This is a genomic window from Vibrio sp. S9_S30 (assembly GCF_014694455.1).
GTDB lineage: Bacteria > Pseudomonadota > Gammaproteobacteria > Enterobacterales > Vibrionaceae > Vibrio.
This window is the reverse complement of record NZ_JAAUWT010000008.1, coordinates 115,344-173,014: the sequence shown is the minus strand read 5'-3', so window position 1 is coordinate 173,014 and position 57,671 is coordinate 115,344. Positions and strand designations below refer to the sequence as shown.

Annotated in this window: 43 protein-coding genes (2 of these 43 cut by a window edge); 24 read left to right on the top strand and 19 right to left on the bottom strand. The window is 46.5% G+C overall.

The genetic code is table 11. The features are described from left to right. A protein-coding gene (locus tag HC752_RS11740; RefSeq protein ID WP_238930502.1) for a beta-N-acetylhexosaminidase crosses the window boundary here: on the bottom strand, positions 1-1,825 show its 5' portion. It extends 797 nt beyond the left edge of the window; the window shows 1,825 of its 2,622 coding nt (coding positions 1-1,825); the start codon lies at positions 1,823-1,825; its stop codon lies off the left edge, out of view. 598 nt (positions 1,826-2,423) lie between these two features. On the opposite strand from HC752_RS11740, the gene HC752_RS11735 reads away from it, so the two are divergent. The 3 genes from HC752_RS11735 (at position 2,424) to pcp (ending at position 5,146) form a co-directional block, all read left to right on the top strand. Beyond that, on the top strand, positions 2,424-3,863 hold the full coding sequence (locus HC752_RS11735; protein ID WP_190335308.1) for a glycoside hydrolase family 19 protein: 1,440 nt from the start codon (positions 2,424-2,426) through the stop codon (positions 3,861-3,863). A gap of 290 nt (positions 3,864-4,153) precedes the next feature. Further along, positions 4,154-4,336, top strand: coding sequence for a hypothetical protein (locus tag HC752_RS11730; RefSeq protein ID WP_190335307.1), 183 nt, complete (start codon positions 4,154-4,156; stop codon positions 4,334-4,336). Between the two features lie 171 nt (positions 4,337-4,507). Continuing rightward, the gene (gene pcp / locus HC752_RS11725) at positions 4,508-5,146 is read left to right on the top strand and encodes a pyroglutamyl-peptidase I (protein ID WP_190335306.1); all 639 of its coding nucleotides are present in this window, start codon (positions 4,508-4,510) and stop codon (positions 5,144-5,146) included. 175 nt (positions 5,147-5,321) lie between these two features. On the opposite strand, the gene HC752_RS11720 is transcribed toward pcp, so the two are convergent. The 3 genes from HC752_RS11720 to HC752_RS11710 form a co-directional block, all read right to left on the bottom strand. After that, positions 5,322-11,081: a condensation domain-containing protein gene (locus tag HC752_RS11720; RefSeq protein ID WP_190335305.1), complete on the bottom strand. Its 5,760-nt coding sequence runs from the start codon at positions 11,079-11,081 to the stop codon at positions 5,322-5,324. After that, positions 11,078-11,914, bottom strand: coding sequence for an HAD family hydrolase (locus tag HC752_RS11715; protein ID WP_190335304.1), 837 nt, complete (start codon positions 11,912-11,914; stop codon positions 11,078-11,080). The genes HC752_RS11720 and HC752_RS11715 overlap by 4 nt, the downstream gene beginning before the upstream one ends. 888 nt (positions 11,915-12,802) lie before the next feature. Then, a complete protein-coding gene (locus tag HC752_RS11710) occupies positions 12,803-14,086 on the bottom strand; it encodes a dicarboxylate/amino acid:cation symporter (protein ID WP_190335303.1) in 1,284 nt (427 codons plus the stop codon). Between the two features lie 406 nt (positions 14,087-14,492). On the opposite strand from HC752_RS11710, the gene HC752_RS11705 reads away from it, so the two are divergent. Then, on the top strand, positions 14,493-14,813 hold the full coding sequence (locus tag HC752_RS11705) for a DOPA 4,5-dioxygenase family protein (RefSeq protein ID WP_190335302.1): 321 nt from the start codon (positions 14,493-14,495) through the stop codon (positions 14,811-14,813). A 43-nt stretch (positions 14,814-14,856) separates the two neighbouring features. On the opposite strand, the gene HC752_RS11700 is transcribed toward HC752_RS11705, so the two are convergent. After that, positions 14,857-16,323: a sulfatase family protein gene (locus HC752_RS11700; RefSeq protein WP_190335301.1), complete on the bottom strand. Its 1,467-nt coding sequence runs from the start codon at positions 16,321-16,323 to the stop codon at positions 14,857-14,859. A 129-nt stretch (positions 16,324-16,452) separates the two neighbouring features. Beyond that, positions 16,453-16,716, bottom strand: a complete 264-nt coding sequence (locus HC752_RS11695; RefSeq protein WP_190335300.1) for a hypothetical protein — start codon at positions 16,714-16,716, stop codon at positions 16,453-16,455. Positions 16,717-16,902: 186 nt separating this feature from the next. Here HC752_RS11695 and HC752_RS11690 point away from each other — a divergent pair, with 186 nt between their 5' ends. From HC752_RS11690 to HC752_RS11675, 4 genes are all read left to right on the top strand, one after another. Further along, positions 16,903-18,141, top strand: coding sequence for an anaerobic sulfatase maturase (locus HC752_RS11690; protein ID WP_190335299.1), 1,239 nt, complete (start codon positions 16,903-16,905; stop codon positions 18,139-18,141). A gap of 175 nt (positions 18,142-18,316) precedes the next feature. Continuing rightward, positions 18,317-20,056: a DUF2264 domain-containing protein gene (locus HC752_RS11685; protein ID WP_190335298.1), complete on the top strand. Its 1,740-nt coding sequence runs from the start codon at positions 18,317-18,319 to the stop codon at positions 20,054-20,056. Between the two features lie 69 nt (positions 20,057-20,125). Next, the gene (locus tag HC752_RS11680; protein ID WP_190335297.1) at positions 20,126-22,039 is read left to right on the top strand and encodes an ABC transporter substrate-binding protein; all 1,914 of its coding nucleotides are present in this window, start codon (positions 20,126-20,128) and stop codon (positions 22,037-22,039) included. Between the two features lie 532 nt (positions 22,040-22,571). Continuing rightward, positions 22,572-23,603, top strand: a complete 1,032-nt coding sequence (locus HC752_RS11675) for a GGDEF domain-containing protein (protein WP_238930501.1) — start codon at positions 22,572-22,574, stop codon at positions 23,601-23,603. Here the strand turns inward: HC752_RS11675 and HC752_RS11670 are convergent. Then, positions 23,591-24,112, bottom strand: coding sequence for a hypothetical protein (locus tag HC752_RS11670; protein ID WP_190335295.1), 522 nt, complete (start codon positions 24,110-24,112; stop codon positions 23,591-23,593). The two genes, HC752_RS11675 and HC752_RS11670, sit on opposite strands and share 13 nt — an antisense overlap. A gap of 362 nt (positions 24,113-24,474) precedes the next feature. Between HC752_RS11670 and HC752_RS11665 the strand changes: the two genes are divergently transcribed. The 4 genes from HC752_RS11665 to HC752_RS11650 all read left to right on the top strand — a co-directional run bounded on the left by HC752_RS11665 (position 24,475) and on the right by HC752_RS11650 (position 31,017). Continuing rightward, positions 24,475-24,801, top strand: a complete 327-nt coding sequence (locus HC752_RS11665) for a hypothetical protein (RefSeq protein WP_190335294.1) — start codon at positions 24,475-24,477, stop codon at positions 24,799-24,801. A 204-nt stretch (positions 24,802-25,005) separates the two neighbouring features. Continuing rightward, positions 25,006-28,794, top strand: a complete 3,789-nt coding sequence (locus HC752_RS11660; RefSeq protein ID WP_190335293.1) for a DUF6701 domain-containing protein — start codon at positions 25,006-25,008, stop codon at positions 28,792-28,794. 219 nt (positions 28,795-29,013) lie between these two features. After that, on the top strand, positions 29,014-29,802 hold the full coding sequence (locus tag HC752_RS11655; RefSeq protein WP_190335292.1) for a PhzF family phenazine biosynthesis protein: 789 nt from the start codon (positions 29,014-29,016) through the stop codon (positions 29,800-29,802). Positions 29,803-30,051: 249 nt separating this feature from the next. After that, positions 30,052-31,017 (top strand): NAD(P)-dependent alcohol dehydrogenase, encoded by a 966-nt coding sequence (locus HC752_RS11650; RefSeq protein ID WP_190335291.1) that lies wholly within the window; start codon positions 30,052-30,054, stop codon positions 31,015-31,017. A 225-nt stretch (positions 31,018-31,242) separates the two neighbouring features. On the opposite strand, the gene gabT is transcribed toward HC752_RS11650, so the two are convergent. The 10 genes from gabT to torT all read right to left on the bottom strand — a co-directional run bounded on the left by gabT (position 31,243) and on the right by torT (position 42,048). Continuing rightward, positions 31,243-32,514 (bottom strand): 4-aminobutyrate--2-oxoglutarate transaminase, encoded by a 1,272-nt coding sequence (gene gabT / locus HC752_RS11645; RefSeq protein WP_190335290.1) that lies wholly within the window; start codon positions 32,512-32,514, stop codon positions 31,243-31,245. A 19-nt stretch (positions 32,515-32,533) separates the two neighbouring features. Continuing rightward, positions 32,534-33,976: an NAD-dependent succinate-semialdehyde dehydrogenase gene (locus tag HC752_RS11640; RefSeq protein ID WP_190335289.1), complete on the bottom strand. Its 1,443-nt coding sequence runs from the start codon at positions 33,974-33,976 to the stop codon at positions 32,534-32,536. Continuing rightward, positions 33,973-34,986 (bottom strand): 5-oxoprolinase subunit C family protein, encoded by a 1,014-nt coding sequence (locus tag HC752_RS11635; protein WP_190335288.1) that lies wholly within the window; start codon positions 34,984-34,986, stop codon positions 33,973-33,975. Before HC752_RS11635 ends, HC752_RS11640 begins: the two co-directional genes overlap by 4 nt. Continuing rightward, the gene (locus HC752_RS11630; protein WP_190335287.1) at positions 34,976-35,851 is read right to left on the bottom strand and encodes a 5-oxoprolinase subunit B family protein; all 876 of its coding nucleotides are present in this window, start codon (positions 35,849-35,851) and stop codon (positions 34,976-34,978) included. Before HC752_RS11630 ends, HC752_RS11635 begins: the two co-directional genes overlap by 11 nt. 9 nt (positions 35,852-35,860) lie before the next feature. Continuing rightward, entirely contained in the window at positions 35,861-37,252 is a 1,392-nt protein-coding gene (locus tag HC752_RS11625) for an acetyl-CoA carboxylase biotin carboxylase subunit (protein WP_190335286.1), read from the bottom strand. A gap of 27 nt (positions 37,253-37,279) precedes the next feature. Next, entirely contained in the window at positions 37,280-37,519 is a 240-nt protein-coding gene (locus HC752_RS11620; protein ID WP_190335285.1) for an acetyl-CoA carboxylase, read from the bottom strand. Between the two features lie 3 nt (positions 37,520-37,522). Next, the gene (gene pxpA / locus HC752_RS11615; protein WP_238930500.1) at positions 37,523-38,329 is read right to left on the bottom strand and encodes a 5-oxoprolinase subunit PxpA; all 807 of its coding nucleotides are present in this window, start codon (positions 38,327-38,329) and stop codon (positions 37,523-37,525) included. Positions 38,330-38,358: 29 nt separating this feature from the next. Next, the gene (locus HC752_RS11610; protein WP_238930499.1) at positions 38,359-39,345 is read right to left on the bottom strand and encodes an ABC transporter permease; all 987 of its coding nucleotides are present in this window, start codon (positions 39,343-39,345) and stop codon (positions 38,359-38,361) included. A gap of 76 nt (positions 39,346-39,421) precedes the next feature. After that, positions 39,422-40,963 (bottom strand): sugar ABC transporter ATP-binding protein, encoded by a 1,542-nt coding sequence (locus tag HC752_RS11605; protein ID WP_238930498.1) that lies wholly within the window; start codon positions 40,961-40,963, stop codon positions 39,422-39,424. Continuing rightward, positions 40,960-42,048 (bottom strand): TMAO reductase system periplasmic protein TorT, encoded by a 1,089-nt coding sequence (torT, locus tag HC752_RS11600; RefSeq protein ID WP_190335284.1) that lies wholly within the window; start codon positions 42,046-42,048, stop codon positions 40,960-40,962. The genes HC752_RS11605 and torT overlap by 4 nt, the downstream gene beginning before the upstream one ends. A gap of 300 nt (positions 42,049-42,348) precedes the next feature. Between torT and HC752_RS11595 the strand changes: the two genes are divergently transcribed. After that, positions 42,349-43,272, top strand: a complete 924-nt coding sequence (locus HC752_RS11595; RefSeq protein WP_190335283.1) for a LysR family transcriptional regulator — start codon at positions 42,349-42,351, stop codon at positions 43,270-43,272. A 469-nt stretch (positions 43,273-43,741) separates the two neighbouring features. Then, the gene (locus tag HC752_RS11590; protein WP_190335282.1) at positions 43,742-44,056 is read left to right on the top strand and encodes a hypothetical protein; all 315 of its coding nucleotides are present in this window, start codon (positions 43,742-43,744) and stop codon (positions 44,054-44,056) included. A 186-nt stretch (positions 44,057-44,242) separates the two neighbouring features. Here the strand turns inward: HC752_RS11590 and ppsR are convergent, their stop codons facing one another. Further along, positions 44,243-45,076: a posphoenolpyruvate synthetase regulatory kinase/phosphorylase PpsR gene (ppsR, locus tag HC752_RS11585; protein WP_190335281.1), complete on the bottom strand. Its 834-nt coding sequence runs from the start codon at positions 45,074-45,076 to the stop codon at positions 44,243-44,245. Positions 45,077-45,336: 260 nt separating this feature from the next. Here ppsR and ppsA point away from each other — a divergent pair, with 260 nt between their 5' ends. Next, on the top strand, positions 45,337-47,697 hold the full coding sequence (gene ppsA, locus HC752_RS11580) for a phosphoenolpyruvate synthase (protein WP_190335280.1): 2,361 nt from the start codon (positions 45,337-45,339) through the stop codon (positions 47,695-47,697). 102 nt (positions 47,698-47,799) lie between these two features. Here the strand turns inward: ppsA and HC752_RS11575 are convergent, their stop codons facing one another. After that, on the bottom strand, positions 47,800-48,282 hold the full coding sequence (locus tag HC752_RS11575; protein ID WP_190335279.1) for an outer membrane beta-barrel protein: 483 nt from the start codon (positions 48,280-48,282) through the stop codon (positions 47,800-47,802). Between the two features lie 450 nt (positions 48,283-48,732). Between HC752_RS11575 and HC752_RS11570 the strand changes: the two genes are divergently transcribed. From HC752_RS11570 to HC752_RS11530, 9 genes are all read left to right on the top strand, one after another. Then, positions 48,733-49,416 (top strand): GntR family transcriptional regulator, encoded by a 684-nt coding sequence (locus HC752_RS11570; protein WP_190335278.1) that lies wholly within the window; start codon positions 48,733-48,735, stop codon positions 49,414-49,416. Positions 49,417-49,478: 62 nt separating this feature from the next. Then, complete coding sequence (locus HC752_RS11565) at positions 49,479-50,270, top strand: SDR family NAD(P)-dependent oxidoreductase (RefSeq protein WP_190335277.1); 792 nt, start codon at positions 49,479-49,481, stop codon at positions 50,268-50,270. A 27-nt stretch (positions 50,271-50,297) separates the two neighbouring features. Further along, positions 50,298-51,647 (top strand): AGE family epimerase/isomerase, encoded by a 1,350-nt coding sequence (locus tag HC752_RS11560; RefSeq protein WP_238930497.1) that lies wholly within the window; start codon positions 50,298-50,300, stop codon positions 51,645-51,647. Positions 51,648-51,790: 143 nt separating this feature from the next. Continuing rightward, entirely contained in the window at positions 51,791-52,837 is a 1,047-nt protein-coding gene (locus tag HC752_RS11555; RefSeq protein WP_190335276.1) for a sugar ABC transporter substrate-binding protein, read from the top strand. A 53-nt stretch (positions 52,838-52,890) separates the two neighbouring features. Next, entirely contained in the window at positions 52,891-53,856 is a 966-nt protein-coding gene (locus tag HC752_RS11550; protein WP_190335275.1) for an ABC transporter permease, read from the top strand. An 11-nt stretch (positions 53,857-53,867) separates the two neighbouring features. Next, positions 53,868-54,602 carry an ATP-binding cassette domain-containing protein gene (locus HC752_RS11545; RefSeq protein ID WP_190335274.1) on the top strand — a complete coding sequence of 245 codons (735 nt, stop codon included), beginning with the start codon at positions 53,868-53,870 and terminating at the stop codon, positions 54,600-54,602. A gap of 11 nt (positions 54,603-54,613) precedes the next feature. Beyond that, positions 54,614-55,840 carry an enolase C-terminal domain-like protein gene (locus HC752_RS11540; protein WP_190335273.1) on the top strand — a complete coding sequence of 409 codons (1,227 nt, stop codon included), beginning with the start codon at positions 54,614-54,616 and terminating at the stop codon, positions 55,838-55,840. 35 nt (positions 55,841-55,875) lie between these two features. After that, entirely contained in the window at positions 55,876-56,862 is a 987-nt protein-coding gene (locus HC752_RS11535) for an SMP-30/gluconolactonase/LRE family protein (protein WP_190335272.1), read from the top strand. An 11-nt stretch (positions 56,863-56,873) separates the two neighbouring features. Further along, positions 56,874-57,671, top strand: partial view of a fumarylacetoacetate hydrolase family protein gene (locus tag HC752_RS11530; protein ID WP_190335271.1) — the 5' portion only. It continues 336 nt past the right edge of the window; the window shows 798 of its 1,134 coding nt (coding positions 1-798); the start codon lies at positions 56,874-56,876; its stop codon lies off the right edge, out of view.

Sequence of the window (57,671 nt, the reverse complement as noted above, 5' to 3'; positions counted from 1 at the left end):
ATGGGTTGATGTACTCACCGTGCTTCAATCCATCGTTCCATGCAGCCAGAGTTAAACTGTATTTCTCTAGGATCCAGCTAATACGTTGGATGAAATATGGGCCCAAGTCATCGACGTTATTAATACCATTCCATTCTACGGCAAACATCGCTTTACAGAGAGGAGATTCAACCCAAGCGCCCGCTGTTTCATCGGCACCAATATGGTAATCAGTCAGAGGTTGGCCCGCGTTACGGTGTTGATTAACGATTTCGCCAATCACTTTGTCCATGAACTTGAAGCTCGATTCCATACATGGGTTGATGGTGTTATTGGTGTAGTTCTGAACAGAGAAGTACTTAGTGGTGTCATTTGGATCGGTGAGCAAATATTCTTCTGCTTTTGCCAAGTTACCTTGTGCAGCGTAAGTTTTGTAACGCGCTTCCATGGCAACAACGGCCGCTTTGGAGTGACCCGGCATATCCATAGATGGAATGACTTGGATATTACGAGCGTTCGCGTAAGCCAAGATTTCTGCGTAATCGGCTACAGAGTAGTATTGTTTTTCTGCGGCTTGATCAGGACCAGAACCTAGCTGAGGAAGTAGACAGCTTGTTTCATCCAAATCGTGGCAGCGTTTTGCGCCCACCTCTGTTAACTCAGGCAGCCCAGGGATTTCTAAACGCCAGCCTTCATCATCTGCAAGATGGAAGTGGAACTTGTTCATCTTGTACGCGGCCATTTGGTCTAGGAACTTAAGAACCTGCTCTTTCGTTTGGAAGTTACGAGAAACGTCCATGTGCATACCACGGTAGTCGAAGCGAGGCGCATCGTAGTCTACCGTTACTTTTGGAAGTTCAGTGCTGCCAACAGTAATAAGTGAAGCAAGAGATTGAAGCCCGTTGAATGCACCGTAGTTATCACGACCCACAACTGTTACGCCGTTCGCATCAACTTGCAATGTGTAAGCGCCTTTTGTTTCACGCCCGATGAATGCTTTGTGACCAGCGTTTCTGATCACCTTAACTTCAACACCCGCGTTCGTCGTTACGCCAAGTTGAGCAAGACGAGCATTGACGGCTTCAACTTGGTCTGCACGAAGCGCATTGTTGACGACTTTTAGGTTGAGACCAGCGGCAATATTGATAGAACCCGTTTGGATGGTGAGTTCAACCGGTGTTGGAATAATGGAAGCGGAAACCGCAGACTGACCTAGATCGGCAACGTCTGAGTTTTTATCGAAACGAGATTGAGCGGTGGCAACCTTAGTTTGATCGCCAGCGAAACGACGCCATTGATCCGTATCTGCTGGGTTATTACTGATGGGGGTCAAGAAACCAGATAAGTCTTCAAAGCCCGTATCGGCTTCTTTAACAGCGGTGTTTTTAATTAAAACGCCTTTCAATCCTTCAGAGGAAATATAATAATTTGGCATGAAGTCGCTATTTACGATCTGCCAGTATTCTGCATCATATTCAACAGTTACAGATTCGCCTGGTTGCAAGCCTTTAAATTTCTCTGTTGGAGAAACGCGATGCAAATCACCATCAATATGGGTAATGGTAAATAAATCACCACGCGTGTCTAATATACGGTGAATACTTGAGAAATACATATCCCAATCGGCATTAACAGCATTGGTGCTTGTATTTGTGATGGTTACTTCTGCACGGTAGCACAGTCCCCAAGGACATTCTGCTTTTGTGTCTGTAGGTTGGTTGACGACAAGTGAAGTGGATACATTCAGAGAGTCGGCAGTGGCTTGAAGTCCTTGTTGTGTTTGAGCGTAAACGCCTGAACTAGCAAGGGCTAGTGCCATGGTCAAAGCAGTTACTTTAAAGTTCAAAACTCAATCCTTAATGTTTTCATACGTGTTGAATCAATGTCAGGTTACGACATAATTCTGTTGCCAGAATAAACCTGAGAATATTGATGAATTTGTCATTGCAAACCCATTCCTGCTTCCTATTTAGTTAAATTATCAAGAGACTTTCAATCGTTTAATTCGCGAAGAGAAATAAAAATAGTAAAAATAAGGTGCGCAGCAAACAAAGGAATGAAAATTGTAATTGATAGTAATAATATTAGGGTGCGAAATTGATTTATAACAATTTTTGACTAGAAAATGATATTTATATGTATTAATTTTTTGTTTATAAATTAATCATCTTTACTCAGGTTGCTAAGTGAAAATATTAGCGATTCATGTTCATTATTTTTTCATTTCTCTTATTTTAATGCGTTGTTTTACTGCTATTTCAGAATGCATGACGTTATTAGGGGAAAACGGGCTGAATATCACAAAATTATATGATGATTATTATCATGGTTATTTTATTTAATGAAATAGCTCGCAAACTATAAAAACACTTCTTTCTAATGACATCGAGTGTATACGTTAGTTCTACGCTTACTTTCGAATTATTTTGGAAGAAGGAAATTCAATGAAACGTTTAATAGGGTCTTTAACGTTAGCACTTTCATTTTCGTCAGTCGCTTTGGCTGCTGCGCCACCGGTTATCACGTGGGAACCGGGCAAGACGAGCGTAACGAATGGCGATGTCGTTATTTATAACAACATCTGTTACGAAGCGAAGAACAGCCCAGGCACATGGGATTCTCCGGGAACCAGCGCTTGGTTTTGGACGGAAGTGCCTTGCGATGGTACGCCCCCAGTCGACCCCGTCGAGCCGCCTAAACCGGATCCAAATGGAACAACGGTAATTCCTGATGGCAACGGTGGTTACTTAATGCCTCGTTCAGAATTGCTGGCCCGTGAAACCAGCTTAACAAGCACGCCGCTGTTTGAATTGGTTCGCGCTGATATCCAAACGTTGGACAACGCCTCTGTCGAAGCAGTATTACCACTTCTTTCAACTAACCCAGAAAACGTGCAACGAGTGGAATCGGTAGTGAATGAAGCGATGTGGGACTTTTTATTCCCAATTCGCAATGAACAATACACTTACGTCAACTTCCTGAAGGGCATTGCGAAATTCCCTGCGTTTTGCCGTACCTATACGGATGGCCGAAATTCAGACGAAATCTGTAAGCGTTCGCTGGCCACCATGTTTGCCCATTTTGTGCAAGAAACGGGCGCACACGCTCCTGGTTGGGAAGGTGCGAAAGGTAACCCTGAATGGCGTCAGGGCTTGTACTTCCTGCGTGAGCGTTACAAATCTGAGGACGTTTACAACAGCACCTACAACGCTTGCACCGGTTGGCAAGGAGACCGTTGGCCATGTGCACCTCAAAAAAGTTACTTTGGACGTGGTGCGAAACAGTTAAGCTGGAACTACAACTACGGTCCGTTTTCTGAAGCCATGTATGGCGATAAAGACGTACTGCTTAAAAATCCAGCGTTAGTTGCAGACACTTGGTTGAACTTGGCTTCTGCGGTGTTTTTCTATGTGTACCCACAGCCTCCAAAACCAAGCATGTTGCATGTTATCGACGGCACTTGGCAGCCAAATGCGGCAGACAAAGCGCAAGGTATTGAATACGGTTTTGGTTCTACCATTCAAATCATTAACGGTGCATACGAATGTGGAAAAGGCTCAACCACACCTCAAGCCGCGAATCGCATTAAGTACTATAAGCAGATCGCCGCAACATTAGGCTTAGATATCACGGGTGAGAAACTGGATTGTGCAGACATGAAAGCGTTCAATACCGATGGTGCCGGTGCGATGATGATTTACTGGGACAAAGAGTGGGGTTGGGATGCCAATACACCAGATAACCATGCCTTCAGCTGTAAACTGGTGGGTTACCAAACTGCCTACAGCGCGTGGTTTAGTGGGGATTACGAAAACTGTGTTGAAAAGCACTTTAACCTAAGAGCAACAGACGCAAATGGACAGGTGATCCCAGAGGGTCAATAGTCCCTTAGATCGTGTTTGCCGCGAAAGATTGAGGTAGGTCGCAATTGGGTCTACTTTGATCTTTCGCTGTACTTAAATGCGTTCTGCTGCATGTTGGCGCCGTTCGTGGTCGAAAGTGCATGAATACGGTGGGTATGATTTGATTCCCTTTGGAACTGCCGTTAAAGCCCCAATTCGCGGCAATTGGCTTTGCATGGGATGCCGAAAACCGAGCTCTTAAAGAAGAAATCGGACACCTGAAATAACCTCACCTCTGGATAATAGAGTGCCTTTCTAGCATCTCTAGCATCGTGTTTGCGTGGTCCCGTATTTGCTTAGCTATTCTGTTTATCCTAGCCAATGTGTTTGTTCTAGCCATTGTGTTTGTTCTAGCCATTGTGTTTACCCTAGCCAATGTGTTTGCCCTAGCTACTGTGTTTATCCTAGCCACCGTGTTTATCCTAACCACGGTGTTTGTCGCTAATGGTGTTTGAATCCATGGGTAATAGGCGAGCTATTGATGTGTCAATTCGCCTTGCGATGAACAAAAACCTCAGGCTAAAAAGGAAATAAAACACATGTTCCGCTTAATTCAATGAGTTATGCTGTTGCTTATCCCAAGATGAGGTCAAATAAGCCCAAAGATGAGGTTAAAAAGAAGCGACATGGAAACCGTTTTGATTACTGGGTTTGAACCCTTTGGTGGCGCTGCCATAAATCCCGCGTTGGAAGCAGTTAAACAATTGGAGGGCAGGGCACTGAAAGGGGGGCGTATTGTTACCTGTGCGGTTCCTGTTGTGAGATACGAATCGGTCGATGTGGTGAAAAAAGCCATTCAAACGCACAATCCAGATATTGTGATAACGGTTGGACAAGCGGCAGGGCGGGATGCCATCACACCGGAAAGGGTGGCGATTAACCTTGATGACTTTCGTATTCCCGATAATGGTGGATTGCAGCCGATAGACGAGCCAGTGGTGGCTGGGGGACCTGATGCGTACTTTTCTACTCTACCCATTAAAGCGATATGCCAAACTTTGAGTGAACACGATATTCCCGCGACAGTCTCAAACACGGCTGGAACCTATGTATGTAATCACCTTTTTTATGGTGTTCAACACTTTCTTGCTAAGTCCAATACTCGCCATGGTTTTGTCCATATTCCACTGTTGCCTGAACAAGCGGAAGAGCTGAATATGCCGGGTATGCCGCTGAATACGATTATTGAAGGACTGGTTCTTATGGCTCAGGTTTGTATCGACCATCGTCAGGACATGAAAGTGTCGGAAGGAACGATTTGCTAATGGGTGATTTACGCTTCAGCGTGAGATGCATTGAGCGATCGGACTGGTTAGAAAAGCCAGCTGGGTTCAGCTGGCTTTTTGTTTAGCGCTTTTTCTACCTAGGCATTGATTTGCCTCTGTTCTTGTTTATCTGTGTTCTTGTTTACTTAAGCCGTGAGCTTAGGACATAAGAACATTAGAACGCTTTTTCTATCAAGTTTAAGGATCCAACCTCGAGCGAATCATTTCTGCAAAGTGTTAGCAAGGATGAGAGATACTCATTTGCGATCAGATTCGCCACTTCTTCATTGATTTCGGTGGAATCAAAGAAAAGGTTAAACGACATTGCATGCCCTAACGTGACCGACATAATGACTTGATGGTTTGTGCCACTTACCGTGCCTAATTGTTCTGAGAGTAAGTTTTTCGTGTGTGTTTGCTGGGCCTTGTGTTCCGTTTGGTTGTTAAAAACGAACAGTGTTCCCCAGTTTGTGATGGGTACCCATTCATCGTCGTATTCATTTAAATCTAGGTATCCATATTCCAACCGATCTGTGCTGGTCTCTGCTATATGATACAGTGCCTGTGATACCTCACCGCTGACATTAATGCGTAATGGAGGGGTAGCAGAGAAGACACCAACCATACGTTCAATATCAGGGATGGAAGAAGGCCTCTTTGTGAGAGTCGTATTAAATACAATGTCTTTTTTCCCGGTGATTTTGCTTAAGGTATGTGCCCACCCAAGCTGACATATTTGGTTGGTGGTCACGCTATGTTCCCGAGCTCTTGCGATGATCTGTCGGCTCTCCATATCGGTGAGTTGCATGTTGACATTTTGCATGCGAATTGGTTTGTCACACAGCGAGTCGGCGGATCGAGGTAGGCGCAGATTTTTGGGGGCGCCTTTAAGGTAGTTTCGCCAAAATGCGCGTGCTTTACTGTCATTTTGATAGTCGTAAATGTAGTGAACAAACGGTTCGAAACTTAGTGGTGAAATATCGGGTTCACGCCCTAACAATAACGATTCATAGTCTCTCATTATTTCGGCTAGGAATGACTGCATAGACCATTGGTCGAACAGCACTTGGTGGTAGGTAAAGATCATGCCGTGCTCGTTATTGCCAAAATCACCCAACCACAAGCGCATCAATGGTGAGGACACCTCACGGATTTCTCGTCTTCTTTCAATCACGAGATGCTGCATCATTTCCGCATTTTTGTCTTGTTCAGCAACGCCAGTGCAGTCTTCATACCTGATTGGCATCTTGCTGCTTTCTGGCACGATGACCAAAGGCTTGCCCTTTTCGAAGGCGTCACAAAATACTGCCCGTAAGATGTCGTGACGTTTTAACGCAATATCCCAAGCTTGTTGAAAGGCACTTATGTTTAACGTGCCAGAGAGTTTGAAATACTCTTGACCAATTTGGACATCGCGATTGACTCTATTGGAGTAAAGGCGTTCTCGTTGTACGTGGGTGGCTGGGTAAATAGCACTGAGAGAGCCAAGTTTACTTTCGATGGTTTCAATATGTTGCTGATTTAACGTCACGTGTTGTAAGTCTGATGGCGTTAACGTGTTTCTTGTTTCTTTATCAGTACAGTGGGCTACGATGGCCCTCACCTCATTGGCAAAACTTGAAATCAACGACGTTAGGTTGATTTGCAAGCTGGTGACTTCAAATTGTATGTGCAGTTTGCCTTCTAAAATCCAGCACACCACCTCGATTTCTCTTTGTGGTTTGTTTTTCTCTCCGACTATATAACCTAAGTTACACAGTTCCATATTCCATTTATTTGGATCGTCAGTTAAGGAGTTGTATTGACCTAAATATTTGAAGCTGACGGAAGCATTCAGTCTGCTTTGTAAACGGCGACGAATGCCACCATCAGGGTGTTGGTAAGCAAGGTGAAGATAGTTTGAACCCTCAGCAGGAACGCTGCGGAAACTTTCCTTCACGTTTTTAATTTGTTGGCTAAGGTGGGTTTTGGTGGAAGGCAGTTTGAGCGGGAAAATGCTCGTAAACCAGCCAATCGTATCTTCTACTTTTACATTGCTAGCGAGTTCTTGCCTACCGTACCCTCTCATCAGTACTTCTGTATTTCCGCCTCTTTCAATCAGTATATTGGTCAATGCCGTTAGCAGCAGTTCACGAGGGATCGTGCGATAAGGTGTGTTCGCCTCAGATAACAACTGAGCCGTGACTTGTTCATCGACCGTAATGGTTTCAAGGCGAGACTGAATATTCGGGCTGCACTTGGGGGTAAAACTGTTACTTTTGAGCCAATACGCCGTTTCATTTTGACAAATTCGCTCTAACTGAGCATTTAAGCTTTGCGTATAGATTTGTGCGCCGGAGTAGTTGGGCAATTTCGTATCACAGCCCCCATCGTACAGTGCTTGAAGATCGCGAGCGATGATGCGCCAAGAGGCGGAATCAACAATTAAGTGATGGGCACACAAATACAGATAGACGGTGCTTTCATTTCTAATACGATAGAGCACAGCTTTAAACATGACGCCGACGCCCGATTCGAGATCGAAGGTTTCATTGAGGTGTGCCAAGTAGATATCGAGTTCTTCGTAATTGGCGAATGATTCTTCCGCGAACGAAAATAGGTCTTCATGTGTATCGATAAGTTCCTGTTTGCCCGTTTCGAGCGTATTGTGGAATCGAGCTCGGAAGATGTCATGATGCTCAGTCAATCGTGTGATGGCGTGTTCCACACGAGCTCTGGAAACATCAGCTGGCAGTGAAAGTGTGACCGCATGATTATAGTGGTTTGGCTGCATGAAGTTCTGTTCAAAAAACCATTGCTGCGTGGGTAAAAGATCAATGACGCCGACGGTGTCTCCTCTAATGATTTGAGTAAGCGCTTCGTGTTTAATGTGTTTGGACATTTCTGAAAAAACAGTGTGTTTCATTATATCGATGGTGTCGAGTTTCATGCCGATAGACTCCATTTCAACGGATAGTGTTATAGCAGAGATTGAATCCCCACCCCTGCTTACAAAGTCATCCTTAATGGATAAAGAGGTAAGTTGTAAGACAGAGCAAGCTTTTGACAAAAGTTGCCTCTGTATACTGCTAAGGTGACGCAAATCATCATCAAATTCGGTAGTAGGTATAGGCAAAGCTTTACTGTCTACTTTGCCATTGGGAGTCAATGGTAAAGTATCGAGTTGCACCAAATAGGCTGGCTGCATATACGAAGGGAGTACGTTTTCAAGAAGCGTCTTAATTGACGTTGCTGTAACTGGAGAGTGGGCAATGTAATAGCCGACTAATACTTTCCTGTTTTCTTGTGGGAGTAACTTGACTACCGCAGAAGCAATGCCCTCTATGCCCTCAATCGCTGCTTGAATATCATTCAGGTTAAAGCGGTGTTCTTTGTATTTGATTTCATCATCTTTTCTGCCGCTGAAGTAAAGGTTGCCATCCTGCCCCCAGTATGCGTTATCGCCTGTTTTATAGACTCTAACGCCCTGCAAATTCAGCTCCGGAATATCCGTGATAATGAAGCGGGAAGTGGTGAGCTGAGGTTGACCTAAATATCCATCTGCAAGCCCACTGCCGCCTATGAGGATCTCTCCCGTTACCCCTTTGGGGACCAACCTTCCTTGTTTATCAACCAGATAAACGCAAGTATTGTTACTGACTTTTCCAATGGGAATGCGCTTTTGAACCACATGGTGAGGTTTGCAGGTTAATGTGGTTGCGTAGACCGATGTTTCCGCGGGTCCATACAGATTGATGATATTAGGAATGTTGGTGTCTAAAGCCTTGGACACGGCATTCACCGAGACAGCATCTCCACCAAATACGAGTGTATTGATGCCGTGAAATAGGTCATCTGGGTAAGATTGGATATACCGCTCCATCAACCCAGTTGTGAGAAAAAGATGATCAACCTGATGGGTTTTGATGACCGATTTTAATTTGTCAGGGTAGTGGGTTGTCCGTCTTTCCGATACGACCAACGTTTTCCCGTTAGTGAGTGCCGTCCAAATTTGTAACGTGGCGGCGTCAAAAGCTTCATTGGTTGAGAGAAGAATTCGTTCACCGTTGGGTATGGCGGTTGAATGGACGATACTGCTTAGTATGGCAGCGTGTGAAAGTGCGATACCTGTTGGTGCATCCATTCCGCCTGATGTAAAAATGAATTGACTAAGAGTGCTTGTGGGGAAGGATTCTGGAACCGGCAAGTTTATTGCTGTGAGATCCCTTTCCATTGGCGAAACCCACGTTTGAGTTTTGTTATGTTGATCAAGGTACGCGCTGTTTTCCCCAAGAATTGTCATTGGGCAAAGTTGCTCGATGATTGCCCGTTTGCGTTCGTCCGATTCTTCCCTATCGAGGCATGTATAAGGTAACCCTAAATATTGTGTTGCCACGATGGCAATCACCGTTTCAGACAAACTGTCTAAATCGATGGCGACGGGTTTCCCCCAATGGCTGAACTGTCGAAACTGGTTAAAGTATTGAACGTATGCAGCAATGCCTCGATGAAGTTGTTGGTAGGTGTAGCTGTGCTGGGAAACATCGTCAATCAGCGCAATTTTGTCAGGTGTTTCTGCTATCCATTGGTGTACGTGCTCTGCCAGTGAGGCTGTAGAAACAGAGTGTCCGGTCTTGTCTTGTTGTTTAAAAAATTGATGCTCTTGTTCCAGCAAAATGGCCACACAGCCTAAGGATTTGTCTGGAGAAACCATGACCTGACGGAGGACATGTTCAAATCGCTGCAAAAAGTTTTCAAAAATCCCACTTTCAAACTGAGCTTTTACATAGTCGAATCGAAAGCTGAAGCTAGAGTTGTTGGAATCGCAAAAGAGCAATTGAATACTGGTGTTCAGTTCCATTAACTCGTCGTTAAAGGTGAGCATCACTCCGTCGGCAAGCTCAAACTGTTCATTGATACCCATGGTTGAACCAAAGGCAACGTTAGTGGGTTCGTCTACTTCTGTTTCAGAAGTCTCATTCAGCTTATTGATCAAATCTCGATAGGGGAGCGCAGTAAAGGATTGAACCGCCTGATTGAAAGAGCGAACGTCATCAAAATACGCTTGAAGGGATTGGCTTTCATTGAGTTCATAAACATCGAGACGAGTATTAACAAAACAGCCGAGGGTTTGTCTCGACTCCTTGCCTCTCATATCCATCGGTGAAGTCACACCAATGAGGTTTTGATCCGCTAATCGTCCCACCAGTAAGGCGTATACGGCCTTGAAGAACAGGTGTGGTGTTAAGGCGTTTTCCCGACAAAAGGATTTGATTTCGTTGCTAAACCCAGACGACAAAGAAAGAATGCTGGTTTGAGTGAGTCTACTGGTCGTTCTTGATAAAGCAGGGAAATTAGCTGAAAGCGGACGAGAAAGGACTTTTTGCTCCCAAATCTTGCAGGCATCGTCCTTTTTGTCTTCGGCTAGATGAAGGTACTGGCACGGGCAGCTAGGATCCATTTCAACATCGCAATCCATACAGTTGGCTTTGGTATGCCTTTGATATTCATTTTTAATGATGTCGAGAAATAGGGTAAAACCTGTACCATCTAAAGCTATTTGATGGCACATGGTGATCACTTTAAATGACTTATCGTCTAACTTTAATACGCCCGCTTTATACAGCCGCCCCTGACTGGGGTCGATTTTGTTAAAATAGTAATGGTCTAATACTGTTTGGTATTCGGTTTTGGGATCCGGCTTATTTGTAAAATCATAAAACTCGACGCTAACGGGAGAAGACGTATGCGTTTTATAGAGCTTGTTATTGTCGAGTTCGTATTGGCAATGGAAATTTTCAGCTTGGAACGCTGTACGTATCGATTCAATCAGAGCGTGCTGATCAACCTCTCCACGCAGATCAAACGTCACAAACGAGTTTGATAACATATGGCTGGGTTCATTCAGTGATTCAATAAATACATTCAGCTCATATGGCGAGGCAATTGATTTCATGCATAACTCCCCTTAAGTGACAAATTGAAGAACTTAATGAGAAATTTCGCGACGCCATCGTTTGCGTTGCTTTGCGTAAATAAAGGGTTAGGGAGGCGACGAGGCAGATCCGACATGGCATTTTGCATAACAATGCCAAGCGCAGCGGTTTTCAATATGGATTCATCGCTCATTCCATCGCCAAACGCTATTGTCTCTTTTTCTAAGTCGATACCCTTTAACGATAAGTGCCGCGCTGCGGCAGTCGCCTTAGTGACGTATTTGGGGCTGATTTCAATACTGTGTTCGTTTGAAAGGGTGATTTCACATTCATCTTCGAAAAGACTTCTTAATTTGCTCTCAACTTTTTTGGTGTCATGAGAAGTCGATACAAGGAGTTTATTTGCTCTTAAAGAAAGCAGATGGCTTGGTTGATGAAGAAAATAGGGGAATTGAAATTTGGAAGAATAAGCACGGACGTTGTGATTGACTTCACTGATGTGCCAACCATCCACATCAAATACACTAACATGCGCATTTGGACCGGAAAAAAATCTTAAGAGTCGGTGATAAGTCGAATGGGGAAAGGTAATATTTTGTACGTATGCTAGCTCATTAGTTTGTGTTTCTAATGCGCCATTGCAGCCTAATATCGTTGGTGAAAAATCAAGTGGCTTTAGCTGCTTGAAGGCATTTCTTGGGTGCCTCCCCGTAGTTAATATAACTTCAATACCACTGACGTAAAGCCTCGTTAAAATACAGCTAGTGTAATCTGTAATTTCCCCCGTTGGGTCTAGCAAAGTGCCATCAAGATCTGTAACTATCGCTTTTATTGTGTTGCCGTTAACGATCATAATAATAAACCTGTAGATATAGTTATCCTTCGCATGTTGCAAACAGCACATCGCGGTGGTGGTCATTGACCTTATAATTTCGTCATCCCAATTAGGGGTAAATTAGTACGTGGCTTGCTACTTAATTTTTGAACCCTATAAGTAATATTTCGAGCTCAAGAGTAAATAATATTTTGAGCTAATAAATAAATACTTTTAATTATATGATTTAATAGGATTTTTATGCACCTTATTTCTTAGCGCTTATTGTTTGGAGGAATAGTAAGCATAATTATTGGTGAAAAAAATCCCTAAACAGTACTCTGTTTAACTTGGCGCAATAATGGGAAAAATGAACATGAAATTCTTATAAGTGAGTAATTTAGATTATTATCAATAAAGAGAATGCAATTTCATGGTTACAATAAAATTATGATTATGCTCTTATAAGGTAATAATTAATTAATCCACATCTTGAAAGAATTTCAGTATTTAGCTCGACTTATTATTGTCATTATTTCTCTACAAAGAACGTCTTATACAGTCTGTTTTTAAAGTTACTATTCTGCTGCTATCTTTTAACTTATTGATTTGTATAATTATTACCAATCCACTCAATCTGTTCCCACTCAACGAAATAGGATGAATGATTACTTGTTAAGTAGGTATTTCTTATTTCTTTAAAATCTCATCAATAAGTTATGAGTCAATACGCATAATATCTCTTCAACAAAGAAATGTTTGCTGGTTTTTTGAAATTTGGAATAGAGGCACCGAAAGTCATGTGCATGTTTAAGTCAACTGGAGAATCGATGGAAGGCACATCAAAGTTGCTTTAAATGTGTTACAAAAAAAGCGTCAACCAAGTGACGCTTTTAAAATGTGTATTGTCAAAAAATTACGTTTGTATCACGCTTGTGACGTTTCGGCGGAGACGCCTTCTTTTACCGTACGATTATAGACCTTTTCATCTAACTCACCTTCGCTTTTACCGACAAGTGTTGAGACCATCAGATCACCACACACGTTAACGCTTGTGCGCGCCATATCTAGGATACGGTCGATACCAGCAACAATGGCTAAGCCTTCCAAGGGCAGACCAACGGTCGTAAGAACTAGTGAAAGCATAATTAATCCAGCGCCTGGTACGCCTGCTGTACCAATAGACGCCAGAGTTGCGGTTAGGATAATCAGCAAGTAATCGGAGGTTTCCAGCGTGACACCAAAGGCTTGAGCAATAAATAAAGCGCAGACGCCTTGATAGAGTGCTGTGCCGTCCATGTTGATGGTGGCTCCTAAAGGCAATACAAAGCTGGATACGCTCTTTGAAACGCCAAGCTCTTCCTGCGCCGACTTGATCGTGGCTGGTAAAGTGCCGGAACTGCTCGTGGTGGTGAATGCAACCGTCGCGGGGTTGATGATGCCTTTAAGGTACTGAATAGGGCTCAACCGCCCCACAACAGCAATCAAGCCACTGTAGAATACGACAACATGAATCACACAACCGATGTAGACCGCCACGATGACTTTTCCTAATGGCAGCAATACATCTAATCCATATTTGCCCGCTACCCACGCCATGAGACCAAAAATGCCGTAAGGCGCAAGCTTCATGACCAAAGAGGTGAGCTTATACATGCCTTCAGCCAAGCTCTCGAATACTCTGATGGCAGGCTCTCCTTTCTCTCCGATTAAAGTCAGCGCAACGCCAAGTCCAATTGCGAACGTAATGATTTGCAGAATATTTCCGGAAGCGAGTGCATCGACAGGGTTTTTGGGAATAATGTTAAGAAGCGTATGGACTAATGATGGGGAATTCTCTGCCGCCCTTACTGCCTCGGTTGCGGTGATATTGACCCCTGCACCTGGAGTCAGAAGGGTAGCAAGCGCCAACCCGATTGAGATGGCGATTGCGGTCGTCGAGAGATAGATAATCACTGCTTTTCCGCCAATTCGACCCATCTTTTTTGTGTCTTTCATTGAGGTAATACCGACAATCAATGAACAGAATACCAGTGGCACGATGAGCATTTTAATTAAATTAATGAATAGAGTACCAATAGGTTTCAACACTTCAGCCGTTGGCCCCAAAATTGCGCCAACGGCCACTCCAGCCACCATTCCAATGACAATTTGTTTCCATAGGCTGAACCCTGATGAGCCATTGTTAAGCGTTGTCATAGTATTCGACATGTTTATTCCTTGTCCTAAAAAGTCGTTTTATATTGTTATATAGCTTTACTCACAGTGACGAGCTTAAAGAGTGAGCTCAATGGCGTATGAGTGAATTGCAATGCAAATGATACACTGTGATATCTGTACCATAATTTATATTTTACGTATTTATGTATTTAGCGGAAATATGCTGTGAATCTAATAATTTATAAAGATTTATTACATTAGAAATCAGTGAAATAAAAGTAACTGAAATAAATAAGCCGTTTAAGATTATCTCGTTCCTGTTAGAAAAATTTGAACGTATTCTTCAAAGCGAATAGGTATACATAATCAGAAAGGTCAATCAAAATAGTCCCCGTGAACTCAAGGTGTAAGACATGAATGATGTTGATTGGGTCACCAAATTAGTTAGGAGATTCCTATGTTTCACGCTCATGTTTATTTTGGGTTAAACAATATTGCGAAAGCCGATGCTTTACGCAAAAAAATACGAAAGGAACGCCAAGACGCAGTGGCCGTTTTTGAGTTGGTTGAGAAACTCGTTGGTCCTCATAAGATGCCGATGTTTGAGTTTCATTTTAAAGACGATAGCGAAGGGATTATCGATTGGCTTGATAACGCACGCGGGGACATGTCAGTTTTGATTCACCCAGTAAGCAGTGAACCTTTACTGGACCATACCGAGCGAGCCATATGGTTAGGAAGAGAGCTTGGTGTTTTTGAAGAAGCGCTACCGCATTAGAAGCTCGGCGCCTGCCGAGCTGACATTGTGGGTTTGCTGTGATCTACCTTGAACGGCTTTTTGCGATGATGTTTTGCAATTTCAACGCTAACTCGTCGACTTTATCAGGCATGTCAGGTGCCAGGTTTTTGAGCTGGCCTATATCATCATGTAAATCGTACAGCTGTGGTTGCGGTGTATTCCCTTTTTCGTTGCCCGTGTATTGGCAAATAAAGTCATCGTCATGTGGGGGGATATAGGCATATTGTCTATCTCGATACACTTTCTTGTACTGCATTCCCTCAAGCACCATATCGTTGCGACCTTCTTGGTTTTTGCCTGTCAGCGCATCGAGTAAGTTATGGCTGTCTGGGGCTTCTTTTTCCGAAAGCGGTTGCCCTGTCAGAGCGGCGAAGGTGGCGTACAAGTCGACCTGATTAATCAGTGCCTCTGAATTGCCCTTAGCAATGCCCTTTGGCCAGCGGACTATAAACGGGACTCGTGTACCACCTTCAAACAAGCTGTACTTTCCGCCTCGCAGAAGCCCAGCCATTGTGTGGTCACCGTTCAATTCCACCGCATCATCTTTATAGCCATCGTTCAATACCGGCCCGTTATCGCTGGAAAAGATAACCATGGTGTCGTCTTTTAAGTTCAATTCGTCCAATTTATCCAGAACTTGACCGATGCACCAATCCATTTCGACGATGACATCTCCGCGTACGCCATGCGGGGTGGCACCTCGGAATGCGGGGTTAGGAATGCGGGGAACATGAGGTTGGTGTAGGGCATAAAACAAGAAAAAGGGCGCATTTTGGTTTTTTTCTAAAAACGCCATGGCTTTGTTTGCAAACACTTCCCCCATGGTTTCATCATTCCAAGTGGCAGATTGCCCGCCTCGCATGTGCCCAATTCGGCTGACACCATTAATAATTGTGCCATCATGCCCGTGATCGTACATCACGTTCAAAAGTTCAGGGTTATCTCTTCCTGTCGGAATGCCTTCATAGGCTTTATCCCAATCGTACGTCACCTCAATAGGGTCGTTTGGGTCTAAATTGTCGACTTCTCGATTATCGATGTACACACAAGGCACACGGTCGTTTGTGGCGGCCATTATGTAGGATTCATCAAATCCCACATCATTTGGCGTGCCGTCAATCGGCTGGTTAAAGTTCAAATCTCCATTCCCCAAACCCAAATGCCATTTCCCAACGATGCCCGTTTGGTAGCCGGCCTTTTGGAACATTTTTGGCATTGTGTCGTCTAGCTTACCGATGATTTGTGGCGCGTCTCCGGGGAGAACCGCGGCATTTGGGTTGCGCCATGGGTAAGACCCCGTCAGTAAACTGTAGCGAGAAGGTGTACACGTTGCAGCAGTGGCGTAACCTTGATGAAACTTTAAGCCTTCTTCAGCCAACTTATCGAGGTTAGGTGTTGGGATTTCATTTGCGCCGTAGCAACTAATGTCGCCAAATCCTAGATCGTCGGCGTACATAATAATGACGTTTGGGGTGGCTTTCTCAGTCATGATTGTTCCTGCAAGTATTTGGGAGTAAAGATGGGGAGCGTAGACGTTCTGACAATATACCTAGCTCCACACATGGGTCTTGAAATCGTGCTGGCTGACATGCCAACAGTGAAAGCAGCGTTCTTTCCCTTACTCCTGCTGGGGTGAACATAGGGGGAGTCCGTTGATACGGCTCGTCGTCGTTACCAAAAATGGAATGCTTTCTGATTGATCGTCACGGTCAATGGCTAGAGTGATGCTGTATTGTTTGGTTTTTATTCCTCGGCCAATGGGAAAGACTCGGTCACTGCCCCTTCGGGGTGCCCATTTCCGCCGGTATTCTTGTTGCCAAACCCCCATCGCGATTTGGCGAAACTGTTCAGAAAAAACATAAAGAAGATTCGGACAACGCACAACAACCTCGGTATACAAATAAATCAGTGCACAAATATGCAGAGATAATAATTTGAAATGCCGTTTTAAAAATTTACAAAGATCACATTTATCAACAAATCAAAAAGGTGTTTTAAAAAATATATTGTATTGTTTCCACATTGATTATGGGCATGCGCGACCAAGACAGAGAAAAGAATGAATGCCATGAGCACAGCCACGAAGAATTCGAACCCACTTCGAATCAACACCTGCAAACCTAAGGCAGCTCGACCGTTTCATGTGTTGAGTAAGCCCATTGGCCCGCTGTGCAATCTCGACTGCGAGTATTGCTTCTATTTAGATAAAACCGAGTATTACCCGAACCAAAGCCGGTTTGATATGACTTATGCGACGTTAGAATCCCATGTCAAAAACTACATTGAAAGCCAGCCGCTAGGGTGTAAAGAGGTGGTGTTTGGTTGGCAAGGTGGGGAGCCCACCATGCGAGGGATCGGCTTTTTTGAGCGAGCGATAGAGTTACAAAAAAAGCATGCACGCAAAGGGATGGCGATCAGCAATACGCTACAAACAAATGGTGTGCTGATTGATGACAAATGGGCTTCTTTTTTAAAGGAACATGGTTTTTTAGTCGGCATAAGCCTAGATGGGGATGAAGCGCTCCATGATCATTTCCGAAAAACACGCCGTGGAAGAGGCTCGTATCAACAAGTGGTTCGTGGGTTACGCACCCTGCTTAAACACGGCGTGGAGACGAATGTACTCACCGTCATTCAAAGCCACAATGCCGAGCACCCAAAGCGGGTCTACGAACACATCACAGGCCTAGGTGTGCAGTTCATCCAATTTATTCCTGTGGTTGAAGCGGAAAAAGGCAAAGGGGTTTCTCATCGTAGTGTCAGCGCTGAACAATTTGGGCGCTTTATGATTGATGTGTTTGACGTTTGGCGTAAACGCGATTTAGGACGAGTGTTTGTTAGCCACTTCGATAACGCACTTGGAATGGCGTTAGGCATGCCTTCTACTCACTGCGTGCATTCCCCGCAATGTGGTGAAAACGTGGTGATGGAACACAATGGGGATGTGTACAGCTGCGATCACTTCGTCTATCCGGAATTCAAACTTGGGAACCTGAATCGGCGTGATTACCCCGATCTAATTGACACCCCAGTTCAGCAGTCATTTGCAAAAAGGAAGCCCATTGGCACAGCGTTGCATTGCGTAAATTGTTCCCAGCGAGACTTATGTCATGGTGCGTGCCCTGCTCAACGTATTGATGATCTTGGCGAGTTATCCCTCACCGCTAAACATCGATTATGTGAAGGTTACTTCGCGTTCTTTTCTCATATCCGACCGTATTTACGTGCTATGGGAGCGTGCTTAAAACGCGGTTGGAACCCGAGCCACTACGAACGGTTTTTACCGTCGGACAAACACACTAGCTAATGGTGTCTCTATTAAAAAATGTGAACCTATCCAACTATCAGTAATAAAAATGAAACGTAGTTTTGATCTGAATAGCATAAAAATGAAAAAGCGTTTTAAAAAAGATTTTTGATGGGTTTTAATCTGACTTACGAGATGATATACACCGACTGCATGGTGCCGTAAGAGGACGAACATGAGCATTCAGTTAGCACACTGGCTACCGGAAGATTCGACATTTGCTCGCAGAGATAACGCATTGAATGTGGTTAAATTTTTGCTAGGGAAGCAGTCTATTCTGAATGCAAAAAACAGTGAGTTTAGCCCAAAGCAAGATTGTGCGGCACATTATAACGAAGAAGCGACCTCGGTAGAGCATATTGCTCGATTAATGTGGGGGGCGACACCCGCTTACCACGAACTCAAAGAGGAAAACGAGTCGCTGAAACAAGCGCTTCTCGACGGCCTATCTGGAGCCAATGGAAAGCCTTGGTCAAGCCTAATCAGCTACGATCAAAAAATTGTTGAGATGAGCGCGTTTGCTGTGGCGATGGTCGAAGTGCCTGACATTTACTGGCACCCTCTTGCTGATGCAGAGAAGCAAGCGCTCATCGAGTGGATGATGCCAGTTCAAGAACTGGATATTCCACCTAACAATTGGCGATGGTTTCGAGTATTGATTGTGTTTGCGCTAGCGCAAGTGGGCGCTGAAATTCAACACGACAAGCTTAAACACGATTTGGATTTTATTGATAGTCACTATATGGAGCAAGGTTGGTATCGTGATGGCGAAGCCGCCGTCATGGATTATTACAACCCATTTGCTTTTCATTTTTATGGTCTTGTTTATGCTCGTTGGATTCGCGATTCCAATCGAACTGAGAGCGAAAAATACGTCCAAAGAGCGGTCGAGTTCGCGCAGAGTTATCAATATTGGTATGGTGAAAATGGGGCGCAGCTTTGTTATGGGCGTTCGCTAAATTACCGTTTCGCTGGTGCAGGTTTTTGGTCTGAGTTGGCATGGTTTGAACCGGAAGGGATCGCTATGTCTTTACTTAAATCGCATTGGGTTTCCTCGATGCGTTGGTGGGCGGCTCAATCGATATGGGGGCAAGATGGGCAACTTTTATCGGGTTTTGGCTATTCAAATTTATTGGCCAGCGAGTTTTACACCAGCCCTGTTTCTCCCTTACTGGCTTTAAAAGCATTTTCAGCCCTCAGGTTAAGTGAAGAGCATGCCTTTTGGCAGGCCGAGCGCCAATCGTTAGCGCCGACCCTCGCACCAATGTGGGTGTGTGACCAACACCTTCTCTGGCGTGATAGAGGCAGCTATTTGCTGACAAACGCGCCACCAAGTGGTGAATTAAGACATTGCTACGATAAGTATTCAAAATTCGCTTACAGTTCGGATCACGGTTTATGCGTTGAGAGTGAACAATGGATAGAGCAGGGTTTTGCAGGCGATAACATGCTGGCCTTTCAGCACCCAGAAACACAATCATGGCACGCTAGAACCAAGAACGAGAAAGCGTGGCGAGATGGCGAAAAACTCGTGTCAGTCTGGTCGCCTTTTAAAGGCATTCGAGTGGTCACGACTCAGTGGTTGAATGATGCGGGTAATGAAACACGTGAGCATAACATTCAATGCGAATCCGATTTTAGCTACTTAATGACCGGTCATGCTGTCGACGCTTGGACACCTTGGTTCAGCCATTTAGAACGAAAGCCAGCACGAGTCGAATCTGAATGCTTGTTCAGTGAAATTATTCTGGAACATGGGCAAGGTGAGAGCACCGTTTACCCATGTGCGCCAAACACCAATTTGTTGTACGCCCATGCCAGTGTTCCCGCTGTCTTCGGGAAAGTAAGAAAAGGCAGCTCCACCCTCAAAGTGCTTATTTTGGCAGGGCGAACAGCATCCATCCCTGAATCTTGATTTTCAGGGGCGTGCGTCTTCGGGAAAAGGCGACAAATTTGATAAATAGAAAACATCAGGGAGTGACTGATGAAACACATAATTAACTTACCTCAATTCGGCAAAGTGACGGTTGCAGTAGCAGCAGTGGTATCAATGTCGGCTTACGCAGAAACCTACAACGAAGCGCCAGCACTGGCAGAACTGGTTAAGCAAGGCAAGCTCCCCGCCGTGGAAGAGCGCCTGCCTACCGAGCCGTTAGTCGTGACACCATTTGAATCGGTGGGCAAGTACGGCGGGACATTGAACTTGGTTGGTAAAGTCATGGACAATGGGCACCGTATTCGCACTATCGCCTACGATAACCTGTTCAATTTTGATGAAACGTACTCGAAAGTTGTGCCTAACTTAGCGACCGGCTTTACATCAAACAAAGAAAACACCGAATTTACCATTACGCTTCGTAAAGGGGTGAAATGGTCTGATGGGCATCCTTTCTCGGCTGACGACGTTGCGTTCTACATCAATGATGTACTCGGGGATGAAAAACATGCGGGTAACCGCCCATTGATTTTCCCAACGTTTGATTCTGCCAGTGCAGAAGTGATTAATGCTCACACAGTGAAAATTAAGCTTAAGCAACCGAATGGCATGTTCATTCGTTACCTTGCAACGGTGGACAGTGAAAGCTTTACCGCGTACCCCAAACATTATTGTTCCAAGTTTATGCCTGCGTTTAACGACAAAGCTGAAGCCGACGCGAAAGCCGCGGGCTTTGACTCTTGGCGACAATTCTCAAACATAAAATGTAATGCGCATTACTTTATTGAGCATTACAACAATGTAGACCGCCCAGTATTGACGGCATGGAAAGTGCAATCGCCTCCAGGCCCTAACGCGAGCTTTGCTGAGTACGTACGCAACCCGTATTATTGGCAAGTGGATACCGCAGGTAACCAGTTACCTTATCTGGACAGCGTTCGTTGGCGCTACAGTGAAGATTTGGAAGAAATGGTTTTGCGTGCCGCTAATGGTGAAGCGGATTACCAATACCGCCATATCGGTACGCCTACACACCGACCTCTTCTTATCGACAACGAAAAGAAAAGTGGTTACACCTATCAATTCCGTCCGAGTACGTTAAGTTCAGAAATGGTGATTGCACTCAACCAAACAGCGAAAGATCCGGTTAAGCGCGCCTTATTCGCGAACAAAGATTTCCGTGTTGCGCTTTCTCATGCCATCGATCGTGAGGAAATCAGCGAAACGGTTTATTCAGGTGCGGTAGGCCCATACCAAGCCGCCCCTTTGGAAATGTCCCCTTTCTATGATGAAGAGATGGCATTTCAATACACGGAATTCGATCAGAAAAAAGCCAACAGCATTTTAGACTCACTTGGATTAACCCAACGAGACGGAGAAGGCTACCGTTTGATGGAAAATGGAAAACGTCTGCGTATCGAAGCCGTGTCGAAGGTCAGTGATAAAGGGGTGCTTGCAGATTCGTTAGAATTGGTTAAAAACCAGTGGAAAGACGTGGGTGTTTTCTTAGATATCCGCGTGATGGAGGTTAACCATGTGACCAACCTGCGCCTGACAAACGATTACGACATGATCCCCATTATTGGTGATGGTGGTGTGGGCGTGTTGGATGAAGCGCGTCATTACTTGCCATTTAGCCCTGAATCCACATGGGGACTGGGGTACTACAACTGGGCGAAAGGTCGTGATAATGCGGTTGAACCACCAGAGCATGTGAAAAAGCAAGTTGCATTATGGAAACAACTTGAGAAAACATCGTCTCAAGATGGTCAAATCGCTTTGATGCGCCAAATTATGGAGATTGCGAAAGAGAATTTCTATGTGATTGGCACCGTGGAATCTCTGCCTGTTGGCGTTGTTGTGAACAATAAACTGCGCAATGTGCCAGAAAATATGCCCCAGTCTTGGACTTTTCCGACACCAGGACCTATGCGTATGAGCCAACTTTGGAAAGCGGAGTGATTTCGATATCGCATGCAATAGCATGGTGTGTCATAGCATAATGTATTATGGCCAATGTGCTAGAGCATAGCGTGTTATTACGTAATAGACCAAGCAGAGCTTATCGCTCTGCTTTTTTATGTTTGGCACAATACGGAGGTTCATGTGAATAAGCTTTTAACCATACGGCGGCCTATCAAAGATTAGATCTTTGTTCCACAAATATTGTTCAGAAAACACGTACTTTTTCTGTATTAAATGGGTATCTTTTTATATGCACGCAGTTGAATTTAAAAATTGAGCATCTATTTCTAAAATCCCAATATATTGTGTTTGATGAGTGAAGTTGGCTTTCTATATAGTATTTTTGCCTGATCTATTTAAGGCTCTTTTTCTTTTTTAATTGGCTCATTCGCATGTCCGAATTATGTCATTATCAAACCTAGATCAATTTATTGACAGACAGAAACTGTTTATGGTTGAGTGAGAATTGTTAATCCTACAGAATGCGCTGGGTGCTCAGTAAATTCTTGCAGGGAAAGTGATGGTACAGATGGACGCAAGCATCGAATGGTTGAACCGATCTCAGTCATTTCGAAGCAATATGTTAAAGGGGGTGTCTCTCATTACCCTTGTTGCTGGTCTTATCTATGGCTTTCTTAACCTTTTCGTTTTTGAGCAAAAGTGGCTGGGCGCTGTTGAGCTGTTTTTTGCCATCTATTCTGCTTACTTGTTTTGCTATTCGGCTTCTCAAAAGTATCTTCGTTTACAATCTTCTGTTTACGTATCCTCACTTTTTCTCATTGTGTTTATGGGTATGCTTTCCACTAAGGCTCAAAATTCCTCATTCGTCTGGTTATTTTTATGCCCCATCGTCGGTTACTTGTTGCTAGGAAGATCGGCAGGCTTGAAGCTCAATCTGGTTTTTGTGCCTATTGGTGCCGTGTTGTATTACTGGAAGTCAATGGTTCCGGAGGCAGGGTTGCTGACACATTCAATGATTAATGTATTGGCCTGTTTAGGGGCGATTTGGGGGATGGCACATGTTTACGAGTACAATCGAGAAAGAACCGAAGAGCAACTGACATCACTGGCCTTGCTTGATCCGCTCACCAAAATAGACAACCGCCTGAGTTTGGCATTCAGCTTTGAAAAAATGGTGACAATGCATAGGCGAAAATCAGATTTATTCAGCATGCTGGTCGTGGATTTGGATTTCTTCAAAGCCATCAATGATCAGTATGGGCACGATGTTGGTGACGAAGTGCTTAGACAAGTTGCAAAGCTTGTTAAAGATTCAGTCCGAAGATCGGACTCAGTTTATCGGGTAGGGGGCGAAGAGTTTTGCATTCTATTGCCTTACACAGAAAGAAAAGTCGCTTGCGCCGTGGCAGAACACATACGCAAGGTCCTTTGCCGCAATACATTCCGAGTGGACAATAGACAAGTGAGCATCTCTGCCAGTATTGGTGTTTCTGTCTATGGCGAAGATGGCGCGCAATTAGACGACATGTTCAAAGTGGCGGATGATCACCTTTATCATGCGAAAGGATCTGGCAGAAACCAAGTTGTTTACGGTGTTTGATTGTCCAATTTATTTTGAACCAAAATATTCTTAATACGCGCTTTTATTGATGGTGCTTCTTTTCGGAGTGCGATCTTAAATAGCTTTTTCACATCCACCAAATATTCTGGATACTGTTGGCTTAACACAAACAGCGCATTGTATGCCCAGGATCGTAAAAATTTGTTTCTATCTCCCAAGCAATGGCGGACAAACGATTCCACATAAGGTTTATTCTGTTCAGAAATAGGCATGTAAGGTATTGTTTGAAGAAGATTGAGGCGGGCTTCCCAAGCTTCTATGCTGCTCAATTTGCCATAAATAGTGTCTATTTCTGAGTCTGTGAGCTGTTCTTCCTGCTCAAAATGGTTTTTGAGCAACCATGTCGCTCCAGATGCGAAGTCTTCATCGTCCGTTAATTCTATGAGCTGAGTGATAAAGTACGGTTCAAAGTGGTGCTCCTGATAAATCAGGGAGATGGCGTCGGTGTCTTTGCCGTCCCATTGTTCGAGCTCTGTTTTCAATTCCACTATGGTTCCCTTAGTTTCCATATTGCCTCAATTGAGCATAAGTCATTCACCAAAGTTTTCCATTCGATTTGGTTGAGATTTAATCGAATTCAGTTGTTTTGGTTAAAGCTCAATTAAAAAGAAGGCTGTCCCATCGCTTTATCCTATTGCTGTAGGCACGATTTACTGTTGTAGGCACGATTTACTGTTGTAGGCACGATCGGGTTACCGTTTGAAAGGGATAGCGACCTCATCTTTTTTAACGTTCCTTCGCTTCTTTTCCAGCGTATTCGCTCACGTTTTTCCCACGCTGTCACATCACTCTGGTAAAAATAGTCGTATAGTTTTTAATAACTGATTGAAAAACATACAGGGTGAATGCTGTGGATGAAGATATCAAAAACGCGTGTATCGCTTTTTCTTGTGGAGATGTGAATGAGATTATCCCGTTTTTAAACGAGAAAACGCGCTGGACGAATGTTGGCAAAGAAGACATCGTTGGAACGGACAATATTCGATCTATTTGTTTTCAAATGGAATCAGAACCGGTGTCTTTAAATGTATCTCAAGCGCTTGAAGCAACAGATCATCTGGTTGTTCAGGGGCACGGAGATGCACAGCAAACGTTTTGTTTCTGTGACATTTTCCAAATTGAGTCTGGTTCTATTAAACAAATAACGTCTTATCTTGTTGCTGGTCAGAAAGAGTAACGAGATTTTTGGAGGGAAGTGTTTTGGATGGAATTGTTTTTGGATATCGCCCTATACATCGAGATTAAGCGTGAGCTAGATTATAAAATAAGCAGATAGGATTTTTTTTTAGGCAAAGTATTAAAAATGAAGCAATTAAGCATGAGGATTTGTACTAGAGTTTGGACGGGAAAGGTTTTTCTTCAACCTGCTTTGGGCTTAAAAATGAAACTTTTAAGATTTGCTCTCATTCTGATGTTGGTTTTAGTAGGAGCAAGTGCAAAAGCGCTTGAGCTTGAGTACGGTCGTTACAACGTTAATGCCTATGCGCATCCAGACTGTATTGATACGGTCTGCCAAGTCAATTTCGAAAAAACCTATGATACGGTTCCTCTTGTGTTCTTCATGAGCACGGTTTCATTTCTCAATGAGCTGGACTCTCCATCGGATATAAGAATTCTCGAAGTAACAAAAAAATACGTTAAATTTAAACAAAAATTTGCCCCCGCATTTTATGCCCCTCCTGGCATGGAAAATGTGCCGATGAAAGTCATTGATTACGTTGTAATCGAGAAGGGGGTCCATGATTTTAATGGTGTAAAAGTCATTGTTGATGACGTCTCCACTAAAAAATACATGTACGCACTGAGCACTACCAGTACTGGCGACATCAATAGGAATAAAAAAGAGAAAATCTATTTTGATACGTACAGTGATCAGGGCTTCAGAGCATTTACCGGAACACCAGGCATTGTTCACCAAGTTCAAAGTATTAATAATGGCGAGGATTTTTGGCTAGCGTCGATTGTCACCGACGTGAATAGAGCTTACATGAATATCTCGCTAGAACGGAATGAGGTCGATGGTTACAAATTAGAAGAAGACAGGCAGTTTCCAACGCAAGAAGAGCGTATTGGTTTTATCGCGGCGTATGGCAGCGGTGAGCGAGAGGGCATAAAGTTTGCCGTTAAAAACCAGTTGACCATTAACTCGTACGATACGGGTGATCCTGTTTCTACGGGTTGTGAGACATACGCAGATTACGCCGAAAATTATGATGTTGTGCCTATTATCGTGGCGTCAAAAAACTCGCGTGAAGGGAACAATGGTGGCTGGTTGCGCCGCTGCCGTTTGGAGACGAGCCGATCCAGCTTTATGGTGGATGAAGATCTGGACTATGACGATGAGCGTCAACACGTTGAAGAGCGGTTAGGCTACATCATTTTTGAAGTGCCATTTGATGTGGAGCAATGTACTCAGTTTACTGGCCCTGCACAAACTTGGGATACCTCTGGTAGCTTAACAATGACTGGCAGCTCACAGATTTCTGGGGCATTGGATGGTACTCGGCTTGGCTATTTTGATGTCAATACACATCCCAACAACAGTTGCACCAGTGGAGACTGTATAGCCGACAGCAGTTTACTGGTCACTCTTTATAATGATTTTGTCAGTTTCACGCCAGGTTCAACCAGCCTCAATCTCAATACAGGGTCTCACACCGTATCACCAGGTCAATATGACGAAATTAACGTCTCGGGAGATGCTGTTGTGACCTTTACTGCTGGCGATTACTTTGCTAGTAAAATCAATATCTTTGGCAACGCTAAGGTCGGAGTCAGGGGGCAAGTTTTTCTACATGCTGGAGAAACGAATGTCTACAATAGCGCCAGAGTTAATAGGTCAGGTGTGCCAAATGATATCTATTTTATTCAGCACGGCGTGGGTTCTAACTTCTCAATGTATGGGGATGCAAGAGCCACTGCATTTGTGCTCTCAGAAGATAACGTTGAAATAAAAGAGAGTGGTGTTTTAAATGGTGCCATTGCTTCTTTGACTGCTAAAATGTCAGGCGATGCAAGACTAAAAGGCGACATTGCTAGCTGTAATCAGCCTGTTTATCAGCTTCAAATTACGCCACCATCCGCGACTGAATTGGTAGAGAGTTCCATTCCGATCACGTTTAACATAATTAATAATGAAGGTAATATCGCGACAGACTTCTTTGGTAATCTAAACATCACGCCATCCAGTAATGAATATACCTGTTGGAAAGCAACCGCAAATGCATCATGTATAGATGACTCGAGTTCCATGCCAATCCAAGCGGGTACCGCAACCTACTATTTATACAGTAGTGTTGTTGTAGAAGTCGCGACAGTAACCGCGTATGAAGTAGATCGCCCTTATATTAACGGGGCAGCAGGACCATATAAATTCAACAATTCTGGCTTTATCTTTAAGCCATCTCCACTCAAAATGATTGCTGGGAAACAAGCCGACGTCACCATCAAGGCGATGCGAGAAACCGTGGATGGCATTGTGATAATGGATGATTACGATGGCGTCAAAACACTCGAGTTGGCATTAACCTCTTATATCTTGCCAAGCACTGGCACACAGCAAGCTTCTTTGGTGAACAATAACGTCGAGTTTGTCGATGGAGTGGGTCAGTTAACTTTACAATATAACGATGCGGGTCAAATCAACGTCACTGTTAGAGATAACACGAATATTCTAGAAGGTGTGATGGTCGCTGAAGCTCGACCGGATAAACTGGCTCTGTGTGATCTTTCTGTTCAAGACTCAGTCAAAGCCCATAACGGAACGTCTTCAACGGGACCGGGTTTTGCTAGGGCAGGAGAAACCTTTACTGCTCGTATTAAACCCCTCATTTTCGACGCCTCGGAAAGTAATCAATGTGATCGTGCCACGACGCCTAACTTTTATACTGACGGTGGATCTTTTGCATTAGCCGAGCTGAATTACACGCTTCATTCCCCGATTGGAGGAAGCTCCGGAGTATTGACGCAAGAGAGCAACAGCTATTCCCCTTCCAATATCTACAACTTTACGACGAGGTCGTTGGCGGCGAATGGGATTGTTGCATCAATGAACTGGAACGAGGTAGGAAGCATTAACTTAACGGTGTCTAACAGCAATTATAACTATGGTAAGGGTAGCGGAATTGACGGTGATACAGTCACGATAGGACGATTCTATCCGTATCAATTCGAACTCACCAATAATTATACGCAAGAAGGGCAGCAAGGGATTTTTACCTACATGGAGCAAAATTTTAAATCTTTGTTCACTGTAAAAGCTCAAAGTGTCGACAAAAACAACGTGATCACGACAACGACGAACTACGGGGAATTTGATGCTTCTCTATTAATGCATTTGAATTTAGCCATGGTCGATGACGACAAAAACCCAGCGACAGAGTTTAATGACCTAACAGAGCGATTGTTAACAGGCAATATAGCCAATAGAGATTGGTATAAAGAATGGACCGATGGAACCGCGTTACTTCCCCTTACCGTGTTTAAATTCTCTCGAGTCATTCAGCAATCCACGCCGACGAAAATTACCTCCCCAGATGGCCCCTATAATGTTCGGCTTGGTCTTGAAGTGGACACCAATAATGTGGATTGTTCTGTTAATGGGTGTACCAATTTTGTGAAAGCCACTGCACTAAGAAATGACGGTAACAGCATTTACGATGGACGAAAATTTAATGCAGCGCTGGATATGCGTTATGGACGTTTAGCATTGAATGATGTAGGGACAAATAGTGGCGTTGATGTCACCGTTCCAGTACGAGCAGAATATTGGAATGGGTCTCAATTTGTCGCTAATACCGACGACATGTCTACCGATTTTGATGGCACGAATTATTGCCGTGAGCTGATTTGGTCAAACTCTGGAGTCAGTAATGCAGATTTAACAGGCTCGGATACAAACATAAAGGATGGTGCAAGCAAAAAGCTAACCGCAAGGCAAAATAACACTACGGTGGGGGCACAGGAGCAAGTTAGGTTGAAATTGAGAATCGGTTTACCTCCTGCGGGGGAAGTGGGTCTCACTTGTTCTGGTAACACTCTCAGCAGGTTTCAATACCTCCAATACAACTGGCTTGGTAAAGGGGATGACAACCCTTCGAGTGTGGTGACTTTCGGTGTTTATCGAGGTAATGACCGTGTCATCTTCCGTGGAGAGCCAAGAATGTACTAGAGGGCTGTATTTTGCATGTACGGCTTTTTGTTGGTACTACTTTTTGTTGGTACTACTTTTTGTTGGTGCTACTTTTTGTTGGCACTACGTTTGGTTGATACGGCTCTTTCGTTTAAAAGCGGCCAATTTACGTTGGGCGCTTTTTCTATGCAAGTGCGTCAAAACGATAGTGTATGGTGCGCGAGGAGAGATTTCTCAAAGAAATGGAGATAACCAACAATGAAATTGCGTATGCGAGTATTGGACGCGTTTACCAACGAACAATTTAAAGGCAACGCCGCCGCTGTCATCGTGACCGATGAGTGGTTAAGTGACACTTTGATGCAGAATATCGCGATAGAAAACAATTTGTCTGAAACGGCATTTCTCGTACCAATCAAAGACAATAAATACGCGATTCGTTGGTTTTCACCTATCACGGAAATCGACTTTTGTGGGCACGCGACGTTAGCGTCTGCCAGCGCGTTGTTTTCTGATTTTCCGATGCTGAATGAACTTGAGTTTTCAACCTCAGAAGTGGGAACGTTAATGGTTAAAAAGCAGGATAGTGGCATGATTGAAATGCAGTTTCCTATTCGTGCCCCTATGCCTGTTGATGCCCCTCCAGCGCTGATAGAAGGATTATCCATTACCCCGACGCTCATCTTACGAAGCCAGCAAGCGTACTTTGCTATTTATGAATCTCAAGACGATGTATTGCAGGTTCAGCAAACGCGGGAAAAGCTAAAAATGCTGGCACCTTACGATGTCGTCGTAACGGCGAAAGGGGAACGATACGACTTTGTGTCACGCTATTTCTGGCCAGAAAACGGTGGAAGTGAAGATCCCGTCACGGGTTCAATTCACGCTGGCTTAGCACCTTATTGGGCGAGTGAGCTAGGGAAGAATGAACTGGTGGCATTTCAAGCGTCTCAGAGGGGAGGCGAGCTGCATTGCAGAGTGACCGATACCCACGTTTTTGTTTCAGGTCATGCAGTGATATACCTAGATGGCGAGATATCGGTTTAGCATGGTCAAGGTATAGCGCCAATTTCATATAAAATAGCAAAAGAAAACATATAAATATCACTATTGACACAAATGTTATTTGCTATGAACCGTTGCCATTGGTAAGGTGTCTCGACTAAAAAAATCCCCTATATCGCATGATAAGAGTCGTTAAGCGACCTAAGCGTAGCGGAAGTTCGATGTGGCTAGAAAAAAGGAAAGGCTTATTAGTGTGTTATGCACAGCCACAGCTATCGGAGAGCTTCAGTAATGAAAGCAATGGTATATACCCCCTTTGGGGATAACGATATATTGCATTTTTCAGAAGTTGACAAACCAGTGCCAGCCGACGATGACGTATTGATTCGAGTGAAAGCCACAACGGTTACGAAAAGTCATTTTCGCCCCCAATCTCCCAAACTGCTTCGACTCCCTTCGCGTCTCGCGCTGGGTGCCATTTTGCCAAAACAAGAAATTCTCGGTACTGAGTTTGCGGGTGTGGTAGAAGCGGTCGGAAAAAATGTTCGACTCTTTAAGCCTAATGACCGAGTGTTCGGGTTGGCAGGCGTGGAAAGTGGCACTTACGCAGAATACATCACAGTACAAGACGATGGTGTCCTGAGCTTAATGCCTGTGAACACAAATTTCGAAGAAGCGGCATCCATTCCATACGGTGCATTGATTGCTCTGCAAATGCTGCGTGACAAAGCCAAAGTTCAAGTCGGGCAGAAAGTACTGATAAACGGAGCATCAGGACCAGTTGGTAGCGCAGCGGTACAAATTGCTAAATGGCTTGGAGCGAAGGTAACGGGTATTTGTAGCACCGATGAATTGACGTTTGTTAAAGCACTGGGCGCTGATCGTGTCGTAGACCATTCGATCCATGATTTCACTGTGGTGGAGCGACAATATGACGTGGTTTTTGACATTGCCAATACTGCGTGCTTTGACTCTTGTTGTGAGGTACTCAAACCGCGAGGCATATGCTTGAAGCTTGAAGCGGGTCTGGCAGAGTACTATCAAATGATGTCTTCCATTTTTATGGGGAAACCGCGTCTCGCGTTCCGATACCGCGTCAACACCAGTGTGGACTTAGTTTTACTTAAAGACTTGATGGAAATGGGAATCTTAAAGCCAAGGATTGATCGCCAATACGCATTTTCTCAACTTGAAGAAGCCCATCAATACGCCCATGCGAAACGCAGAAAGGGCAGTGTTGTCATTCAAGTGAGTTAGTCCAGTATTTCAAGTAAGACATCATTGATGTCATCAGCGTACCTAATGAAGTTGTTCGAACCCTTTGGGCAGCATTTGTGGCTTATTTTTACTCATCGTTGTGTTATTCAATCATTGTTGTGTTAACTAATCATTGTATAAAGCGGCTACACCGAATAAACATTACCTTGTACAAATAACCCACAAATAACTGCAAAATCATCTCGAAAGGTCAACAGCCCCTAGCTATTTGACCATTGAAATCAGTGCATTTTGAATAATATCCACCGCCTCTTCTAGTATATGATCTTCCACCGTGAGCGGAGGCAGCAAGCGGATAGCGTTGCCAAATTGACCACATGGCAATACGATCAAACCCTGATTTCGGCATTCTGCAATAAACGGTGCAACGTATTCTGGCGCCGGTGCTTCGCCGTTGACAAAGTCAAAGGCAATCATGGCGCCAGCGTGGCGAATGTAAGCAATGGGAATACCGCCGTGGGAGTCTTTGACCTGACGGATGGCATTGTGTAATCGCCGACCTATGGTTTGTGCCTTTTGGTTCAGGTTTTGGCTTTGAATTTCATCCAAAACGGCGTGGGCGGCGGCGCAACCGACAGGGCTACCACCGTACGTTCCTCCCAGACCTCCCGGTGCTGGGCTGTCCATCAGTTCACGTTTTCCTATGATTCCTGAAAGTGGGTAGCCGCCGGCCAACGCCTTCGCTACAGTGATCAAATCGGGTTGCACATCGAAATGCTCGCTCGCCAACGTCTTTCCAGTTCGGGCAAAGCCCGTTTGCACTTCATCAAAAATCAAAACGATGCCGTGTTCATCGCATAGATTTCGCAGTTTCGTCATCAACTCATTGGGTGCCGCGTAAAACCCGCCTTCCCCTTGGATGGGCTCAATAACAATAGCCGCGACAGAATCGGGGGAGATGTCCGTTTTGAACACTTTTTCCAACGACTTCATTGTGTAGCTGGTGTCCATACCTTGATAAGGCACGGGGAAGGGCACGTGGAAAATGTCGGCAGGGAAAGGACCAAAGCCCTCTTTGTAAGGGGCGATTTTCCCTGTCATGCCCATGGTCAGCATGGTTCTGCCATGAAAGCCGCCGTGAAACGCGATCACACCACGACGCTTGGTGTAGTGGCGTGCAATCTTCACGGCGTTTTCCAGCGCTTCTGCACCCGTTGTCATCAATAGGGTTTTTGCATCGTCAATGGGGGCTAATTCGTTTAAACGTTCGGCAAGAGCAATGTACGTTTCATAACCCGCTACTTGAAAAGCGGTGTGGCTAAAGCGCTCGATTTGCTCGATGACGGCTTGTGTAACAGCTTGGTTGCAATGCCCAGTGTTCACGACGGCAATGCCGGCAGCAAAATCGATAAAACGTCGGTTTTCTACGTCCCAAATTTCGGCGTTTTGAGCGCGTTTCACAAACAAAGGGGTAGCCGAAGCCACGCCTCTGGGCACCGCCTTGTTTCGGCGATCCATCAGTGACTGATTATTCATTTGAGGTGTCCTATCCTTTTTAAGAAAGCCCGCCAAAGCAGACGTATTTGGTTTCCAGATATTCTTCAATGCCGGATCGCGATCCTTCTCGCCCTAATCCAGAGTGTTTTATGCCGCCAAACGGGGCAACTTCATTGGAGATGATCCCTTCATTCACACCCACCATGCCGTATTCCAGCGCTTCACTCACTCGTAAGCAGCGATGAATATTGGCGGAATAGAAATACGCCGCCAAGCCGTATTCGGTGTCGTTGGCCATGTCAATCGCTTGTTCCTCCGTATCGAAACGAAAAATAGGGGCAACCGGGCCAAAGGTTTCTTCCGAGGCAATCCGCATGGCGGGGGTGACATCGGCAATGACGGTTGGCTGATAAAACAAACCACCCAGAGAGTGGCCAGAGCCGCCGGTGAGCAATTGCGCCCCTTGGCTTAACGCGTCTCGGACATGAGCATCGACCTTGACCATTGCTGGCTCACTGATCAAAGGACCGATCTGATGCTTAGGGTTCATACCCGAACCCACTTTGAGCTTGCTGACGGCTCTGGCGAATTTTTCCGAAAATTGAGCGTAAACGCCGGATTGCACCAATATTCGATTGGTGCACACGCACGTTTGGCCGGCATTGCGAAATTTAGAGGCGAGCGCACCTTCTACCGCTTCGTCGATGTCGGCGTCATCGAACACAATAAAGGGGGCATTGCCACCCAGCTCCATGGATACGCGTTTCACCGTGCTGGCGCATTGTGCCAACAGTTTTTTCCCGACGTCCGTTGACCCAGTAAAAGACAGCTTTCGTATTGTTGGGCTGTTACACAACGTGGTGCCGATTTCCGCCCCTTTGGCGGCGGTCACCACGTTGATGACCCCTTCAGGAAGGCCCGCCTGTTGCGACAACGAAGCCAGCGCGAGCGCGGAAAAAGGCGTTGATTCCGCGGGCTTAACGATCGCGGTACACCCCGCCGCCAAAGCGGGTGCCAGTTTGCGCGTGATCATCGCGACAGGAAAATTCCAAGGCGTAATGGCCGCGCAAACGCCAACGGGTTGCTTCAAGGTTTGTAGGCGACGATCGGCGGATGTGGAAGGGATCACATCGCCATAAATGCGTTTCCCTTCTTCCGCAAACCATTGAATGAACGAAGCCCCGTAGGCCACTTCCCCAAGCGATTCCGATAAAGGCTTCCCCGATTCTAAGGTGATCAGCTCGGCTAAATCGGCTTGGTTTTCGAGAATCAATTGATGCCAATTCATCAAATATTCGGCGCGCTGCTTGGCGGTCAGTTTTCGCCAAGATGACAGAGCGGTATTTGCCGCCTCTATGGCTGAAAGTACCTCTTTACCCGACATATCGGGCACCGTGCCGATTTCATTGCCGTTCGCAGGGTCATAAACTGAAAAGCACTGACCCGTTTTGCTTTCCACCCATTGTCCATTCACAAACGCGCGGTGTCGAAGTAACGTCATTGGTTTACTCCACTTTGCTCGATGTGGTGTTTGGCGGCGTCGAGCAGCGCTTGATGATCCCGTCTGGCGCTGAGCGCGTCTTCCATGCTGACTTCCGTAAACTGGATGGACGTATTGGGCTGCATCTGACCAATCAAATCCATATCGGTCGAAATGACAGTGCCGATCATGAAGTAGCCGCCACCGGATACGGCGTCACGGTGCAGCACAATCGGTTCTTTCCCTGCGGGCACTTGAATCGAGCCGTAGGGGTAACAACCGTCAACGATGTTGGAAGGATCCGATCCCGCGCCAAAAGGCTGGTCGCGTTCAATGAATTCAAGTGGTGTTCCGTTTTTAAAGCGATAACCAATGCGATCCGCCTCGGGGGCCACTTGCCATTCTTCAGCAAAAAACTGTTTGCCCGATGCTTCCGTAATACGGTGCCAGTACAATCCCGTTACTACACGCAGCGTTGTATTGACATCACGGCGAAGCGCCGCAGGTAAGTGACGGCGAACAAACAAACCGTTGCCTGTGGTATCGCTTATGTTACCCACCGTTGCCTCACCGACGGGCAGCTCATCCCCTTCTTGAAGGGGGCGTCCTTCAAAGCCGCCAAGTGCACCGAGTGTGTAAGTAGAGCGACTACCGAGCACTTCGGGTACGTCAATACCACCCGCCACCGCGATGTAGATTCTGGCGCCCTTGGTGAGGTGATTAAACGTAAGTGTTTGCCCCGCTTCTACACGAAAGCTTGTCCAGCTCTCTTGTGCGATACCATCGACCATTGGCGTCATTTCTGCCCCCGTAACGGCAACGGTGCAGCCTTTCGAGAATGCCAGTTTTGGCCCCATAAACACCGCTTCCAACACAGCCGCGTTCTCATCGTTTCCGACCAGCCAGTTGGCGCATCGACAGGCAAATCGATCCATGGCTCCGGATACGGGAATGCCCAAATGAAAATACCCTTTACGGCCAAGATCTTGCACTGCTGTCGCTAAACCGGGGTGAAGAACCTTAATGTTCATACAGTGCCTCCTTCAGTGTGGCGTTGTAACGGCTCATGTTGGCTTCAAATTCAGATAAGGAGAATTGAACCGCCTTAATGAGAGGCTGATAGGTGCCTTTTTCGACTTGATCGACAATGTGGTGATAGTCTGCTTCGTCGATGGGGCGAAACTTCACGATGTCCCCCGGCTGGAAAAAGATGAGAAAGTCTTTCAGGTGAGCCGCGCTTTGGCTTGGGTCGTAGATGGGCATGGGCGTCACGCCAAACATTTGGTATCCCCCCGCCCCGCGAACCGAGTAAATGCAAGAGAAACAGCCCCCATAGCCGATAGTGAGCTTAGGCGTGTCGGTTCTTGGGCGAACATATTTGGGCACTTGGATTTGCTTTTCTTGTTCCACCATTTGAAACATGAAAGGCAACCCAGCAACAAACCCCACCATGGTGACCATCCAAGGCGAATTGGCGTGCGCTTCAATAAAAGCGTCAATCGAATCATAGCCATTGATTTTTGCGGCATAGGAAAGATCGGTGCCTTCTGGATCTTGATGCCTTTCCCGAAATCGCATCAGCGTTTCATGTGTCCATGGATCTTGGTAATAGACGGGCACTTCAATGATGCGTGTGTCGATTTTCGCTTCGTTTTCCGCCATGGACGCTTCAAGATTTTGAATGGTTTGCAACATATCGGAAGGTGCGCAAATGTCGGGGTTGTACTTCACCTGAAAAGAAGCATTCGCGGGGCAGATTTCCTCTACACCCGGAATGTTTGCTTGTCGGATCGCTTGTGTCATCGACAAGCTTTTGAAAAAGGCCGCGAGCGACATTTCTTCGCTGACTTCTACGAATATGTGTTCATCTCCGCCATAGGAGTAGCGTGTTTTCATCGTCTTTCCTTAAGATGCCTGAGAGTAGGTGCTTTCCTTGCTCGTTTGAGACTGGGACACGTTCTCTAACCAGCGTTCTAGCCACGCTGTGTTGAACTGTCCGGTGAGTAATTCGTTGTCCTTACAGAGCTGTTGAAACAGCGGCTGGGTGGTTTTAACCCCCACGACCTCTAATTCATCCAGTGCTCTTGCCATGCGTTTGATGGCGTTTTCACGGGTGTTATCCCATACGATCAGCTTGCCAAGGAGAGAATCGTAATAAGGCGGAATCGCATATCCGGAGTAAATCAGCCCATCAAATCGAACCCCTGCTCCCATAGGGGGAGTAAACTGGCTGATGATGCCGGGATAAGGTAAGAACCCATTAAACGGGTCTTCTGCATTCAGGCGAATTTCAATGGCATGACCGCGCATTTCAATATCAGTTTGTTGGAACGCCAGTGGCTGACCCGATGCAATCAGAATCATCTCGCGAATCAAATCGACGCCAGTAATGCACTCGGTAATGGGGTGCTCTACCTGTATGCGTGTATTCATTTCGATAAAGTAGAAGGCTTCCGTCTCGTCGTCATAGAGGTATTCAATGGTGCCTGCACCCTGATAGTGAACGCTCTCTGCTAACGACACCGCGGACTGACACATGGCTTCTCTAACCGAGGTAGGGAGAACAAAGCAGGGCGCTTCTTCCCAGACTTTCTGGCGGCGACGTTGCAACGAGCATTCACGTTCAAATAGATGAATCGCTTTGTTTCCATCTGCTAGAATTTGAACCTCAACATGCCGAGCCTGCTGAATGAACTTTTCTAAATACAACGTGCCGTCACCAAAGGCCGACTTTGCTTCTGCCGACGCCTGGTGATACTGGTCGAGGAAATCATCGGCCTTTTCGATCACGCGAATACCTCGTCCGCCACCGCCTGCCGAGGCTTTTATCATGACGGGAAACCCGATCTCCTTAGCGCGCTGCAATGCGGCGTCTGGGTTGGTGGAAGGGGCGCTGCCCGGAACAACAGGCACGCCCGCTGCCATCGCGGTTTCCCGAGCGACGGCTTTATCCGCCATTTTTCGCATGGTGTTGCCATCAGGACCGATGAAAATCAACCCGGCTTGACGCACTCTATCCGAGAAATCGGCATTTTCCGACAGAAACCCATAGCCAGGGTGGATCGCGTCGGCGTTGGAATCGATAGCAGCTTGGATGATTTTGTCGCCATCCAGATAACTTTGGTTTGCTATCGGGGCACCAATGCAAATGGCCGCGTCTGCCAGTTTAACCGCAAGAGACCCGCTGTCGGCTTCGCTGTATACCTGAATGGTTCGTATGCCCATTTCCTTGGCAGCACGGATGATCCGCACCGCAATTTCACCGCGGTTGGCAATGAGAAGAGTTTGAATAGTCATAACAATTCCTTGTGTACATTCCGTGCGTTACTTGAGCCGAACGATAGGCTGACCAGCGTTTACGGGGGTTTCGTTTTCCAACAAAAAGTCATCAATGACGCCCGACACTTCGGCTTTGATTTCGTGGAACGACTTCATGACTTCCACTAAGCCAATCACATCGCCGGGAGCAATGCTGTCTCCAGCTTGTTTGTAATAAGGTTGCTCAGGTGCTGAAGAGCGGTAGAACACGCCCGGCAGTGGGCAAATGATTTCTTTGTCTGACATGGTTCACTCCTTGAAGATTGACGATCCATCAGTGGATAATTGCTTTGGGTTTGCAAAAGCAGCGGTTCGCGAAGGTAGGTGCTTCGAAAGCGTTGTATTAACTGCTTTGACAATGTCCAGTGCGTTTGGGGTGTCTGAATGTACACAAACGGTTTGGGCAACCACGGGAATCTCATCTCCATTTGTTGCTGTTACCTTTCCTTGCTCTACGGCTTTTTTCACTCGTTTGGCCGCATAGTTCGGATCGGTTGCTTCGTGAGTTTGAGTGATCACCAAGTGCCCATGCTGATCATAGTCTAGGTCGGTGAAAAACTCGGCGACGAAGCCCACACCCTTACTTTTGTATATTTGCTCGTGGCAGGTGCCCGTTAAACCAAATACAGGGACTTGGTAATGCAACGCGATATTGGCAATGGTTTCGGCGATTTCTGGATCGGAGGCCGCCATACCGTAGAGCACCCCGTGCGGCTTTAGGTGATTGAGTGGCATATCCAACATATCCAGAAAGCCTTTTAGCGCACCGATTTGATACACGATCATGTTGTGTAATTCGGCTTGGCTAAGGTGCATTCTTCGACGGCCAAAACCTTGAAGGTCAGGCAATGAAAAGTGCGCCCCTACCTTGACACCATAGTGCTTAGCAAGCTCTACCGTGCGCTTCATATGGTTTGGGTCTGAAGCATGAAAACCACAAGCAACATTGGCTTCGGTGATGTAGGGCATCAGTGCTTCATCATCACCCAGTGTGTAGATGCCAAACCCTTCTCCCATATCGCTGTTTATATTGATCATGCTGTTTATATTGAGCATATTGATACCTGTTTATGATGTTGAAGGGGTTAGTGCGCGCCTAAATTGGCTCGCATTCGAATACGAATTTGGTCGATAATCACCGCGAAGATCAGCAAGGCGCCGATGACTACGGTTTGCAAGTAAGATTCGACACGCGTTAAGTTCATGCCGTTTTGAACCAAGCTAATAAAAATGGCACCCAAAACGACATGCTCGACACGTCCAACACCGCCCCGCAAGCTGACACCGGCAATCACACAAGCGGCGATGGACTCTAAAGGCATGGCCGCCCCAATGTTGGCCTCGCCCGTATCCAGCCTTGCGGTAATCAACATGCCCGCTAATGCCGCGAACAACGCGCAAAGTAGGTAAGCCATCATCAAGGTTTTGTGAGTGTTGATTCCGGAAAGCTGCGCGGCGTGAATGTTGCCACCGACGGCGTAGAAATAGCGCCCGAGACGGGTTCGATTCACCACAATGACGGCGGCAATGGTCATGATGAGCGCGGCTAAAATCGGTGTGGGTATTCCTAGTAGGCTGCCAAACCCGAAGGTGTTGCCATACTCGACGGGCATGCCGTAAACAGGAGAGCCGCCAGTCATATAAAGGGCGACACCAAAGCCAACAGAGGAGATACCCAGTGTCATCACAAACGGGGACACTTGAAAATGTGCGACGCCCACACCATTGATGAACCCAACGACCAGCCCAACCCCAACACCCGCGAGCACACCGAGTAAGATGGCAAGGTAAATGGCGTCAGGAAAGGAGGCGTACACGGCTGCCATCGTGGTCGCGCCGACAACCGAAGAGAGGGCAATAATGGTGCCGACGGACAGGTCGAAACCCGCCGTTAGCAACACAAACATTTGACCTATCGCCACCATAATGAGGTAAGAAGATTGGCGCAGAAGGTTGAGCAAGTTTCGTGCAGTCAGAAAATTGTCCGATGCCGTCGCGAAGATGGTGACTGCAATCACCATTAAGATGGGCAGCACCCCAATTTTGACAAATAGGTGTTTTATCCGATTCATTGCGTTTCCTTTTGACGGCGAATCGCTTGATTTTGGCGTGTCGAGTTTAGAAGCCGAGTGATTTGCCTTAATGGGTTCACTGTTCATTGCAGAGTGCCTCATTGTGGGATTCCATGGATTCAAAGAAGTGAGCAAGCGCATTGGCTTCGGTGATGTCTTCGCCCTGTAAATGCGCTTCAATTCGTCCTTGTCGCATGATGTATAAGCGATGAGAAAGGTTGACGACTTCCGGTAGATCGGAAGAAATGATCACCACCGCCGCGCCTTGCTCACATAAGCTTGCGATGAACCGATAGATCTCTGCTCGTGTCCCGACATCCACTCCGACGGTGGGCTCATCAAACACGTACAAAGACACATCACGAGTGAGACATTTCGCCAACAACACTTTTTGCTGGTTTCCCCCACTGAATTGCCCGACATCTCGCTCGATTTGCATGGGGTAAAGCTTCAATTTATCGGCTAGCGTTGAGGCTTGCTGGCGCTCATGGTTCAAGCTTAATGCGCCCGTTGTACCAGAATAAGAGGGGGTATGAATGGCCGCTAAGCTGATGTTTTCTCGGCAACTGCGAATCATCACCAACCCTTCGGCTTTTCTGTCTCGGGAGTTGTAAAAGAAACCCCGATCCAGCATGTCGCGAGTCGATAAGCGCGTGACATTGTCACCCTGAAAAATCACCTTACCGGATTGAATGGGTTCTAACCCAAAACAGGCTCTGAGCGCTTCTGATTTCCCGCAACCAACCAGCCCAGCAAAGCCGATTACTTCTCCTTCTCTCGCGTAGAAAGAAAGGTCTTGTATGGCGTTATTGCGGCTTGATAAGTTCTGCACTTCCAAGATCGTATTTTGAGGGGAATAGGGGATGTCGGGGTAAACCTGATCCATGACTCGCCCTGTCATCATGGTGATCAGCTCTTTTTCATCGACCTGCTCACAAGCCTTGGTGCCCACGTAACGCCCATCTCTGAGCACGGTAATGCGATCAGCGATGCGGCGAATTTCCGCCATGCGGTGCGAGATATAAATAATGCCGACGCCTTGCTGTTTGATTTGCTCAACGAGTCGAAAAAGCTGCTCCGTTTCTTGGTGAGTTAGCGAGGCGGTGGGCTCATCGAGAATCAGTACCGCCAGTTCTCCCCGCAGCGCTTTGGCTATTTCGACCATTTGCTTTTCTGCCCGCGATAATTCACCGACAGGCGAATTTGGGTTCAGCTGAAAGCCCATGGTGTCGAGTAATGCTTGCGCTTTGTATTGCAAGGTTTGGTTATCGAGCAGACCCGATTTCATGGGTTCCTCCCCCAGAAAAAGGTTTTGTGCGACGGTTAGGGTGTCGACCAACGAGAATTCTTGGAAAACCGCGCTGATCCCTTTTTGACGAGCATCGAACACGTTTTTGAAATACACCTCCTCATTGTGGAATTGCATTTCTCCAGCCGTGCGTTGGTTTGCGCCTGAGATAATCGAAATCAGCGTCGATTTACCTGCCCCATTTTCACCAAATAATACGTGCACTTCGCCAGCCTCCAATGTGAAGTCCACATTGTCTAGCGCCTTAACGCCGGGATACTGTTTGTGTATCCCGCGCATGGAGAGGATGGGATTTGAACCTATCATCATTGAGGTTTCACCGAAAACGTCGGTTTAAAGTTATTGGGTGCCAGCGAACTGTCTCTATCGAAGTTATCAACCGTCGTCGCGTCAATAACATAAAGTTGCGGACCGACGTGCTTGGTGTAGGGTTTGCCTTCTAGGATTCGAATGGCTTGGTCTATCGCGATCCGCCCTTGAATCACGGCAGAATCGGTTGGTGCCGCTAGGATGAGCTTGCGCTTAATGCCTTGGTAAACACCGGGAGTGAAGTAATACGAAAGGACTTTGACTTGATCGGTAAGCCCACGTGAACGAAGTAAACTGGTGGCGGCTTCCGCAGTGACGGCGGTGCCGACGATGTAATCCAGATTGGGGTACGCTTCTAGCGTGTCTTCCACCAGTTTGAGTTGAACTTCTTTACCCGTGTCGCCGTATTTGGTTTCAACGACCTCAATGTTGGAGCCTTGAATCGCCGACTGAAATCCTTTGTTTCCGGCCTCTACCCAACCCGCTCCTGGCGGACCAGGAAACCAACCCACTTTGACTTTTTCTGAACTATTCTTGTGGAGCTCTCTTAAATACTGTCCGATTTTGGATCCCATTTCACCGAACGACACCAAAGACTTGGCCGACAAATCCGGTGAAGACATCCCGTTAACGATATCGATAACAGGGATACCCGATTTAGCAATGTTCTTAACCAGGTTGTTCAAACCTTCATAAGAGATAGCGCCAATCACGACCGCATCCGCTCCTGAAGCCACGCAGTCTTCGATTTGCGATATCTGGGTATTTAAATTGGTATAGCCGCCCGCTTCAACTAGCTGCATGCCAACGCCTGAACGTTTGGCTTCCGCAACCACACCGTAGTTCACTGCCGTCCAGTAGGCGTCTTTAAGATGAGGGAAAGACACGCAGATATCCCATGGTTTTTCGGCTTTTTCGACGGGCTGGTACTTCATCACTTCGCGATCACTTGCCATATCGAAGGGGGTTGTCCACACATCCACGGTATATGGATACCAATCTTTTGCGTTGATGTTTGGGCTGTAATACGCGGCAAGTATTGCGGTTAGCGTAAACCATGCTGCATTTGAGGTGTTTCGTTTCATCGTTCTTCTCCCTGTTATTCGAACGTTGTTTAACGAGTGGTGTTCGCCGTGATGAATCCGTTTCGGCGGTTGTTTCAATTGTTAATAACAGGTTAAAATTGCAGCGTTGATATGTAAAATATGGAATGCCGTGAAGCATTATCTGAAAAATAGATACCTAAGCCATGTGTGATTTAAAGAAATGAAATCCATTTAACTTATTGAATTATAGTTGTTAAATGATGGTTTACTTGAAGATGCACTGGGTAAAGGCGTGTCGTGGTATCTAATTTATTAATAGATGGGTTAAGGAAAACAGAAATGCAGCCAACCATGAAGCAAATACGCTATTTTATCGCGACCGCCGATTCGGGGCAGGTCTCTCAAGCCGCGAATGCCATGCACGTTTCTCAGTCTGCGATTACGACGGCAATAAAGTCATTGGAAGAGATGCTGAACGTTAACCTGTTTATCAGACAACCTCATGGCATGTTGCTGACGTATGAAGGGAACCAGTTCTATCAACATGCCACGCACATTGTGAAAGAAATCGAAGAAGCCATGCTGCTTTCGCACCGCAGTTCCAACCAAGTGCAAGGGGTGATCAAACTGGCGATGTCTTACACCGTGGCAGGGTATTTTGTTCCCCCTTATCTCACGCGTTTCTCGCGCAGCTACCCTAAAGTGGAGGTGAAGCTGGTGGAAGCGACTCGGAGCGAAATTGAAGAAGGGGTGGTGTCGGGTGATTTCGATTTGGCATTTATGCTGACGTCCAACCTGATGAATCAAGAAGACATCAGTTTTCAAACGTTGCTCAGTTCGCCTCGTAGGCTTTGGGTCAGTTCTAGCCACCCATTGTTGGAAAACAAGCTCGCGACGTTTCACGATATTGCTCAATACCCCTACATCATGCTGACCGTGGATGAAGCCAGCAACACCGCACAGCGCTATTGGAACCAAACGCCTTACCAGCCCAATACCATCTTTCGCACCTCTTCAGTGGAGTCCGTGCGGAGCTTAGTGGCCAACGATTATGGCGTTACCATTCTCTCCGACATGGTGTATCGCCCTTGGTCGCTGGAAGGGCGGCGAGTCGAGGTGAGACCGCTGGCGGATCATGTACCGGATATGGAGGTGGGGTTAGTGTGGTCTAGGAAAAAAGAGCGCACTACGGCGGTGGCGGCGTTCTGCGAATTTATGGAAATGTCGGTGTCACCGAATCAAGATTTGATGAATCGGTTTTAAGATCGGTTAACAGAAGCCCCCCGATTTTCAGGCATGACGTTAAGTGATTGCCCCATGTTGAACGTACCTTGAAGTACTAAAACAGACCCCAAGTGCAGAGGTTATTATGCGCGCGCTAAGCTTTATTCTTTCCGTGTTTTTGCCTAATAATGCGAGTCGCCACACGCTTCTAAGCCTATACGCACGGGTGGTAAATTTGCTAATTTGGTCAATGGGTTAGGGTAAGAGATAAGTCGATGAAGAATGGCATGTCTGTTAGTTAGTGTGCGCGACGACATAGATAGACAGTCAAATGATTTTTCGCTCAGCGATACAGCCAAGTCAGCGCCATTAGACATAATGCCTCAAGCGTTAATCGGTAGTGCCTCAAGCGTTAATCGGTGTCGTGTGAGTGTGACCGATCCTCGGGTAGGGAGTGCCAAGTCATCCGTTAAGTATCCGTGTTATTCACTAATTTAGGTAAATTAAAATGAAATTTTTTGATGATGTTGTAGAGGTCGAAAACAATGGCCAATTTTTTGCTATTGCATTGGACTCAGAAACGGATGAGCAACGAAAGCTCACCATGGATTTAAGAATAGATACATCCATTTGTAGTTTTGAGGGGATTAAACTCTCAATAGTTTGCTTTCCTGATGTGTATGTTTATCGAGGCAAGTTGGATTCCGACGAAGAGGCGAAAGCACTATCCGATAAAATTATGCAGTTAGCCAATAACGTGGACTGGAAAAATAACAGTATTCATAGCCCACACAACATTCATAGCCCATACAGTAATGCCTAACAAATAAGGGGGCGCTGCCTGCGCGGTTTTCTTAAGGCGAGAGCAGGTAGAAAAAGGCTGAGAGTGTTTCCATCACAATGGGCTCATGCGCAACTGTTGGTCGAAAGAACGCATTGCCCCGTTAATGAATGCGTTGCGACGCAAAGTCGTTACCTATGGGTATTGACACAGTATCCCCTCATCGTATCAACACATCTGTCTTTGCAGCCCACTCATATCCAGCAAGCGGGTTGCAATTTCTTCAACCGATAGGGAGGTGGTGTTCAGGTAGGGGATCGCTTCTCTGCGGAACAGCGATTCCACCGTATTGAGCTCCTTCTCGCATTGATCATGGCTGGCGTATTCACTGTTGGCCATTCTTCCTTCTCGAATGGCGTGCAGCCGTTCGGGTTCGATGGTTAGACCAAATGTTTTATATCGATAAGGTTCGATGCTCGATGGCAGTTTTAACCGCCCCATATCCTCTTCGATGAAAGGATAATTCACGGCGCGAATTCCAAATTGCATCGCCAAATAGAGGCTGGTCGGCGTCTTCCCACAGCGCGAAACACCCAGCAAAATGATGTCGGCTTGGTCGAGATTGTTTAGTGAAATGCCGTCATCATGAGCGAGTGTGTACTCAATTGCAGCGATCCTGTCCATGTAGCTACCCACGTCTTTGCTGATGCTGTGAGATCGTTGCAGTTTGGGTTTCGGCTCGAGCCCAAGGTCTTTACTCAGCGGTTCAACTAAGGACTGAAGGACATCGTAGAACTGTGCAGTGGCCTGCTCGATAACCTGCTTGACCTCTGGCACAACGATGGAAAAGAACACCAAAGGCTTGTTGCCTGTCTCTTCAAAGGCTTTGTTTATCAACCCTTTAACATATTCAGCCCGTTCAATATTTTCGACAAAAGGGAGGGTTGTCTGCCGTGTTTCGATAGAAAATTGTCCTAAAACCGCGTGCCCCATGGTCTCGGAGGTGATGGCAGTACCGTCTGAAATATAAAACACATCACGAAAACTAGTTTTGCACTGCATAAAAAGTTGAATCCTTAAAATAAATTTGTAGGGTGGGTTTCATAATAAAAATATAACTATACCTGAGTGAATTTATACCTATACCTAAGAGCCTAGTGACGTAAGTCGGTGCCGATAAGATTAAGGGTATATATTTACATTACAGGGGATCGATACCCGTAAGTGTGACGCTGCCAGAAAAATTTTTTCATCCTCAGCCAATCGTTTGCATGTATTTAGCCCATAAAACCCTACAGATCCAATAACAAGGAGAGTATCCCATGCAACAAAATGTTGTTTGGTATGACGCTTTATCAATGAATGATGTTGATAAAGTTGGTGGTAAAAACGCTTCACTCGGTGAAATGGTCGCAAACCTTGCTAACGCAGGTGTGAAAGTCCCTAACGGTTATGCCACCACCTCTTTTGCGTTTAACCAGTTCCTCGAATCCGGTGGACTGAATGAGCGTATTTATGCCCTGCTGGAAAAACTCGATGTTGATGACGTTCAAGCACTGAAATCAACCGGAGAAACCATTCGAAATTGGGTGCTTGAGCATCCATTTACCCCTGAACTGGAAGCGGATATCCGCCAGTGTTATGCGGAGCTTGGTGAAGGCGACGACATGCTGTCGGTTGCTGTTCGTTCTTCTGCTACGGCGGAAGATTTGCCAGACGCTTCTTTTGCGGGTCAGCAAGAAACATTTCTAAACGTACGTGGTATCGATGCGGTTATTGAAGCGACGAAACACGTTTTTGCTTCCTTATTTAACGACCGTGCTATCTCGTATCGCGTACACCAAGGTTTCGACCACAAAGGCGTCGCCTTGTCTGCGGGTATCCAACGCATGGTTCGTTCCGACAAAGCGTCGTCTGGCGTAATGTTTACTTTGGACACCGAATCGGGCTTCGACCAAGTTGTGTTCATCACCTCTTCATGGGGATTGGGTGAAATGGTGGTGCAAGGCAGCGTCAACCCAGATGAATTTTACGTGCATAAGCCAAGCTTACAGGCGGGTCACCACTCGGTTGTAAGGCGCACACTGGGTTCGAAGTTGATCAAGATGGTCTACGCGGAAGGTTCTAAACTGGGGACTCAAGTCGACATCATCGACACCACGGTGGAAGAAAGAACCTCTTTCTCGTTGAACGATGATGAAATTCAGGCGTTGGCGCAACAAGCTCTGATCATTGAAAAGCACTACGGTCGCCCGATGGATATCGAGTGGGCGAAAGATGGCGTAACAGGGGAGCTCTTGATCGTTCAAGCACGCCCCGAAACTGTGCGCTCACGTGACGATAAAAACGTGATGGAGCGATTCCACTTAAACCAACAATCCGAAGCCTTGATTGAAGGCCGGGCGATTGGTCAGCGAATTGGCTCGGGTGTGGTGCGCGTGGTGGACTCTCTTGACGAGATGGATCAGGTGCAAGCAGGCGATGTACTCGTTGCCGACATGACGGATCCAGATTGGGAACCGGTGATGAAAAAAGCAGCGGCGATCGTCACCAACCGTGGCGGACGGACGTGCCATGCGGCGATCATTGCCCGTGAATTGGGCATTCCAGCCGTTGTGGGCTGTGGCAACGCGACAGAGCGACTCCAAAACGGCACTCAAGTAACGGTATCGTGTTCGCAAGGCGAAACGGGCTATGTGTATGAAGGTGAGCTGGATTTCGAAATCCGCCGTTCATCGGTAGACGATTTACCGGAACTGCCGCTAAAAATCATGATGAACGTGGGGAATCCAGACCGTGCGTTTGATTTTGCCACCATTCCAAATGAAGGCGTCGGTTTGGCACGCTTGGAATTCATCATCAACAAGATGATAGGCATCCACCCGAAAGCGCTATTGAATTACGACGATCAGCCTACGGAAGTGAAAGCTGAAATCGACCGCCGCATTGCGGGCTATGCTAATCCGGTCGAGTTTTACATTGAGAAACTCACCGAAGGCATTTCGACACTCGCTGCGGCGTTCTGGCCAAAACGTGTGATTGTACGTATGTCGGATTTCAAATCGAACGAGTATCGTAACCTTGTGGGGGGGGTTCGCTACGAACCCACTGAAGAAAACCCAATGCTTGGTTTCCGTGGTGCGTCTCGTTACATTTCCGAGAAGTTCGAAGACTGTTTCGCACTGGAATGTGAAGCCATGAAACGTGTCCGTGGCAAGATGGGGCTGAAAAACGTGGAAATCATGATTCCATTCGTTCGCACCGTCAGTGAAGCGGCATCGGTGATTGACTTGCTCGCGAAGCACGATTTACGCCGTGGCGACCAAGGTTTAAAAGTCATTATGATGTGCGAATTGCCATCCAATGCCGTGTTGGCCGATAGCTTCTTGAAGTACTTCGACGGCTTCTCGATTGGTTCGAACGATATGACTCAGCTAACGCTAGGGCTAGATAGAGATTCCGGTGAAATTGCCCATCTGTTTGACGAGCGTAACGAAGCGGTAAAAGCCATGCTCTCGATGGCGATTCAGGCAGCGAACAAAGCGGGTAAATATGTGGGCATTTGTGGGCAAGGACCATCGGATCACGATGATCTTGCACAATGGTTAATGGAACAGGGGATTGACTCCGTTTCACTGAACCCAGATACCGTGCTGGAAACCTGGTTACACCTCGGGAAATAGAACGACTGTATACAAAGAAGCCTACGTTTTACTCTTTATTCTGGTTTTATTCTTGATTCCAATAAGAGTGGGCTTCTTTGATGTCAGGAGTTGGGTAAGCGTTTAAAACCAATATTGTATTTCGGAATATACGGAGGAGATGTTGGATTTCGCTTCGTAAATCTTATACCCCGCCACTATAGAAATATTATCCGACAATTGAATTCCTAAGTCTCCGCCATAAGAAAAACCAAACTTGTTCTCTGTATCTTCTGGGCTTTTTTGAAGGAAATAATTGATACCAACAAGAAATGAAAGGTTCACATTGCTTGTAATCGGTAAAGTGAGTCGGGTGTTATTGGCAATGCTTTGTGTCGTATATGCGCGCTGTTTACCGATTGAAGCCAATTGCCATTCATTGGATACCAACAACCCTCCAAATGTGTCTGAATAATTATGCCCGTAATTGAGAGTGTACCCAGCTTCTCTGCCTTGTTCTTTTGTCGCTGAAGAGGCATATCCTAGAGAGAAGTACTGCTGACCCTGAACAACCATTGGGGCAACGGAAAAAGATAAGGCTACACATGCCGACCATATTGCTTTCATCAGATATCTCCTTGTGTTAGAGGAATCGAGAAAATTCTGAGTTTCAAAGTATTCGATAGAACCGTTGTAAGAATGTTCAAGCGCTCATTTGAAAATTCAGTACTTCCCAATTTTTTGTAAACCATTGTGCTCGTTAGTAAAGAGGACGTTTGGATGGCCTAATCTTTCAGCGTAGTACACTTAGCATTTATATCAACGTTAATCATTACACCCAAGTAGAGGCGATGAGGATCCTGCATTCGTACTCTGTCACTTCCCGCTTTTTTTCAATACACAATATGAATGTACATGCTCAGCAATGAGTTCTACTGAGTTCATATATCCTCTGCCAATCTTGTGATCACACTCCAATATTCCTACAAATCCGATGTTGAGTGGTTAAATATCGATCAAATGTATGCAGTGTATACACGGTATCCAGATGAGCATCAATTTGACAGAGAGAATCCAATGCGAAATCACCGTTATGATTACTTGACGGCTTCCGAGCAAGCGTATCGGGTGATACGAGCCATGATTCTTGAAATGAAGCTTCTGCCGCATCAACCACTATCGGAGCAAATGCTGGCGGATAAGCTGGAAATGAGCCGGACTCCCGTTCGTGAAGCCGTGGCTAGGCTAACCACAGAAAGGCTGATAGATAACGCGTCTAGGCGTCAGTTGATGGTTGCCCCAATTCGGGTAGCCCTGTTTGAAACCGCGTATTACGTAAGAAGAACATTGGAAGGCGATTTGGCGCAATTGGCAGCAAAAGCAAGCACCAGCGAGCTGGATCAACTCAATTTGCAAACCTGTTTGAATGAGCAAGAAATTGCGGCAAGAACCAAGAACTCAGGGATGTTTTACAACTCGGATGAACGCATGCATCAATTGATTTGTGAATGCGCAGGTAAACCGTTGGTGTGGCCCATTATTTTGGATTCTAAGTTTCATATGGATCGCATTCGAAAGCTGATTTTAATGAGTCGTAGCACGATATTAACGGACTTGATTGACGAGCATCGGCAAATTGTTCATGCCATTTTGGTGGGCAATGCACCGGCGGCGAGAAACGCGATGTTAGACCACATTGCTCATGTCTTCCCAGATTTGGATGTGATTCAAAAACAGTTTCCAGACTATTTTTCTCAGTAAGCGCTTTGAACGGGCGCATTTTTCTCAGCCATTACTGCATCATCAAGGACGAGGAGTGAGTGATGAAAAGCGAAAACAACAACGTTGTGCTGGTCACCGGTGGCTCTAAAGGAATAGGGCGTGCCATGGTGGATAGATTCATCGAAGCGGGCTACAAGGTGGCTTTTTTCTGTAACGACTCAGCGTCTTGTGAGTCCACGTTGTCGGACCATGGGAATGGCGAAAATCTCTTGGGTATCGTCTTAGACGTCAGTCAGGCGAAAGAGGTTAAAGCGGGCGTAGAAAAGGTGGTGCACACGTTTGAACGCCTTGATGTGGTGATCAATTCCGCGGGGATACAACGCTATGGTGACGTAGTGGAAACCAGCGTAGAACTGTGGAATGAAGTCCTCAGCGTGAACCTAAATGGGGTATTTCACACCTGCAAATACGCGATTCCCGAAATTCGCAAACAAGGCAAAGGGGCGATCATTAACATTGCTTCTATTCAGTCTTATGCATCGCAAACCGGCGTGGCAGCTTACGCCGCCTCCAAAGGCGCGATTTTACAGCTCACACGGTCTATGGCATTGGATTGCGCCGCCGATCGCATCACCGTTAATGCCTTGTGTCCGGCGTCGGTCAACACCCCTATGTTGCACTGGGCTGCCGATTTATGGAAAGGCGAGCAGTCGAAAGAGCAAATCCTGGAGTCTTGGGGTCACGCCCACCCATTAGGCAGGGTGGCTGAACCCCGTGAATTGGCCGAGCTCGCGTTGTTTATTGCGCAAGGCAAGTGTTCATTTATGACGGGCGCCGACATTCGGGTAGACGGCGGAATCATGAGCCAAATTCCCATAATATTGCCGGAATAAGCGCGCGACTGACATAAGCGTATTGCGTTGGAAAATTTACAGTGTATTGCGTTTGAAAATGTACAGCGTATTGCTTTTGAAAGTGCACTGCGTATTGTTTTTGAAAGTGCACTGCGTATTGCTTTTGAAAATGTACTGGAAGACACGTACCGCTTGAAAACGCATTGCCGAAATAAGGAAACCAAGAGTATGGGCATCAACTACCGATCCGAATCATTTCTGAAGTCGCACATTCAAAGCATTGTGGACTTTTATCACCCTGATTGTTTGGATATCAAGCGCGGCGGATACATCAACCAGTTTAGGGATGACGGTTCTATCTTCGATATGGATACCAAGCATCTTGTTGGCACGTGTCGTTTTGCCTTCAATTACGCTCTGGCTTACCTCATGACTGGCGACAAGCAATACCAGCAAGCGGCGGAGCATGGCGTGCGTTTTTTGTTGGAGCACCACAAACAACAAGATGGCGGTTATGCGTGGGTCTTGAACGGGGTAGACGTTGAGGATGGAACGCGACATTGCTATGGCCACGCCTTTGTTTTGCTTGCCGCCGCCGCGTCCATCAAAGCCCATGCCCCCAGTGGTCGAACGCTATTGAATGATATTTGGGATGTGCTTGAAGTGCGGTTTTGGGATAACGATGCGCAGCTCTATGTCGACGAGATCTTAGCAGGCAGCTGGAGCAACATATCGCCTTACCGAGGGCAAAACGCCAACATGCACATGTGCGAGGCCATGATTTGCGCCTATGAAGCCACAAAAGAACAACGATTCCTCGACCGAGCGGTGACCTTAGCGAAACGTATTTGCGTGGAGTTAGCGAGCCATTCCGACGGGTTGATCTGGGAGCATTACGACCAAGATTGGCGCCACGATTGGGAATACAATCTGGATGACCCGAAGCATCTGTTCAGACCATGGGGCTACTTACCTGGGCATTTTACCGAATGGTCCAAATTGCTTCTTATCTTGTCTCGTTACCACAAAGAGGATTGGATGGTTCCGACAGCCGCTCATTTGTTCGATGTCGCGACGCAAGTGAGTTGGGATGGGGAATCGGAAGGCATGAATTACACCTTCTCGCCAGAGAACGAAGTGGTGGATACCGACCGATACTATTGGGTCGTGGCAGAAACCATCGCTGCCGCTGCGGCGCTTGCCGTGGAAACGGGCGACAACACATATTGGCAATGGTACGACACGCTATGGGGCATTGCCGACCGACATTTTATTGATCATACCTACGGAGGTTGGTTTCGGTTGCTCGACCGCAACAACCAAAAATACGACAACCTAAAAAGCCCACCAAGCAAAACGGACTATCACCCATTGTCTGCATGTTTTGAAGTTCTGCAGAGTTTAAAGCGAATTTAACCGCGTTCCGAATATACGCCTGACAGCGTTCTTTCGCTAAGAGAGGTCGTTGTAACCAAAATAGGGTGCTCTCACCGAGAGCTGCCACGGGTTTGGCGTGTCTTTAAAACGCAATTCTGTTCAAAAGGACAAGGAATAGAACCATGTTTAAATACAAAGCGTTTAACTGTGAAAAGCATTACTGGAAAAAATTTAACTGCAAAAAAATTGCATTGCTGAGTGCCATTCTCAGCACCACCGTTTTTGGATTTACGTCGCCCAGTATCGCCGCTGAAAAGGACAAGCCGCTGCGTTTTACCTACCTGACTCAAACGGGGATCGACAACACATTTTGGCAGACGGTTAAGCGCGGGATGGACGATGCGTGTTCCTTGCTAAAAGCCGATTGCCAACTGCTGTTTACGCAAGAAAATGGCAATCTCCAAATGCATCTTCAAAACATTGAGACCGTAACCAACCAAGGTGTGGACGGAATAGTGACGGTTGTGGTTGATGACAATTTGTACGATGAAGCGCTGCAACGGGCCGTCGATAAAGGCATTCCTGTCATTGTGTCGAATGTGGATGACACGCAAGGAGAGCTTGGCAATGCTCGGTTAGCGTTTGTTGGGCAAGATTTGTTTCAAGCTGGCTACGAGGTGGCGAAAGGGTTGGCGGCACAGTTTGATCGAAGCAAACCGGCGCACGTGTTGTTAGGTCTTGCCAGGCCGGGGGAAAGCTGGGCAGAGGATCGCATTGGCGGTGCGAAGAAGTACCTGAATGAATTAAACGCAGAAAACCCAGACTGGAAAATCACCTTTGATGTGATTGATTCGGGTAACGACTTATCGATTACAGGCTCCAGAATATGCCAGTACATTCAGGGGCGTCCAGAAACCAATGCGGTGATCGGAGCGGGTTTTTGGTTTGCAGGCGCAGGGGAATGTTTACGCGATTTGGGTAAAAAGCCGAACGAAGTGTTGATGGGGGGCTTTGATCTTGTGCCCATTTTGATTGATGAAATGAAAAAAGGGTACGTGCATTTAACCGTAGACCAACAACCGTATTTGCAAGGTTACCTGCCCATTCTCCAACTCTATTTGATCAATAAATTCGGCTTAAGTGCATGGGATGTCAACACGGGCAAAGCGCTGATCACCAAGAAAGATATCCCCGCTCTTGAGAAGTTCATTGATCAGGGAGTTCGCTAACCATGGAACAAGAATTAAGGGGCAGTTCTGCCCCTATTCACAAGGAACCAAGAATGAAGCTGCGAAGACAACTTAAAGATTTTCTTTCAAGACCAGAAGTCAGCGCCTTCATAATGTTGATGGTCATGTTAGCGATTTTTTCGGCGTCCAACCCTTACTTTTTGACGCTGAACAATTTCATGATCATCTTGCAGCCGATTCCTGAAATCACACTGATAGCGATAGGTGTCACCATTTTGATGGTGTCGGGTGAGTTCGATTTGTCGGTGGGCTCGGTTTTCGCCTTTTCACCCATGATCATGGTGCTGCTCTTAGCAACGGGCATTCCGGTTGGTCTGGCCATCGTGGTGGCGCTCATTGGTGCGGCGGCGGTGGGGCTGTGTAATTCCTTTATTACGCTGAAAATCGGTTTGCCTTCGTTCATTACCACGCTGGGCATGTTGTTTATGATACGCAGCCTGACCATTGTCATGTCGGGAGGTTTTCCACCGCCATTTCCGCGGGATATGGATACATCATGGTTGGTTGGGCGTGTGGATCTTTTACGCGCCTCTATCTTCTATTTGGTGGCCTTCGCGATTGTGTTGTCGATGTGGTTGAGAAGAACGGACTTTGGTAGCTGGATCTACGCCACTGGGGGCAATACGCAAGCGGCGCACGACATGGGCATTAATACGGCGTTGGTCAAAACGTGCGCGTTTGTTTTGTGTTCGGTGCTCGCAGGTTTTGCGGGCATCATCCAATGTTTTCGGATTAAAGCGATCATTCCCACTATGGGCACAGGGTTCGAACTTCACGCCATTGCCGCCGCTGTTATCGGTGGTGCTGCCCTCACTGGAGGGGTAGGAACGGTGATGGGAGCCATTATTGGGGCACTTCTGATCGCCTTCATAGAGAACATCATCATCATTAATCGCATTGACGCCAACTGGTTTAAGTTTGCGGTCGGCGCGATGATTGTTTTCTCAGTCGCTCTCAATGCCTACACCCGCCGCATGGCGGACAAAATGAAAGTATAGGAGGCGGAAACATGGAATCTCCTTTACTGGAATGTCGCAACATATCGAAATCCTACGCGGGTGTAGAAGCCTTGCAGAACGTCAACTTATCGATAGGGCGCGGTGAAGTTATTGGGTTAATCGGCGATAACGGAGCGGGTAAATCGACCCTGATCAAAATTCTGTCTGGTGTTCATACCCAAAGCAGCGGTGACATTTATATCGATGAACAGCCGGTGACGATCCGTAATCCGAGGCACGCAATGAGTTTAGGCATTGAAACCATTTATCAATACACCGCCATGGTGCCGGAAATGTCGATTGTTCGGAACATGTTTATCGGTCGAGAAATGCGGCGAAAAGGGCCAAGAGGATTTGGGTGGCTGAATGAATCCAAAATGGCGGAAGAAGCGGTAAAAGCGATTAAAGATGTTGGCTTGGATCTGGAACACCCACATCGCCCGATAAAAGAACTGTCGGGTGGGCAACGGCAAGGTGTTGCAATAGCCAGAGCCATCTATTTTCGGTCTCGAATTCTTATCTTAGACGAACCGACCAATCACCTCTCTGTGAAAGAGACGGATAAGGTTTTGGAATACATACAAATGCTGAAAAATCAGGGTGTGACCTGCATTTTTATCAGCCACAATTTACACCATGTGTCTCAGGTATCCGACCGTATTATCGCCATGGCGCGAGGAGAAAAAACAGCAGACCTTCCCATTGAGGATACGTCGGTTGAACACATGACTAGGCTAATAAGCTAAAGGGGATGAGCATGAAATACCCAAAAATTACCGACATCAAAGCAACGACAATCACGGTGCCATTAGAAGCGCCATTACGTCATTCGAATGGTGCCCATTGGGGGCGATTTGTGCGAACCGTGGTTCAGGTAGAAACCGATGTTGGTCTTGTTGGGCTAGGGGAAATGGGGGGAGGCGGGGAGTCCGCCGAGGCCATGATTGTTGGCTTGAAGTCATATTTGCTTGGGCATAACCCTTTTGAGCTCGAAGCGCTGCGTATGAAGATATGCAACCCAACCGCTAGTTTATACAACAACCGAACGCAGTATCACGCGGCGATCGAATTTGCCTGTTTGGACATTTGTGGAAAGTTTCTTGGTGTTCCTGTGTACGATTTGCTGGGAGGTAAAGTCAGAGACGAAGTGGAATTTGCGAGCTACTTATTCTTCCGGTTCAACAATGACGAAGGTTATGGAGAGGTGCGCACGCAAGAGCAACTCTTGGCGCACGCACGTGAATTAAAGGAACGGTACGGTTTTCGGGTCCACAAGCTTAAGAGCGGTGTCTTTCCACCGAAATATGAGTTGGCGCTGTTCCGCGCGTTAGCGCACTCGTTGCCGGAAGACAAAGTGCGATACGATCCCAACGCGGCATTCTCGGTCGAAGAAGCCATTTGGTTTGGTCGTAACATTGAAGATCTTAATAACGACTACTACGAAGACCCAACATGGGGTCTGAATGGGATGAGAACCGTCAGAGACCGCGTAAACATCCCAAATGCGACCAACACAGTCGTCATTAATTTTGAGCAGCTTGCGACGAATGTGCGCGACCCTGCTGTGGATGTCATTCTGTTGGATACCACCTTTTGGGGAGGGATCCGCAATTGCATTAAAGCCGCCAATGTTTGCGAAACGTTTCAAACCAGCGTTTCGGTGCATTCGTCTGGTGAGCTGGGTATTCAATTGGCAACCATGTTGCACCTAGGCGCGGTTTTACCCACGTTAACGTACGCGGCAGACGCCCATTATCACCATCTTACTGATGATGTGATCAAAGGCGGAAAGATGACGTACCGAGATGGGAAAATACAAGTTCCGACCACGCCTGGGCTTGGGGTTGAGCTGGATGAAGACAAACTGAAACATTATGCGGAACTGTATAAGAAGCTGGGCGGTTACCTTTACGACAGAGACCCGTCGCGCCCCGATTGGTTTGCCTATACCCCAAATACTCAATGGGCCGATCCGAACGGTTAAGCACGTTCGGTGACGTAAGTCATAAGGAGAGTGAAATGGACACGTCAAACTCACCCCGCGATTCTGATAAACACAGCGTCCTCGACGAACAATCGAGCCATATCCGTGTCGTTTCGGATGCACGCTTTTCTGTTGGCGAAAGCCCGCTTTGGCACCCAGATGAAAGCAGCTTGATCTTCGTGGATATTATTGACAAGGCGCTGGTTACGATGGATCAACAAGGCCATTGCACTCGCGTACCGACGCAAGACTTCCCAACCGCCTGTGCATTGGTCGAGCAATCCAGCTCGCACCTTATTGTGGCGTTTGCACAAGGCGTCAGTTTGGTCGACAGGCGTAGCGGAAAAGTCACCCCTGTTTGCCAGCCAGATCAAATGCAAGGAAATCGGCTTAATGAAGGTAAATGTGACCCTAAGGGGCGCTTTTGGGTGTCGTCGATGCAAACGAATCTTCATCCAGATGGTAGTGGGAAAGCCATGGGCAGGGAGTCCGGTGCGCTCTTCAGTGTGTTGGGTGATGGCTTCGCTAAACGTTGGACGGAGTACCATATCGGTTTAACCAACACCATGGCATGGTCGCCAAACAGAGAAACCTTTTACTTTGGCGATTCTATGAATAACGTGATTTGGGCGTACGACTATGAATTAGACACGGGATCGGTGAGCAACCCACGCGTTTTCTTTGAGCATTACCTCAATGGCGTGCCGGATGGATCGTGTATCGACAGCGAAGGGTACTTATGGAATTGCCGATTTGGCGGGGCAGAAATTATACGGATTGCGCCGGATGGATTGCTTGATTCGGTGGTGCGTTTACCTGTGACGAACCCAACTAGTTGTACCTTCGGCGGTGAACGTGCAGAGACGCTATACATCACCTCTGCGCAGTTCACGTTAACGCCAGAGCAGTTGAAGCAAAACCCAATGGAAGGGGCGGTTTTGAGTTTTAAACCTCATGTTGGCGGCGCATATGAATACCCCTTTGCTTGTGCCGATAACCTGCTGAGCCAACTCCATTTATAAAGGAAGACGATATGACAATCATTCCCAACGATGATAAGGCGTTATGGATCGGAAGAGTTTGGTCTGATGATGCTGGTGGACCTTTGGTTGTGTTGGTGAAGAAAGGGCAGGTATACGATCTCACTCATTACGCCTCCACCGTGAGTGAACTGCTCGATAGCGATCAGCTTTTGTCTATTTTGACGGCTTGGGACAAGACGCCGATAGCTTCATGGCAAACCGTGGCTGAATCCACAGACACCCCATACTGCTTGCTTGCACCATTTGATTTGCAAGCAATCAAAGCCGCAGGTGTGACCTTTGCCGTCAGCATGTTAGAGAGAGTGATAGAAGAAAACGCCGATGGCGATCCGCAAAAAGCCGCGGTATTGCGGCAGGAGCTGATTGACGCAATCGGTACCGATTTAGGCAAAGTAACCCCCGGCAGTGACCAAGCCATGCAATTGAAGTTGTTGCTGCAAGAAAAGGGGTTGTGGAGCCAATATTTGGAAGTGGGGATAGGATCAGACGCGGAAATTTTCACCAAAGCGCAGCCGATGTCGAGTGTGGGGTTTGGGGCGCGTATTGGGGTTTTGTCTACGTCGTATTGGAATAACCCAGAACCCGAAGTGGTACTGGCTGTTAACTCGAAGGGAAACATTGTGGGCGCAACATTGGGTAACGATGTCAACCTTAGGGATTACGAAGGGCGGAGTGCGCTTTTGCTTGGTAAAGCCAAAGACAACAACGCGTCGTGTTCGATTGGACCATTAATTCGCGTATTCGATGATGAGTTTTCTCTCGTAGACATTGAACGCGAAATTGTTCAC

What these genes read in the sequence shown, in the direction of transcription:
- HC752_RS11555 (WP_190335276.1), top strand. Translation starts at nt 51,791, where the DNA reads ATGTTTAAATACAAAGCGTTTAACTGTGAAAAGCATTACTGGAAAAAA.
- pxpA (WP_238930500.1), bottom strand. Translation starts at nt 38,329, where the DNA reads ATGCTCAATATAAACAGCATGATCAATATAAACAGCGATATGGGAGAA.
- HC752_RS11650 (WP_190335291.1), top strand. Translation starts at nt 30,052, where the DNA reads ATGAAAGCAATGGTATATACCCCCTTTGGGGATAACGATATATTGCAT.
- HC752_RS11605 (WP_238930498.1), bottom strand. Translation starts at nt 40,963, where the DNA reads ATGATGATAGGTTCAAATCCCATCCTCTCCATGCGCGGGATACACAAA.
- HC752_RS11535 (WP_190335272.1), top strand. Translation starts at nt 55,876, where the DNA reads ATGGACACGTCAAACTCACCCCGCGATTCTGATAAACACAGCGTCCTC.
- HC752_RS11640 (WP_190335289.1), bottom strand. Translation starts at nt 33,976, where the DNA reads ATGACGTTACTTCGACACCGCGCGTTTGTGAATGGACAATGGGTGGAA.
- ppsA (WP_190335280.1), top strand. Translation starts at nt 45,337, where the DNA reads ATGCAACAAAATGTTGTTTGGTATGACGCTTTATCAATGAATGATGTT.
- HC752_RS11620 (WP_190335285.1), bottom strand. Translation starts at nt 37,519, where the DNA reads ATGTCAGACAAAGAAATCATTTGCCCACTGCCGGGCGTGTTCTACCGC.
- HC752_RS11685 (WP_190335298.1), top strand. Translation starts at nt 18,317, where the DNA reads ATGAGCATTCAGTTAGCACACTGGCTACCGGAAGATTCGACATTTGCT.
- HC752_RS11655 (WP_190335292.1), top strand. Translation starts at nt 29,014, where the DNA reads ATGAAATTGCGTATGCGAGTATTGGACGCGTTTACCAACGAACAATTT.
- HC752_RS11720 (WP_190335305.1), bottom strand. Translation starts at nt 11,081, where the DNA reads ATGAAATCAATTGCCTCGCCATATGAGCTGAATGTATTTATTGAATCA.
- HC752_RS11690 (WP_190335299.1), top strand. Translation starts at nt 16,903, where the DNA reads ATGAGCACAGCCACGAAGAATTCGAACCCACTTCGAATCAACACCTGC.
- ppsR (WP_190335281.1), bottom strand. Translation starts at nt 45,076, where the DNA reads ATGCAGTGCAAAACTAGTTTTCGTGATGTGTTTTATATTTCAGACGGT.
- HC752_RS11590 (WP_190335282.1), top strand. Translation starts at nt 43,742, where the DNA reads ATGAAATTTTTTGATGATGTTGTAGAGGTCGAAAACAATGGCCAATTT.
- HC752_RS11570 (WP_190335278.1), top strand. Translation starts at nt 48,733, where the DNA reads ATGCGAAATCACCGTTATGATTACTTGACGGCTTCCGAGCAAGCGTAT.
- HC752_RS11675 (WP_238930501.1), top strand. Translation starts at nt 22,572, where the DNA reads ATGGACGCAAGCATCGAATGGTTGAACCGATCTCAGTCATTTCGAAGC.
- HC752_RS11735 (WP_190335308.1), top strand. Translation starts at nt 2,424, where the DNA reads ATGAAACGTTTAATAGGGTCTTTAACGTTAGCACTTTCATTTTCGTCA.
- HC752_RS11575 (WP_190335279.1), bottom strand. Translation starts at nt 48,282, where the DNA reads ATGAAAGCAATATGGTCGGCATGTGTAGCCTTATCTTTTTCCGTTGCC.
- HC752_RS11715 (WP_190335304.1), bottom strand. Translation starts at nt 11,914, where the DNA reads ATGATCGTTAACGGCAACACAATAAAAGCGATAGTTACAGATCTTGAT.
- HC752_RS11545 (WP_190335274.1), top strand. Translation starts at nt 53,868, where the DNA reads ATGGAATCTCCTTTACTGGAATGTCGCAACATATCGAAATCCTACGCG.
- HC752_RS11625 (WP_190335286.1), bottom strand. Translation starts at nt 37,252, where the DNA reads ATGACTATTCAAACTCTTCTCATTGCCAACCGCGGTGAAATTGCGGTG.
- HC752_RS11565 (WP_190335277.1), top strand. Translation starts at nt 49,479, where the DNA reads ATGAAAAGCGAAAACAACAACGTTGTGCTGGTCACCGGTGGCTCTAAA.
- HC752_RS11595 (WP_190335283.1), top strand. Translation starts at nt 42,349, where the DNA reads ATGCAGCCAACCATGAAGCAAATACGCTATTTTATCGCGACCGCCGAT.
- HC752_RS11710 (WP_190335303.1), bottom strand. Translation starts at nt 14,086, where the DNA reads ATGTCGAATACTATGACAACGCTTAACAATGGCTCATCAGGGTTCAGC.
- HC752_RS11610 (WP_238930499.1), bottom strand. Translation starts at nt 39,345, where the DNA reads ATGAATCGGATAAAACACCTATTTGTCAAAATTGGGGTGCTGCCCATC.
- HC752_RS11630 (WP_190335287.1), bottom strand. Translation starts at nt 35,851, where the DNA reads ATGAAAACACGCTACTCCTATGGCGGAGATGAACACATATTCGTAGAA.
- torT (WP_190335284.1), bottom strand. Translation starts at nt 42,048, where the DNA reads ATGAAACGAAACACCTCAAATGCAGCATGGTTTACGCTAACCGCAATA.
- HC752_RS11700 (WP_190335301.1), bottom strand. Translation starts at nt 16,323, where the DNA reads ATGACTGAGAAAGCCACCCCAAACGTCATTATTATGTACGCCGACGAT.
- HC752_RS11705 (WP_190335302.1), top strand. Translation starts at nt 14,493, where the DNA reads ATGTTTCACGCTCATGTTTATTTTGGGTTAAACAATATTGCGAAAGCC.
- HC752_RS11660 (WP_190335293.1), top strand. Translation starts at nt 25,006, where the DNA reads ATGAAACTTTTAAGATTTGCTCTCATTCTGATGTTGGTTTTAGTAGGA.
- HC752_RS11550 (WP_190335275.1), top strand. Translation starts at nt 52,891, where the DNA reads ATGAAGCTGCGAAGACAACTTAAAGATTTTCTTTCAAGACCAGAAGTC.
- gabT (WP_190335290.1), bottom strand. Translation starts at nt 32,514, where the DNA reads ATGAATAATCAGTCACTGATGGATCGCCGAAACAAGGCGGTGCCCAGA.
- pcp (WP_190335306.1), top strand. Translation starts at nt 4,508, where the DNA reads ATGGAAACCGTTTTGATTACTGGGTTTGAACCCTTTGGTGGCGCTGCC.
- HC752_RS11635 (WP_190335288.1), bottom strand. Translation starts at nt 34,986, where the DNA reads ATGAACATTAAGGTTCTTCACCCCGGTTTAGCGACAGCAGTGCAAGAT.
- HC752_RS11540 (WP_190335273.1), top strand. Translation starts at nt 54,614, where the DNA reads ATGAAATACCCAAAAATTACCGACATCAAAGCAACGACAATCACGGTG.
- HC752_RS11680 (WP_190335297.1), top strand. Translation starts at nt 20,126, where the DNA reads ATGAAACACATAATTAACTTACCTCAATTCGGCAAAGTGACGGTTGCA.